This is a genomic window from Alkalibacterium psychrotolerans, assembly GCF_054784355.1.
Map to the genome: position 1 here is coordinate 1 of NZ_BAAGPH010000021.1, position 45,510 is coordinate 45,510.

40 protein-coding genes are annotated in these 45,510 nt (G+C 41.6%); 38 read left to right on the forward strand and 2 right to left on the reverse strand.

Annotation, left to right across the window (positions count from 1 at the left end; translation table 11 throughout):
• The first annotated feature begins 159 nt into the window (after positions 1-159).
• The 23 genes from ACYVLS_RS03050 to ACYVLS_RS03160 all read left to right on the forward strand — a co-directional run bounded on the left by ACYVLS_RS03050 (position 160) and on the right by ACYVLS_RS03160 (position 22,801).
• On the forward strand, positions 160-1,149 hold the full coding sequence (locus ACYVLS_RS03050) for a beta-ketoacyl-ACP synthase III (RefSeq protein ID WP_460321074.1): 990 nt from the start codon (positions 160-162) through the stop codon (positions 1,147-1,149).
• A 20-nt stretch (positions 1,150-1,169) separates the two neighbouring features.
• Positions 1,170-1,400, forward strand: coding sequence for an acyl carrier protein (locus ACYVLS_RS03055; RefSeq protein WP_460321077.1), 231 nt, complete (start codon positions 1,170-1,172; stop codon positions 1,398-1,400).
• A 17-nt stretch (positions 1,401-1,417) separates the two neighbouring features.
• Positions 1,418-2,371: an enoyl-[acyl-carrier-protein] reductase FabK gene (gene fabK / locus ACYVLS_RS03060; protein WP_460321079.1), complete on the forward strand. Its 954-nt coding sequence runs from the start codon at positions 1,418-1,420 to the stop codon at positions 2,369-2,371.
• 78 nt (positions 2,372-2,449) lie between these two features.
• Complete coding sequence (gene fabD / locus ACYVLS_RS03065; RefSeq protein ID WP_460321081.1) at positions 2,450-3,370, forward strand: ACP S-malonyltransferase; 921 nt, start codon at positions 2,450-2,452, stop codon at positions 3,368-3,370.
• Between the two features lie 14 nt (positions 3,371-3,384).
• Positions 3,385-4,116 (forward strand): 3-oxoacyl-[acyl-carrier-protein] reductase, encoded by a 732-nt coding sequence (fabG, locus tag ACYVLS_RS03070; RefSeq protein WP_460321084.1) that lies wholly within the window; start codon positions 3,385-3,387, stop codon positions 4,114-4,116.
• A 15-nt stretch (positions 4,117-4,131) separates the two neighbouring features.
• The gene (fabF, locus tag ACYVLS_RS03075; RefSeq protein WP_460321086.1) at positions 4,132-5,376 is read left to right on the forward strand and encodes a beta-ketoacyl-ACP synthase II; all 1,245 of its coding nucleotides are present in this window, start codon (positions 4,132-4,134) and stop codon (positions 5,374-5,376) included.
• Positions 5,373-5,843, forward strand: coding sequence for an acetyl-CoA carboxylase biotin carboxyl carrier protein (gene accB / locus ACYVLS_RS03080; RefSeq protein WP_460321089.1), 471 nt, complete (start codon positions 5,373-5,375; stop codon positions 5,841-5,843). The genes fabF and accB overlap by 4 nt, the downstream gene beginning before the upstream one ends.
• 57 nt (positions 5,844-5,900) lie before the next feature.
• Positions 5,901-6,323, forward strand: coding sequence for a 3-hydroxyacyl-ACP dehydratase FabZ (fabZ, locus tag ACYVLS_RS03085; protein WP_460321160.1), 423 nt, complete (start codon positions 5,901-5,903; stop codon positions 6,321-6,323).
• 35 nt (positions 6,324-6,358) lie between these two features.
• Positions 6,359-7,744 (forward strand): acetyl-CoA carboxylase biotin carboxylase subunit, encoded by a 1,386-nt coding sequence (accC, locus tag ACYVLS_RS03090; protein ID WP_460321091.1) that lies wholly within the window; start codon positions 6,359-6,361, stop codon positions 7,742-7,744.
• The gene (gene accD, locus ACYVLS_RS03095; RefSeq protein ID WP_460321093.1) at positions 7,731-8,600 is read left to right on the forward strand and encodes an acetyl-CoA carboxylase, carboxyltransferase subunit beta; all 870 of its coding nucleotides are present in this window, start codon (positions 7,731-7,733) and stop codon (positions 8,598-8,600) included. The genes accC and accD overlap by 14 nt, the downstream gene beginning before the upstream one ends.
• Positions 8,597-9,379 (forward strand): acetyl-CoA carboxylase carboxyltransferase subunit alpha, encoded by a 783-nt coding sequence (locus ACYVLS_RS03100; RefSeq protein ID WP_460321095.1) that lies wholly within the window; start codon positions 8,597-8,599, stop codon positions 9,377-9,379. The genes accD and ACYVLS_RS03100 overlap by 4 nt, the downstream gene beginning before the upstream one ends.
• Positions 9,380-9,559: 180 nt before the next feature.
• Positions 9,560-10,510, forward strand: coding sequence for a tetratricopeptide repeat protein (locus ACYVLS_RS03105; RefSeq protein WP_460321097.1), 951 nt, complete (start codon positions 9,560-9,562; stop codon positions 10,508-10,510).
• A gap of 152 nt (positions 10,511-10,662) precedes the next feature.
• Positions 10,663-11,973 carry a trigger factor gene (tig, locus tag ACYVLS_RS03110; protein ID WP_460321099.1) on the forward strand — a complete coding sequence of 437 codons (1,311 nt, stop codon included), beginning with the start codon at positions 10,663-10,665 and terminating at the stop codon, positions 11,971-11,973.
• Positions 11,974-12,068: 95 nt separating this feature from the next.
• On the forward strand, positions 12,069-13,322 hold the full coding sequence (gene clpX, locus ACYVLS_RS03115) for an ATP-dependent Clp protease ATP-binding subunit ClpX (protein ID WP_460321101.1): 1,254 nt from the start codon (positions 12,069-12,071) through the stop codon (positions 13,320-13,322).
• A 300-nt stretch (positions 13,323-13,622) separates the two neighbouring features.
• On the forward strand, positions 13,623-14,228 hold the full coding sequence (yihA, locus tag ACYVLS_RS03120) for a ribosome biogenesis GTP-binding protein YihA/YsxC (RefSeq protein WP_460321103.1): 606 nt from the start codon (positions 13,623-13,625) through the stop codon (positions 14,226-14,228).
• Positions 14,225-15,364, forward strand: a complete 1,140-nt coding sequence (locus tag ACYVLS_RS03125; RefSeq protein WP_460321106.1) for a glutamyl-tRNA reductase — start codon at positions 14,225-14,227, stop codon at positions 15,362-15,364. Before yihA ends, ACYVLS_RS03125 begins: the two co-directional genes overlap by 4 nt.
• Positions 15,365-15,544: 180 nt before the next feature.
• Entirely contained in the window at positions 15,545-16,840 is a 1,296-nt protein-coding gene (gene obgE / locus ACYVLS_RS03130; protein WP_460321162.1) for a GTPase ObgE, read from the forward strand.
• Positions 16,841-16,860: 20 nt separating this feature from the next.
• Complete coding sequence (rnz, locus tag ACYVLS_RS03135) at positions 16,861-17,796, forward strand: ribonuclease Z (protein WP_460321108.1); 936 nt, start codon at positions 16,861-16,863, stop codon at positions 17,794-17,796.
• Between the two features lie 4 nt (positions 17,797-17,800).
• Entirely contained in the window at positions 17,801-18,592 is a 792-nt protein-coding gene (locus ACYVLS_RS03140; RefSeq protein WP_460321110.1) for an SDR family NAD(P)-dependent oxidoreductase, read from the forward strand.
• 76 nt (positions 18,593-18,668) lie between these two features.
• On the forward strand, positions 18,669-18,977 hold the full coding sequence (locus ACYVLS_RS03145; protein WP_460321113.1) for a LapA family protein: 309 nt from the start codon (positions 18,669-18,671) through the stop codon (positions 18,975-18,977).
• Positions 18,978-18,995: 18 nt separating this feature from the next.
• Positions 18,996-19,859: a DegV family protein gene (locus ACYVLS_RS03150; RefSeq protein WP_460321116.1), complete on the forward strand. Its 864-nt coding sequence runs from the start codon at positions 18,996-18,998 to the stop codon at positions 19,857-19,859.
• Positions 19,860-19,951: 92 nt separating this feature from the next.
• The gene (recJ, locus tag ACYVLS_RS03155; protein WP_460321119.1) at positions 19,952-22,288 is read left to right on the forward strand and encodes a single-stranded-DNA-specific exonuclease RecJ; all 2,337 of its coding nucleotides are present in this window, start codon (positions 19,952-19,954) and stop codon (positions 22,286-22,288) included.
• The gene (locus ACYVLS_RS03160; protein WP_460321121.1) at positions 22,289-22,801 is read left to right on the forward strand and encodes an adenine phosphoribosyltransferase; all 513 of its coding nucleotides are present in this window, start codon (positions 22,289-22,291) and stop codon (positions 22,799-22,801) included.
• 117 nt (positions 22,802-22,918) lie between these two features.
• On the opposite strand, the gene lexA is transcribed toward ACYVLS_RS03160, so the two are convergent.
• On the reverse strand, positions 22,919-23,554 hold the full coding sequence (lexA, locus tag ACYVLS_RS03165) for a transcriptional repressor LexA (protein WP_460321123.1): 636 nt from the start codon (positions 23,552-23,554) through the stop codon (positions 22,919-22,921).
• A 196-nt stretch (positions 23,555-23,750) separates the two neighbouring features.
• On the opposite strand from lexA, the gene ACYVLS_RS03170 reads away from it, so the two are divergent.
• The 5 genes from ACYVLS_RS03170 to ACYVLS_RS03190 all read left to right on the forward strand — a co-directional run bounded on the left by ACYVLS_RS03170 (position 23,751) and on the right by ACYVLS_RS03190 (position 30,156).
• Positions 23,751-23,996: a DUF896 family protein gene (locus tag ACYVLS_RS03170; RefSeq protein ID WP_460321125.1), complete on the forward strand. Its 246-nt coding sequence runs from the start codon at positions 23,751-23,753 to the stop codon at positions 23,994-23,996.
• A gap of 103 nt (positions 23,997-24,099) precedes the next feature.
• Positions 24,100-26,091: a transketolase gene (gene tkt, locus ACYVLS_RS03175; RefSeq protein ID WP_460321127.1), complete on the forward strand. Its 1,992-nt coding sequence runs from the start codon at positions 24,100-24,102 to the stop codon at positions 26,089-26,091.
• A gap of 182 nt (positions 26,092-26,273) precedes the next feature.
• The gene (locus ACYVLS_RS03180; protein WP_460321129.1) at positions 26,274-26,513 is read left to right on the forward strand and encodes a YneF family protein; all 240 of its coding nucleotides are present in this window, start codon (positions 26,274-26,276) and stop codon (positions 26,511-26,513) included.
• Between the two features lie 104 nt (positions 26,514-26,617).
• Positions 26,618-28,369 (forward strand): ABC transporter ATP-binding protein, encoded by a 1,752-nt coding sequence (locus tag ACYVLS_RS03185; protein ID WP_460321132.1) that lies wholly within the window; start codon positions 26,618-26,620, stop codon positions 28,367-28,369.
• Positions 28,369-30,156 carry an ABC transporter ATP-binding protein gene (locus ACYVLS_RS03190; RefSeq protein ID WP_460321134.1) on the forward strand — a complete coding sequence of 596 codons (1,788 nt, stop codon included), beginning with the start codon at positions 28,369-28,371 and terminating at the stop codon, positions 30,154-30,156. The genes ACYVLS_RS03185 and ACYVLS_RS03190 overlap by 1 nt, the downstream gene beginning before the upstream one ends.
• Before the next feature lie 72 nt (positions 30,157-30,228).
• Here the strand turns inward: ACYVLS_RS03190 and ACYVLS_RS03195 are convergent, their stop codons facing one another.
• Entirely contained in the window at positions 30,229-30,819 is a 591-nt protein-coding gene (locus ACYVLS_RS03195) for a lysophospholipid acyltransferase family protein (protein WP_460321136.1), read from the reverse strand.
• A gap of 237 nt (positions 30,820-31,056) precedes the next feature.
• On the opposite strand from ACYVLS_RS03195, the gene rpsB reads away from it, so the two are divergent.
• The 10 genes from rpsB to ACYVLS_RS03245 all read left to right on the forward strand — a co-directional run bounded on the left by rpsB (position 31,057) and on the right by ACYVLS_RS03245 (position 45,391).
• The gene (gene rpsB / locus ACYVLS_RS03200) at positions 31,057-31,815 is read left to right on the forward strand and encodes a 30S ribosomal protein S2 (protein WP_460321138.1); all 759 of its coding nucleotides are present in this window, start codon (positions 31,057-31,059) and stop codon (positions 31,813-31,815) included.
• A gap of 46 nt (positions 31,816-31,861) precedes the next feature.
• Positions 31,862-32,746, forward strand: coding sequence for a translation elongation factor Ts (tsf, locus tag ACYVLS_RS03205; protein ID WP_460321140.1), 885 nt, complete (start codon positions 31,862-31,864; stop codon positions 32,744-32,746).
• 141 nt (positions 32,747-32,887) lie between these two features.
• The gene (gene pyrH / locus ACYVLS_RS03210; protein ID WP_228587064.1) at positions 32,888-33,619 is read left to right on the forward strand and encodes a UMP kinase; all 732 of its coding nucleotides are present in this window, start codon (positions 32,888-32,890) and stop codon (positions 33,617-33,619) included.
• Positions 33,612-34,160, forward strand: coding sequence for a ribosome recycling factor (gene frr, locus ACYVLS_RS03215; RefSeq protein WP_460321142.1), 549 nt, complete (start codon positions 33,612-33,614; stop codon positions 34,158-34,160). The genes pyrH and frr overlap by 8 nt, the downstream gene beginning before the upstream one ends.
• Before the next feature lie 298 nt (positions 34,161-34,458).
• Positions 34,459-35,265: an isoprenyl transferase gene (locus ACYVLS_RS03220; RefSeq protein ID WP_460321145.1), complete on the forward strand. Its 807-nt coding sequence runs from the start codon at positions 34,459-34,461 to the stop codon at positions 35,263-35,265.
• Between the two features lie 27 nt (positions 35,266-35,292).
• On the forward strand, positions 35,293-36,072 hold the full coding sequence (locus ACYVLS_RS03225) for a phosphatidate cytidylyltransferase (RefSeq protein WP_460321147.1): 780 nt from the start codon (positions 35,293-35,295) through the stop codon (positions 36,070-36,072).
• A 28-nt stretch (positions 36,073-36,100) separates the two neighbouring features.
• The gene (rseP, locus tag ACYVLS_RS03230) at positions 36,101-37,369 is read left to right on the forward strand and encodes an RIP metalloprotease RseP (RefSeq protein WP_460321150.1); all 1,269 of its coding nucleotides are present in this window, start codon (positions 36,101-36,103) and stop codon (positions 37,367-37,369) included.
• Between the two features lie 25 nt (positions 37,370-37,394).
• The gene (locus tag ACYVLS_RS03235; protein ID WP_460321152.1) at positions 37,395-39,101 is read left to right on the forward strand and encodes a proline--tRNA ligase; all 1,707 of its coding nucleotides are present in this window, start codon (positions 37,395-37,397) and stop codon (positions 39,099-39,101) included.
• A 97-nt stretch (positions 39,102-39,198) separates the two neighbouring features.
• Positions 39,199-43,530, forward strand: coding sequence for a PolC-type DNA polymerase III (locus ACYVLS_RS03240; RefSeq protein WP_460321155.1), 4,332 nt, complete (start codon positions 39,199-39,201; stop codon positions 43,528-43,530).
• A gap of 451 nt (positions 43,531-43,981) precedes the next feature.
• Positions 43,982-45,391, forward strand: coding sequence for an ISLre2 family transposase (locus tag ACYVLS_RS03245; protein ID WP_460321158.1), 1,410 nt, complete (start codon positions 43,982-43,984; stop codon positions 45,389-45,391).
• Positions 45,392-45,510 lie beyond the last annotated feature (119 nt).

The window sequence follows — 45,510 nt, forward strand, 5'->3', positions numbered from 1 at the left end:
AAAAAAAGGCAGACTCCTTTATCGCTTGCACGATAAATTTCACCGCGATATGGTGAGAGAAACGATTCGAGAAATGAGTGAAGAAGAGGCAGAGCTGTTAATGAAAGGCCTTGTAAATCTTCATGGTTTCCTTGAACGCACAAAGGAGCAGTTGCCGGAGTGAGTAATCTAGCTAAAATTAGACTATGTTCAACTGGCCGCTATGTACCGGAGAGACGTGTGGCCAATGAGGAGCTTACTCACTGGATGGACACATCCGATGAGTGGATTAAGAAACGGACAGGTATAGAGAACCGTTACATGTCTACTGGTGAGACAACGAGTGATTTGTGCAGTAAAGCTGCTGATTGTATTGTCAGCAATGGTGGTGTCAGGGTAGAAGACATTGGCTTGATTATCGTAGCGACCATGTCGCCGGACAGCCAGTCGCCTTCTGTTGCTAGTAAAGTTCAGGCCCATCTTGGTGCGGTAAATGCTGTTGCTTTTGACTTGAATGCAGCCTGCTCCGGATTCATTTATGCTCTTTCAACGGCGGAAAAAATGCTCAGACATATGGCTTGCTCACATGCTTTGGTTATCGGTGGCGAGGTCATGTCGAAAGTTATTGACTGGAACGACCGTAAAACAGCTGTTTTATTTGGAGATGGGGCCGGCGGAGTGATGCTTGAAAGCAACACGGAAACGGAACATTTTATTTCTGAAGATTTAAAAACAGATGGAAACAGAGGAAATGCACTTGTGTCCGGTCTGTCAACTGTATCAAACCCTGTTCATAAGGAAGATGCAGTGAGTAGCTTTCTGACGATGGATGGCAGAGAGATATTTAATTTTGTCATCAAATCCATTCCGATGAGCATTAAATCTGTACTGGATGATCAGGAGTTAACAGTTGATGATATTGACCAGTTTATTCTGCATCAGGCTAATGCGCGGATTATTGAAAGTGTGTCGAAGAAGCTGAAATGTCCGGTCGAAAAGTTTCCAACAAACATTCAGCATTACGGAAATACTTCAGCTGCCAGCATTCCAATATTACTGGATGAGTTGAATGAACAAGATAAATTATTTACTAACAAAAAACAAAAATTGATTTTAAGCGCATTCGGCGGGGGATTAACCTGGGGAACGCTGCTTTTAGAACTTAATTAAATTAAATGGAGGAAATTATTATGACAACTTTTGAAAAAATACAGGAAATTATCGTAGATCAGCTGGACAAAGAGGAAAGTGAAGTACAACGTTCAACAAACTTCAGAGAAGAACTAGAAGCTGATAGTTTAGATTTATTCCAGATTATTAATGATATTGAAGATGAATTTGATATTAAAATTGAATCTGAAGAAGGTCTGTCTACTGTTGACGATTTAGTCAAATACGTGGAAACGCAACTCGAAGGTTAAAAGGAAGGAGCTCCTAGATGAATCATTCATTATTAGAGCGAATCGGAATTGAATACCCCATCATTCAAGGAGCGATGTCATGGGTAGCCACTCCTAGTCTGGCAGCGGCGGTATCTAATGCCGGCGGTCTGGGTATGTTAGGAGCAGGTCACGAGCCCGCTGAATATGTAAGGAAAATCATTAAAGAAACAAAAAAAATGACGGATAAGCCCTTTGGGGTTAATGTACTCCTTTTATCTCCTTATGTAGATGAAGTGGTTGAGGTTGTCTGTGAAGAGAATATAAAAGTTGTTACCACAGGAGCCGGAAGTCCAGGAAAATACATGAAAAAATTTAAAGATGCAGGAATCACTGTTATTCCCGTCGTTGCTTCGACAGCACTTGCCAGACGTATGGAAAATGATGGCGCTGATGCGATAATCTGTGAAGGTATGGAAGCCGGCGGACATATTGGTAAATTAACAACGATGACACTTGTCCCACAGGTAGTGGATGCTGTCAGTATACCTGTTATCGCTGCAGGTGGCATAGCAGACGGCAGAGGTATGGCAGCAGCTATCAACCTCGGGGCCTCCGCTGTTCAGTTAGGTACACGTTTTGTCGTTGCCCATGAAAGTATTGCTCACGATAATTTTAAAAAGAGAATACTAAAGGCAAAAGATATCGATACTGTAGTAACAGGACTGATTACAGGACATCCAGTAAGGGTTCTGCGAAACAAACTAACCAAAGAATATCTAAAAGTTGAAAAAGACATAACAAGCGATGCAGAACCGGACTTTTCCCGACTCGAGGAACTTGGAAAAGGAGCACTTCGAAAAGCGGTTGTAGAAGGCGACAAAGACAAAGGGTCATTCATGTCAGGTCAAATTGCCGGTCTAGTCTCTAAGGAACAAAGCTGTGCTGAAATCATTCAGGAATTAATGCAGGAGTACGATGAAGTGGTATCCAATCCAGTACATTTCAAGTAGTTAATTTAGATTAATACTTTGATATTCAAAGTATTAATCCCAGATAAAGAGTCAAATGAACCAGGAAGGGTGTAAGTCGTGAAAACAGGATTCGTTTTTAGTGGGCAGGGAGCTCAATATACAGGTATGGGAAAGGAATTTTATGATTCTTATGCTGCAGTGAGAGAAACTTTTGAAGAGGCCAGCGATGCCATCGGTCATGATTTGGTAAAGATCTGTTTTGAAGATGCGAATGCCATTCATTTCACCCCTTATACTCAACCTGCAATTTTGACGGTATCACACGCAATTGAAAAAGTTGTGGTGGATGAAGGGGTACACTCGGATAGGCTTGCGGGGTTAAGTCTAGGTGAATACACCGCGTTAGTATCTGGAGGCGCCCTGTCATTTTCAGATGCCGTTAAATTAGTACATACAAGGGGAACCTTGATGGAAAATGCTGTTCCGGATGGACAAGGTAAAATGGCAGCTGTTATTGGTTTGGAATCCTCTCTAGTCGAAAAATTATGTGAGGAAGTCAGTAGCAGTCATTATGTTGCTCTGGCAAACTATAATACACCGAATCAGCTAGTTGTATCCGGCTCAGCAGCTGGTGTGGACAAGGTCGCTGAACTAGCCAGTAAAGCGGATGCTAAAAAAGTAGTGGAACTGAAAGTCAGCGGACCGTTTCATTCTATGATGCTGGAGTCGGCAGCTGAAGAGTTTGCTGAGGAGTTAGAGACGGTTGTTTTTTCGGAGATGAAAAAACCGGTTTATTCCAATGTTACTGCGCAGACATATCCAGATAAATCAGCTATTCCGGAACTGCTGACTAAGCAGATGGTTTCGTCCGTAAGATTTGAACAAATGATTAGGCAGATGATTGCTGATGGTGCTGAGTCATTTATTGAAATCGGTCCGGGAAAGACATTACGGTCTTTCATTAAGGCAATTGATAGAAGCGTAAAGGTTAAAAACATAGAAAAGCCTCAGCAGCTGCATAAGCTGTTGAGTCGGTAAGGAGGATAAACAGTATGGAGACAAAAACTATTATTGTAACGGGGAGTTCTCGAGGCATTGGAAAAGCGATTGCCAGCCATTTTCTGAAGTTGGGTCATAATGTAGTGGTTAACGGACGCAAGGACATGCCGAGTGAGCTACTGGAGTATTTCAACTCGTTTGAAGGCACTGCCTATCCTATTACTGGTGATATCAGTGAGCCAGGTTTTGCCAAGCAGCTGATTAAAGAAACTAAAAAGCAGTTTAAAAAAATTGATGTACTAGTTAATAATGCAGGGATAACCCGAGATAATCTGATCATCCGTATGTCGGAAGAAGAATTCGACTCTACTTTAAACGTTAATTTAAAAGGAACATTTTATACAACTAAAGAAGTGGCAAAAGTCATGCTGAAACAAAGATCCGGTCATATTATCAATTTATCTAGTGTAGTCGGAGTTGTCGGAAATGTCGGTCAATCTAATTATGCGGCTAGTAAAGCAGGTGTAATTGGACTGACTAAGTCGATTGCGAAAGAGCTCGCTCCTCGCGGTGTCATGGTCAATGCTATAGCACCAGGTTTCATTGAATCGGATATGACTGAGAGTCTGACAGATGATGTTAAGGAAAAAGCGCTGGAGTCTGTTCCTCTAAAAAGATTAGGTAAGGCAGAAGAAGTCGCTGAAATGGTTCACTTCATCAGCACTCAGTCTTATATTACAGGACAAGTATTTCATGTTGACGGCGGAATGGTCATGAACGGATAAACTAGGAGGATAATGATGGAAAGAGTAGTAATTACTGGTCTAGGAGCAATCACACCACTGGGAAATTCAGTTGAAGAATTTTGGGACGGCATAAAAACTGGGACTAATGGTATTGCGCCACTGACCAAGTTCGACGGTGAAGCAATTAATGTTCACGTTGCCGGCGAAGTAAAAGGGTTTGAAGCAAAAAAGGTTATGGACCGCAAATTAGCCAAGAGAATGGATCCTTTCTCACAATATGGTGTAGCTGCAGCGCTTGAAGCCATGAAAGACAGTGGTATCAATCTTGAAGAAATGAATCCCGAAAGAATTGGAGTCATGGTCGGTTCAGGAATTGGTGGACTGAATGCCATGCAGGATCAGATTATCAAAATGCACGAAAAAGGACTGGACAGAGTAGCGCCATTTTTCGTCCCTATGGCTATTGGAAACATGGTAGCAGGGAACATTTCTATAGCAACAGGAGCGAAAGGCCCGAACTTGTCCATCGTAACTGCCTGTGCGTCAGGAAACAATTCAATCGGTGAAGCTTTCCGAACAATTAAGCACGGCTATGCAGACGCTATGCTGGCAGGCGGATCTGAAGCCAGTATTAATGAAATTGGCATGTCCGGTTTTGCGGCTTTAAACGCCTTATCAACGAGCGAAGATCCCGATGCAGCATCCACGCCTTTTGATAAAAACCGTCACGGCTTTGTTATGGGGGAAGGTGCAGGGATTCTAGTTCTGGAAAGCCTGACATCAGCTCTCAATCGAAATGCGACAATTTACGGTGAAATAACCGGCTATGGGGCGACAGGTGACAGCTTCCATATGACCGCACCATCTCCGGATGGATCAGGCGCAGCTCGTGCTATGAAACTGGCTATGGAAGAAGCTGGAATCAGCTCAGCTGACGTCAGTTACATTAATGCTCACGGGACATCCACTCCGGCAAATGATGTGTCTGAAACGGAAGCCATCAAACTGGCTCTTGGCGAAGATGCAGCCAGAAATATCGGTATCTCAAGTACGAAGAGTATGACTGGACATTTACTGGGTGGTGCAGGAGCAATTGAAGCCATCGTAACGGTCAAAGCGCTTCAAGAAGGGATTTTACCTCCAACAATTAACCTAAAGACACCGGATGAGGCGTGTGACCTTGATTACATTAAGGACACAGCTAGAGAAATGGAACTGACTTATGGCCTTAACAATTCGTTAGGATTTGGAGGACATAACGCAGTCACTTGCTTTAAAAAGTGGGAGGAACAGGCATGAATTTCGAACAGGTAAAAGAGCTGATTGATCATATTGATGCGTCCTCACTTTATGATTTTGAGATGAGCAATAATGAGATAACTGTAAAGATGAGTAAGCGTAAGAATGCACAAAACCAGCCTTTGAATGAGGACAAACAGACTGTTCAAAAAGTTTATGAATCTGAAACTGAAACGAGTGTACCTGTAATGAAAGCAGACAAGAACCCGGAGCCCGCAGCCGAAGAGGATGATTATCACGTCATCAATGCGCCGATTGTCGGTACCAGTTATCTGTCATCTTCACCGGACAGCCCGCCTTTTATTAGTGTGGGTGACGAAGTGACAAAAGGGCAGACGCTTGTCATTATTGAAGCGATGAAAGTGATGAACGAAATCAAGAGCGACCGTGACGGCATCGTGGCCGATATACTGGTAGAGGACGGTCAGCCGGTAGAATTCAATCAGCAGCTGGTGAAAATTAAGTAAGATTAATCAAAATAAGCGTTATAAACGTATATTACAAGGAGACTTAACATGACAACTATGAACATAGCAGAGATTCAGGAACTGATTCCGAATCGCTACCCTATTTATTTTATCGATAAAGTGACGGAATTAATTCCAGGAGAACACGTGACGGCAATTAAAAATGTTACAATTAACGAAGAGTTTTTCCAGGGACATTTTCCTGGAGAACCGGTTATGCCTGGCGTACTGATAGTTGAGAGTCTGGCACAGGCTGGATCCATTCCGTTATTGAAACTGGACCAGTTCAAGAATCAGACAGCCTATTTAGGTGGACTGAACAAAGTTAAATTTAGGAAAAAAGTTGTTCCTGGAGACGTTCTTGAGCTGAAAGTTGATATTGTCAAACTGAAAGAGTACGCGGGAATTGGTAAAGGTGTAGCCTATGTTGATGGTAAAAAAGTCTGTGAAGTGGAAATGACATTCATCATAGGTCGATAAGCATTTAAGTAGACTGTTTTAAGGAAGGATTAGGCATGTTTCAGAAAATACTAGTAGCCAATAGAGGCGAAATAGCCGTACGCATCATAAGAGCCTGTAGAGAAATGAATATCAAAACGGTAGCCATTTATTCTACGGCAGATGAAGATGCGCTCCATATGCAGCTGGCTGATGAAGCGGTCTGTATTGGTCCTCCCAAAGCATCAGATTCGTACTTGAATATGCACAACATTCTAAGTGCAGCTGTTCTGACCGGTGCAGAGGCCATCCATCCAGGGTTTGGATTCTTGTCAGAAAACAGCTTGTTTGCGGCTATGTGTGAAGAGGTAAACATTACGTTCATTGGTCCTGATAAAGAGACGATTGAGCAAATGGGAAATAAGTCAAATGCAAGAAAGATGATGATTGATGCCAACGTACCGGTCATACCGGGAAGTGACCATTCCATTACAAGCTATTCAGAATTGACCGGAATAGTAACTGAAATCGGTTTGCCCGTCATTATTAAAGCGGTGGCAGGCGGTGGCGGCAAGGGCATGCGGATGGTATTTGAAGAGAAGAATCTGGAGGCACAATTCCTCCAGGCTCAATCGGAATCCAAAGCGGCCTTCAACGACGACCGTATGTATGTCGAAAAGATAATTACACCGGCGAAACACATTGAAGTACAAATACTGGCTGATCATTTTGGCGAAGTAATTCATTTAGGGGAGAGAGACTGTTCACTTCAGAGAAATCATCAGAAAATTCTTGAGGAAGCCCCAGGCTATACCTTGTCTCCAAAAACCCGAGAGCGGATTTGCGACAGTGCTGTGAAAGCAGCCAAAGGTGTGGGCTATAAAAATGCAGGAACAATTGAATTTCTGGTCGATGCTCAGGAAAACTTCTTCTTTATGGAAATGAATACGCGTATCCAAGTTGAGCATCCGATTACTGAAATGATTACCCAAGTGGATATCATCAAGGAAATGATTAAAATTGCCTATAATCAGCCGCTTACAATTAAACAGAGTGATGTGACATTTAAAGGGCATGCCATTGAATGCCGGATTAATGCAGAAAATCCACTCTTTAATTTTGCGCCTTCTCCTGGCGAACTCACTTACTTGAATCTGCCGTCAGGTGGGCTGGGGTTACGGGTAGATACAGCCATGTTTGCAGGGGGGCTCATCCCGCCTCATTACGACTCCATGATTGCCAAAATCATTACTCATGGGAATACTAGAGAGGATGCTATCCTGAAAATGAAGCGTGCTCTGAATGAAATGGTTATCGAAGGGATTCAGACCAACCTGGATTTCCAGTTCGATCTGCTGTCGGACGAGCGGTTTGTTGCAGGGGAATATACAACCGATACACTGACCGAAGCAATCATTCCGGATTGGGTAACAGAACAGGAGGCTGAGAATGAGACTGTTTAAGAAACGACCTTACATTTCGCTTGAAAAGACAACTTCTCAAAACGGTCCTTCTGTTCCAGACGGCATGTTCGAAAAGTGCCCCAACTGTAAGCAGTCGGTTTATGTGCGGTCGATGGGTCAGGAAAGAATCTGTCCACACTGTCATTATGCTTTAAGAATACGGGCTCAAGAACGTCTGGCACTAACTGTGGATCAGAATTCCTTTGAAGAATGGGATGAATCGGTTCGCGGTGATAATCCTTTGGCGTTTCCTGGTTATGAAGAGAAAATAGCAAAAGTTCAAATCAGCTCTGGCCTGAGAGAGGCCGTCGTAACAGGCAAAGCTTTATTTAATGGCACTGAATCTGCCTTAGGGATTATGGATTCTCATTTTATTATGGGGAGCATGGGTCAGGCTGTTGGAGAAAAAATCACTCGTCTGTTTGAACGGGCAACAGAGGAAGGTCTGCCGGTCGTTTTATTTACTGCATCTGGAGGGGCACGTATGCAGGAAGGAATTTTTTCACTCATGCAGATGGCTAAAACCAGTGCGGCGATTAAGCGTCATTCTGACAAGGGGCTGTTTTACCTGACTGTCTTGACTGATCCGACCACAGGAGGAGTAACTGCCAGCTTCGCCATGCTTGGTGATATTATTCTCGCTGAACCCGGTGCATTAGTTGGCTTTGCAGGAAAAAGAGTCATCGAACAGACGATAAAAGCTTCCTTGCCAGATGATTTTCAATTGGCCGAGACGGTTTTGAAAAATGGCTTTATCGATCAGATTGTTGAACGTAGCGAGATGCGAACAGTTATCGGTCAGCTTCTGGCTTTGCATACTTATTCGGACAATGAATCAAAGGAGGACCAGTCATGAGTCGCGTGATGGACATTGTATCGTTAGCGAGAAAAACAGATCGAATCAATATGACTGATATCACGACTCATGTCATCGATGATTTTATAGAACTTCATGGAGACAGAGTCTACACAGACGATCCGGCTATCATTGGTGGAGTGGGACGACTGAATGGCTTGCCTGTGACTGTTATCGGCAATCAAAAAGGAACAACGATTGAAGAGAATATGCACAGCAATTTTGGGTCGGCTCATCCAGAGGGCTATAGAAAGTCGCTGCGTCTAATGAAACAGGCGGAAAAATTCAACAGACCTGTTATCAACTTCATCAATACGTCTGGAGCCTACTGTGGCGTCGAAGCTGAGGAGCGCGGTCAAGGAGAGGCTATTGCCAGAAATCTTTTAGAAATGAGCGCGCTGAAAGTGCCGGTCCTGTCGATTATTATGGGCGAAGGCGGCAGTGGCGGAGCATTGGCACTGGCACTGGCTGATGAAGTGTGGATGATGGAGCATTCCATCTATTCTATTCTTTCACCTGAAGGTTTTGCATCCATTCTCTGGAAGGACTCAAAAAAAGCGGGCGAAGCAGCCGAACTGATGCGCCTGACTTCTGCAGACTTGAAAGAGTTGGGGATTGTTGAAAAAATAGTGAAAGAAACCGGGCCAGCGGGTGAATTAGCTAAGGATACTGTGCTGCAGACTTTAAAAAACGATTTAACAGCTAAAATAAACGAACTGAGAAAATTATCACCTGACAGTTTAACTGCAGAAAGATATGAGCGGTTCAGAAAATACTAGAAAAAGCAGTAGGGAATATTTCCTATTGCTTTTTTGATGATAAAACTGGGAAGATTAGAAGCTGTTCATTGATCAAACTACCTCACTTAAAGTTAATGAGTCTCCTGATTTTGCCGCGAACTAAGGCTGTTTAATGTATTTAAACTTTGGTACACTTACATAGAGAAGAAGGTGAAGTTGATGGGAGATCAAATTGAATTTCCGAAAAATTACGGAATGTATATGCAGCTGGCAATGAGTGCGCTTGAAAGAGGTAATTATGAAGAGGCGACGGAGCATTTAAAAAAAGCATATCAGCTTAAAGATGAGAACAGTCTGAATATCCTGCTCGTATCCTCTTTGTACCATAACGGACAAATTAAAGAGGCTCTCGAGTATGCCTTGGAGAAACAATCCTTTTATGAAAAAAACGAGAAGAGGCTTCTCCTCTTTGTTGAACTCTTAATTCAGACCAATCAGTTTCTGCAGGCGCGCAAGTATATTGATGACTATAAAAAAAGTGCAGATAAGTACGCGGACAACTGGTCGCAGTTGAACGAACAACTAAAAGACAGGCAGTATGAGAAAGAAAAAGAACGAATGGAGTATGAAAAAGAGTTAGTCAAAGACTTGTATTCTTTGGCTGCCGTTTCTCATGAAGAACAGTATAGACGAGTGGATGAAGCAGCCCATCTAAAGACAGATAATCTTGAAAAAGCAGCAGCTTCCGTTTTTCAAAATCCTTACGTCCATCCATTAGCGCGTTCTGGCTACCTGTCGCTCCTGATAGAACGTCTAAGCGAGAAAGAGTTTGCTTATAATTGGTTTGGTGAATCGAAAACCGTCATCCCAGCTGAGTGTCGGCGATTTGACCAGCATCCGGTCCTGATCAGAGCGGTTCAGGAAGTCGACCATTTCTGCCTCCAGAATCCATCGTTGAGAGAACTGATTCTAAATGAGCTAATGACTGTATTGATGAATCTTTTTCCATTTATATCCGAGGTCATCGAAGAAGAAGACGATATAATTAAGTGGATTAAAGTCTTATCCTATAAGATAAACGGGGACTCAGAGATTCTTGAAGGGGTAAACAAAAAGAAAATCGAGACGATTAGTCAATGGATTGAGAAAGTTCATCGGCAACTGCAATGAATTAGTCTACATTAGTTTACAATAACACTAAAATATTGTATGATATGAAAGTATGTTTAAATAAAATAGCGTGAAAGTATGTATTTTTTTAATTTCGTTTAAATAATACTGCTGAAGCTTAAAATACAATTCAATTCGGAGGGTAATCATTCATGGGAACATCATTTGAAAAAACAGGAGCGACAACAGGTCGTTTAGAATTTACTATCGATAAAGAAACTGTAAATAAAGGTCTAGACAAGACATTTAAAAAAGTACAAAAAAGCTTAAATGTACCAGGATTCCGTAAAGGAAGAGTACCAAGACGTATCTTTAACCAAATGTACGGAGAAGCTGCGTTATACGAAGATACTTTGAACGATTTACTGCCAGTAGCGTACCCTAAAGCTGTTGAAGAAGCAGGTATTGAGCCTGTAGCTCAGCCTAGCATTGATATTAAATCAGTCGGTAAAGACCAGGACTGGGAACTAATTGCGGACGTTACATTGAAGCCGGATGTTGAACTTGGCGAATATAAAGGCATCGAAGTAGTTAAGCAAGACCGCGACCTGTCAGAAGATGACGTACAGGAAGCAATCAAGAGACGTCGCGAAAGCATGGCTGAACTGACTATTAAAGAAGATGCTGCTGAAGAAGGCGATACAGTAGTTATCGATTACGAAGGATTCAAAGGTGACGAAGCTTTTGAAGGTGGAAAAGGCGAAAACCATTCACTTGAACTTGGTTCAAACTCATTTATCCCTGGTTTCGAAGAACAGTTAGTTGGCGCTAAAGCCGGTGACGAAAAAGAAGTAACCGTTACTTTCCCAGAAGAGTATCATTCAGATGACTTAGCTGGACAAGAAGCTGTCTTCAAAGTGACTGTTCACGAAGTTAAATCAAAAGAATTACCAGAATTAGACGATGAATTCGTTAAAGATTTAGACGAAGACGTTGAAACTGTCAGCGAACTTGAAAACAAAATCCGTGAAGAATTAGCGGAAAGCAAGAAAACAGCAGCAGATGACGCTCGAGATGATGAAGCTATCCGTAAAGCTGTAGAAAATGCCAATATTGAAGAAATTCCACACGAAATGGCTCACGAAGAAGTTCACCGTCAGATGGACATGTTCTTGAACAACTTGAAACAGCAAGGTATTTCTGCTGAAATGTACTATCAGATGACTAATTCCTCTGAAGAAGACCTGCACAAGCAGTTCGAAGGCGAAGCAGAATTCAACGTTCGTACAAACCTTGTTTTAGAAGCGATTGTTGAAGAAGAAAATCTGAAAGCAACAGATGAAGATATTGAAAAAGAAATCTCAGATCTTGCTGGACAGTACAACATGCCTGAATACCAAGTAAGAAGCGTTCTTTCACCAGACTTATTGAACAGAGATATTTCTCTTAAGAAAGCTATTGACTTAATTACTTCTACTGCAAAAGAAACGTTAGAAGCTAAAGAAGAATCTGACGAAGCGTAAATCTAAAATGTTAAAAGGGGATGCTCAACTGGCATTCCCGTTTTTCATAAATGAGACAAATTTATTTTAGTAAAATGAAAAGAGGTGACTGTGCCATGTTTAACGATGACGAACAAAAAGGAAATATTTCCTGTTCCTTTTGCGGAAAATCTCAGGAACAGGTAAAAAAAATAGTGGCTGGTCCTGGAGTTTATATTTGTAATGAATGCGTAGACTTATGTCAGGAAATTATGGAAGAAGAATTTAGTAAGCAGGCATTTGACAGTGATATGGAAGTTCCTAAACCTCATGAAATCAGAGCGATTTTAAATGAGTATATTATTGGTCAAGAAGCTGCTAAAAAGGCATTGTCAGTAGCGGTATACAATCATTACAAGCGCGTCAACAACTTGGATAAAGACTCTGAAGATGATATTGAACTTCAGAAAAGTAATATCTGCTTGGTTGGTCCGACCGGATCAGGTAAAACGTATTTGGCTCAGACATTAGCGCGCATTTTAAATGTGCCCTTTGCTATTGCTGATGCGACTAACTTGACGGAAGCCGGCTATGTCGGTGAAGATGTCGAAAATATTCTGCTGAAGCTGTTGCAGTCAGCGGACTATGATGTTGAATTGGCGCAGCGTGGCATTATTTACGTTGATGAGATAGACAAAATTGCCCGTAAGTCTGAAAATGTATCAATCACCCGTGATGTCAGTGGTGAAGGTGTTCAGCAGGCCTTGCTGAAAATTCTTGAAGGCACAACTGCGAGTGTACCTCCACAAGGGGGACGTAAACACCCGCATCAGGAACTGATTCAAATTGATACAACAAATATTTTATTCATCGTAGGTGGAGCTTTTGACGGGATTGAAACAATCGTTAAAAACCGTCTGGGAGATAAAGTGATTGGTTTTGGAGCTTCAAGCAAGCGAAAAGAAATGGATGAAAAGCACAGCATCATGCAGCAGATTATTCCTGAAGATTTGCTTAAATATGGCTTGATCCCTGAATTCATCGGCCGTCTGCCTATTACTGCCGTATTGGACAGATTGACTGAAGAAGACCTGATTGAAATTCTGACCAAGCCAAAGAACTCTCTGGTTAAGCAGTATAAAAAACTGCTGGAAATCGATGATGTTGAACTCGACTTTGAAGAGGAAGCTCTTCGAAGCATCGGTAAAAAAGCCATTGAAAGAGATACTGGGGCACGAGGACTGCGCTCAATCATTGAAAGCATCATGCTGGATATCATGTTCGAAGTCCCAAGCCGTCCAGATATTAAAAAAGTAGTGATTACTCAAGAAACAGCAGAAAACAACCTGAACCCTTTATTTTTCGATGAAGACGGTCAGAAAGTCAGCTGATTCTTAACCTAAAACCATTTGCTTAATTGCAAATGGTTTTTTATGAGATTATGTCGAAAGCAGGGATTTGTATAGACAGCTTAATTGTTAGTATTTATGAATAAATCTTACAGTTTTTTTAAATAGGTGTTTGGCTTAGAACAAGTTGGCTTATTCGACATTAGTTACACAACTAGTCATGTTCAGTCATTTTTTTGTAACAATATGCCGATTTTGTCATCTTTTGTTAATATAAACCTTTAAAAAATTCTCTGATATGCTATACTAACAATTGATAAATTATGCAATGGAGGAGAAAAAATGAACAGCGAACATATAGATTATGCTGAAATTACAATAAGTGCGGTATCTCCTTCTCAATATCCAACTGATGGATTGCCGGAAATTGTATTGGCCGGTCGATCGAATGTAGGTAAGTCTTCTTTTATTAACACGATGGTCAACCGTAAAAAGTTAGCACGTACATCAGGAAAGCCTGGTAAAACGCGCACATTAAATTTTTTCAATATTGAACATGAATTGTTTTTTGTAGATGTACCTGGGTATGGGTATGCGAAGGTTTCTAATGCCGAACAGGATAAATGGGGCAATATGATGAGTGATTATTTTGCTTCTCGAGAAGAGCTTGTCCTGGGGATTCTATTGGTAGATTTCAGACATGAACCGTCTGAGCAGGACTGTCAGATGTATGATTTCTTCAAGTATTTTGATGTGCCGGTAATTGTAGTTGCCACTAAATCAGATAAAATTAAAAAATCACAGTATAATAAGCATTTAAGCATTATTAAAAAGACACTGGATTTGGAACCGGATGATAAACTGATGTTGTTTTCTTCGTTTAACAGAGAAGGAAGGGCGGAAATCTGGGAAGAAATTTTATCGTACACAGGGAATGAGACGACATGAAACTGCTAATGTATGGAGTGAACAGAGAGACTGTCTCTTCAGAAGACATACACAAGTATAGTCTTGATCAGACTGCTCACGCAATGCATTTAAATGACATTTATCAGTTTGATGGAGTCAGTGAAGTAGTCCTGCTCGTTACAGAAAACCGCAATGAGTATTATCTCTATGTTGACGAGGCAGCCTTTAAACATGGCGACCTGCTCCGTTATTTGTCTGACAATACGCAAAAACCCCTGGAAGAAATTATTCTGGAGACCTACAGTAAATTTAACGATGATGTGATTAAACACTTATTGAATGTCTCGAGTTATGTGGAAGTTTCAGAGGAACATAAATTTGAAAGCATTGATATCATAGATCATGCGCTGATGAAATCCATAGAAGAAAAAACTGTGGGAACCATACTCTATACATTGTTTAAAAAATCTGTGGAATTTTCTTTATCATTATGCGAAAAAGATGAGATCAAGCCTCTGCTTCAAGGGGATGTATCCACGGCGGTCCGATCGATTAAAGAGACCATCAGTGATACGGACTCAAGTCACTATTTGATTATCGGAAATGACAAATATACTAATCAGGTTATGAAGTACTTTATCGGTTCCCAGTACAGCTCCATGGCTGTAGTCAAGCGTGGAAATCAGTCGCACACAACCGTTAATGAACTGAAACGATGGCTTCGCTTGACCAAACAATCTTCGTGGATAAAAAACATACACGAAATCAGTCCGTCACAGTTACTGTACCGATTGGCTAAAGCCGATATAGTTATTATAGGGCCTGGTGAGAAAAACTCCTGGTTTACTGAAGAACTATTCCACGAGATGAGTTGCATGAGGCCTAGCCCGAAGGAACAGTTGATTTATGATTTCAGTTTGTCCCAGGATGAAACGGTACTGCAGAAGTTTGATTTAATTCACTACAAACATATAAGCGATGAGCCAAAGCGTCTTTATACCGATGAAAAAGTTGAGGAAGCAAAGGCGAGCTACGACGAAATGGTATCCTTACAGACGCAGCAGTATATGCAACAGTTCAATAAACTGCAGGAATGTCTGCCGATTAGAATCGAAAATGAATTTTTATCTGAGGGCCATATCAGCTTTACTAAAAAAATCAGTTACAAAGTATAAGAGTGTCTCAGCTGAGACACTTTTTTTACGTCTTCAAATAGAGTGACGCCATGGAAATGTAGTAAGCTTGCCATAAAATATAACAATATGCTTTAGATGTTAGATATCAGCAGTAAATTAGTGTAGAATAAAAGAGATAAGCTAGTGAACGTGAGAGAGAAAGAAGGGTTTAATGTGTCAATGTTTTTAGATCAAGTTAAAGTAAATGTTAGAGCAGGAAAAGGTGGCGACGGTATGGTCGCTTTCCGAAGAGAGAAGTATGTACCGGATGGCGGACCTGCCGGCGGAGACGGTGGGCTGGGAGGCGACGTTATTTTTGTCGTTGACGAAGGTTTGCGTACCTTAATGGATTTCCGTTATAACCGTCATTTTAGAGCAGAACACGGCGAAAATGGGATGTCTAAAGGCATGCATGGACGCGGTGCAAAGAATTTGTTTGTTAAAGTGCCGCCTGGAACAGTAGTCAAGGAAGCTGGAACGGGCCGTCTGCTTGCTGATCTAGTGGAACACGACCAGCAGGCTGTCATTGTTAAAGGCGGAAGAGGCGGAAGAGGAAACATCCGTTTTGCTTCGCCTAGAAATCCCGCGCCGGAAATTGCGGAAAATGGTGAACCTGGCGGCGAAATGGAAGTTGAACTGGAACTGAAAGTTCTGGCAGATGTCGGCTTAGTCGGTTTTCCTTCAGTAGGTAAATCCACACTGTTAAGTGTCGTTTCATCAGCAAGACCTAAGATTGGCGCGTATCACTTTACGACACTAGTACCTAATTTAGGTATGGTTCAGACCGATGAAGGGGAGAGTTTCGTACTGGCAGATATGCCCGGACTCATTGAAGGAGCCTCTCAAGGTGTTGGTTTAGGGATTGAATTCCTAAGGCACATTGAACGTACACGCGTACTGCTTCATGTTATCGATATGAGTGGTGTAGAAGGTAGAAACCCGGTAGACGATTATTATACAATCAATCAGGAACTCGAACAGTATGATCTTAAGCTGCGCGAACGTCCTCAGTTAATTATCGCCAACAAAATGGATATGCCTGATTCAGAAGAAAATTTAAAAGAATTCAAAGAAACATTAAAGCAGAACAATGAAGATGTGGAGATTTTTGAAGTATCTGCTCTTACACGCAAAGGGTTGAACCAAGTGATGAGCAGAACGGCTGAATTACTCAAGACAGCTCCGGAGTTTCCTCTGTATGAAGAAGAAACCGAACAGGAAGAACGTGTCTTATATAAGTTTGTTCCTGAAGATAAGGATTATCATATCACGAGAGATCCGGACGGCACTTGGGTCCTGTCAGGTGAAAAAGTTGAAAAACTTCACCAGATGACCAATTTCCAGTTTGATGAGTCAGTGATGCGTTTTGCACGACAGCTCAGAGGTATGGGAATAGACGAGGCTCTTAGAAGAAAAGGTGCAAAAAATGGAGACACCGTCAGAATCGACGAGTATGAATTTGAATTTGTTGAATAACTATTGCAAAGGATAGATTTATGGATTTACTATTTTTAGGAACAGGCTCAGGCGTGCCTGCAAAACACCGTAACGTCTCCAGTATAGCGTTAAAACTACTGGATGAACGAAACAGTATCTGGCTGTTTGATTGTGGAGAAGCCACCCAGCACCAGATTCTCGAGACTACACTAAAACCGAGAAAAATCGAAAAAATATTTATTACACACATGCACGGCGACCATATATTCGGGTTGCCGGGCCTGCTTAGCAGCCGGGCTTTTCAAGGAGGGACAACACCCTTGACTATCTATGGTCCGCCAGGTATCAAGCAGTATGTGAAGATGTCCATGAAATACTCCCAGTCGCATTTCAAGTACCCAATTTACTTTGAAGAATTTTCTTCCGAAGGGGTTATATTTGAAGACGACCAGTTTATAGTAAACATAAAAAGACTGAATCACGGTATCCCGTCTTATGGCTTCAGAATTCGTGAAAAAGACCGCGAAGGTGAGTTAATGGCTGACAAGCTTATCGAGGCGGGTGTGCCATTTGGGCCTTTATTCGGCAAGTTGAAAAATGGGGAAGAAGTGACACTGGAAGATGGTCGAGTGATTGACGGCAAGAGCTTTATCGGTCCAAGTCAAAAGGGCAGAATCGTCACTATACTGGGTGATACCCTGAAAACTGAAAAAAGTTTGGAGTTGGCCGAAGGGGCTGATGTATTGGTTCATGAAAGCACGTTTATGGACAAAGATCAGGAACTTGCGGTTAATTACAATCACTCTACCAGCTGTCACGCAGCTGAAACCGCACAAAAGGCTAATGCAGCTAAACTATTGCTGACACATATTAGTGCACGCTATTTATATGCTGACAGCAAACAGATGGAAAAAGAGGCGCGTCAGATTTTTCCGGAAACCTACGTAATGAACGATTTTTCCGAAGTGACTATTCCATTAAAGAAAGAAGTGTGAGTTTATGACAAAAGTAAAAGGAAAAGTAGTTTGGGTCACAGGGGCATCATCAGGTATTGGAGAAGAACTGGCTTACCAGCTTGCCCAGAAAGGTGCCATTCTAATATTGAGTGCTCGCCGAGTGGAGAAGTTGAATAAAGTGAGAGATCGTTGCCGTAGTGAATACAATGCACAGGCAGTTGTTTACCCTTTGGACATGACTGATCTTGAAGCTATCGATGAAGCCACCTCTTATCTTTTGTCCAAATTTACTCACATTGATATTCTGATAAATAATGCCGGGTTCGGGCACACCCAGTCTTTTCTTGATTATGACATTAAAAAAGCTGAAAATATGTTTCAGGTTAATGTCCTCGGCCTCATGTACTTGTCTCAACTAGTCGGGAAAAATATGAGAGAATTTAATGACGGTCACATTGTGAATGTGGCCTCTGTTGCAGGAAAAGTGGCAACACCAAAATCAGCTGTCTATTCTGCTTCCAAATTTGCTGTTACAGGCTTTACTAATGCATTGAGAATGGAACTCACCCCGCATAACATTAAAGTGACAGCCATCAATCCGGGTCCAGTTGATACGGCATTCTTTGATGAGTTTGATCCATCTGGAGAGTACTTGGATAATGTCAGCTCCGTTGTTCTGACATCTGAATATGTGGTGAATAAAACGATTAAAGCAATTGAAAGCAATAAAAGAGAAATAAATCTGCCCAAAGCATTGGCCTTAGGGTCAAAAATCCATGCGGTAATTCCTGCCATTGGTGATTTCTTTATCCGGACCGCCTTTAACAAAAAATAAAGGTATTTAATGATTTACTAATGTAATTATGGTATTCTTAATTTAAAGTATGGTTGGTTAATGGAGGGATTTGTGGATGAAAAGACAATGGAGCATGATTGGTGCAATCGTTTTATTCCTGCTGGTTGCAATATTATCTGTTTTAAATGTGGATAGGGTTCCTATTAATTTCGGCTTTGCTGAATTTGAATGGCCACTGATAGTGATAATTTTTGCTTCTGTATTATTGGGAGCGCTTATAGCAACATTGTTATCGACATTTAAAATTTACAAGGATCAGAGGAAAGAGAAACGGGAAAAACATTCAAAACGTAAAACCCGTTCAAAGTCCAATGAAACTGAGCAGGCAGCCACTCAAAACAAAACGGATAAAGATAAACTTTAAAGGTAGGGGATAATAAGTATGAATACACAGAAAATTGCTGTTTTAACTGATTCAGGATCAGATGTACCTGAAGCAGTGAAAAATGAATACGATGTTAAAGTCATTCCACTGAAAATATTGTTCGAAGACGGCGAGTACGTCGATAAAGTGGACATTACAGCCGAAGAAGTGTACGAGCGAATGGAAAATGAAATCCCGAAAACTTCGCTGCCCGATGGTGAGATGATCAAAGGTATCTTCGATGATATTAAAGCGGAAGGCTATGAAAAAGTTATGGTAGTGACCATATCTAGTGGCTTGAGCGGGACAAATAATATGATTCGAGTTGTAGCCGAGCAGTATGAAGGCCTGGATATCTACGTACTGGATACAAAAAATATTGGTATAGGTTCTGGTTTTACTGTTGTAGAAGCAGCTAGACAGGCAGCCGAAGGAGTCGAATGGGATACACTGAAAGCCAATCTTGAAAAGAGTAAAGAAAAAGCGAAAGTGTTTTTCCATGTTCCAACCCTAGAATACCTGCAAAAGGGTGGCAGAATTGGACTGGTTCAGTCTGTAGTCGGTAGTATGATGAACTTGAAACCTATCATTACGTGTAATGAAGAAGGGATTTACCATACTGTAGCCAAGGTCAGAGGGAAAGCTAAATCAGTCAGTAAAACGCTGCAGCTGGTGGAAGACTTTGCTGCGACTTCCAAAAAGTATAATTTAGCAATTGCATACGGCGGAAAAACGGCATTAAAAGAAGCCGAAGCCATCCGTATTGAAATGAAGGAAAAGCTGCCAAACTTTGAAGAATTTTTCTTTGATCAGATTAGCCCTGCTTTAGGTGTACACACAGGTCCTGGTTTGATAGGTATTGGCGTTCAATTGCTGGACTAATTATCATAATAGTTTAAAGGCACAGTAAAGAGCATTCTTTATTGTGTCTTTTTTTGTTATACTGGATAGGCAATTGATGAGGAGTGAACTGAGTGACAAGTCATACACGCTGGAAAATAAGAGAGTTTACTGAAACTGCTGTAGAAAAATTAGCAGAAGAAACCAACCGCTCACAGACCTTTGTACGCCTATGCTTAAGTCGAGGTCTGGATACAAAAGAAGCAATAGAAGCATTTACAAATCCGACTGCTGAATGGTTTCATGATCCGTTCTTGATGACTGATATGGAAAAAACAGTGGAGCGAATTCAACAGGCTATTGAACAGGATGAACTGATTACTGTTTATGGAGATTATGACGCGGATGGGGTGACAAGTACGGTCATCATGCTTGAGGCGATTGAGATGTCCGGAGGCCGGGTAAATTATTTTATTCCCAATCGATTTAAAGAAGGCTATGGCCCCAACGTTTCAGCTTTTGAACAGCTGATTCAGGACGGCACTCAACTAATTATTACGGTAGATAATGGGATAGCTGGACACGAAGCTATTAATAAAGCACAAGAACTTGGAGTCGATGTTATCGTTACCGACCATCACGAGTGTCCGGAAGAGCTGCCGGAAGCTTTTAGTATTGTGCATCCAAACCATCCTGCTAGCCAGTACCCATTCAAGGACCTGGCCGGTGCAGGCGTCAGTCTGAAAGTCGCGCAGGCATTATTGGGTGAGCTGCCACAGGAACTGGTTGAGTTGGCCATGATAGGAACGGTTGCCGATCTGGTTTCTCTTACGGATGAGAATAGAGCACTGGTTTATTTCGGGCTCAAACTCATTAGACAAACCGAGCGCCTGGGACTTCTTGCTTTATTAGCAAAAAGTTCGCTGAAACCGGAAGATATTGATGAAGAAGCGATTGGGTTTAAACTGTCGCCCCCTATAAATGCAGTAGGCCGTCTTGGGGATGCCTCAATGGTGGTGGAGCTGCTTAAGACTTTTGACGAAAATGAAGCCCAAACATTAAGTGACGTTGTTCTTCAAAAAAATGACGAACGAAAAGAGTTAGTTGAAACCATTACCTCCGAGGCGATGGCTGAACTAAGTCACTATAGTGATGACGAGATAATAGTTATGAAAAATGCTGATTGGCACGAAGGCGTGTTAGGCATTGTAGCCAGTCGGGTGTCAGAAAAAGTCAGCAAACCGACACTCATTTTGACCGAGAACCTGAATGAAAATAAGGTTAAGGGATCAGGCAGAAGCATACCTGGCTTTAATCTGTATAATTGTGTGAAAGAATCTGAAGAATTGCTGACTAGTTTTGGAGGCCATGAAATGGCCTGTGGGCTGAGTCTGAACAGAACAGATTTTGACGCATTTCGTCAGTCGGTTAATGAGACAGCTCGAAGGCTGACAGGCGATGCCCCTATAGTAAAAGAACTGGCTATTGACTCGACAGCTGAATGGGCGGAACTATCTGTGCAATTAGTGGAAGAACTTGCCCTTTTAAGACCTTTTGGTCAGGACAATAAAAAACCAGTCTTCAGATTGTCTGATATGAGAACAGTTCAGTCTAGAATCATTGGTGCAAATCAGAATCATTTTAAAGCGGTTCTTGCTAAGGAAAATAAAGAAATTGATATGATAGCCTTTAACGCGTCTGAATGGGGGCCAATTTTCATGTCTCAGCCACAACTCGATGTGGCGGGGTACCTGGACATTAATGAATGGAACGGCAACCGCAAAGTACAACTGCAGGGCATCGACTTCAAGACAACTGTACCTGTTGTTATCGATAAACGCAAGACTGGTTTAAATGAAGATGTGTTCAAGGAGAACAATGCTCATTATCTTTTCTTTGACGAGAAAAATTACCAAAACTGGAAGTCTGTCATTTCGGAAGGCGCGAGTAGTCAGCTGTACAGTAAAGATTCATCTTTATCTTCTGTTCCAGACAGCAAAATTGTCTATATTATCGATATACCTGCTGAAACAGCTGATTTTTATCGGGTGATTGAAGAGTTTGACACGCACGAAATACACCTCTTTTTATACGCTCCCCATGACTACTACTTTAAAGGAATGCCGAAGCGGGAAATGTTCATGCGCCTGTATAAGTGGTTGTTAAAGAAGAAGGAGATTAATCTCAAAAATGATACCAGAGAGATTATTTCTCTTCTGAAAGTAGATAAAGAGATAGTAAAGTTCATGTTAATGGTGTTTTTAGAGAATGAATTTGTTACAATAGAGGATGGGACGTTAAGCGTTGTTGAAAACCCAGGCAAGAAAAGTCTGGAGGATACAAAAACGTATCAAAGACGGTTGAATCAGATTCATGTGGAAGAAAAGCTGGTTTACAGTTCTTTTAATGAGCTGCTGACGACCCTGAAAAATAAAACGAGTGAGAGTGTTACTGATAACGGAGGATTATAAATGGATTTCAAAAAATATATAGCGGACGTTCCTGATTTTCCTGAAAAAGGCATTATCTTTAGAGATATTTCACCTTTAATGGCTGACGGAGAAGCTTATAAAGAAGCAACAAACCAGATTGTGGAGTACGCCAGAGAAAAAGGTGCGGAAATGATTGTCGGACCTGAAGCAAGAGGCTTCATCGTTGGCTGTCCAGTTGCCAATGTAATGGGTATCGGCTTTTCTCCTTGTCGTAAAAAAGGAAAATTACCGAGAGAAACAATTGAAGTTAGTTACGGTCTGGAATACGGCAGCGACATTCTTCAGCTTCACAAAGACAGCATTAAACCAGGACAGAAAGTGCTGATTACAGATGACCTTCTGGCTACTGGCGGCACTATTGCTGCTACAATTGAACTTGTGGAAAAATTAGGCGGAGAAGTAGTAGGCGCTGCTTTCTTCATCGAATTAAAAGAGTTAAAAGGCAGAGACAAAATTAAAGGGTATGACATCTTCACTTTAATGACGTATTAAGCGGCTAGTCATATCAGTAATGAAGTGAGTGTAGATATAAAATAAAGACGGTTCTGCTGATTGGTATCAGTAGAACCGTCTTTGTTTAGTATTAGTAGAATAATGACTATTCAGCTTTTATAGTATATGACTGCGGTAAAGCGAAGTGACTTTTCCGAGTATGGATACATTTGATAGGATAATCGGATCCATTGAATCATTTTCCGGCTGAAGTCGTATGTGGTTTTTCTCTTTAAAGAATCGTTTACACGTTGCTTCATCTTCGTCTGTCATCGCGATTACAATATCACCATTATTAGCCGTTTCCTGTTTGCGTACAATTACCTGATCGCCATCGAGAATGCCGACGTTCATCATACTGTCTCCGCGAATGGTCAACATAAACAAATTGCCTTTATCGATTTCCAGGTCAGTGGGTATAGGGAAATAATCTGTTGCTTCCTCCACCGCCAGTATCGGTTCACCGGCAGTTACTACACCCAGCAGAGGGATTTTACCTTCGTCTTCACTGATACCTAATTTATCCAGGCCGTTTTTTGTAAACTCAATTGCTCTAGGCTTGGACGGATCTCTTAAAATAAAGCCGTTTTTTTCGAGTCGTGCCAGATGTCCGTGAACAGTTGACGTAGATGAAAGTGCAGTCGCTTCACCTATTTCTCTAACAGTTGGGGGATACCCTTTCTTTTTAGCCTGTTCGTATATATACTGAAGAATTTCGAATTGCTTTTCACCTTTTCGGCCTCTAGTGGTCATCCTAAAACCCTCACTTTCCTCTATTTAATGGAACAACCGTTCTATTAATAAATCAAGTATAGCACAGTAATAGAGCTAATTCAAACGGATGTTCGTTTGTGTACACTTGTCAGTTAAAGTAAGACTATCACTTTTTTATGAGTAATGTTATGATTATCTAGTAAGCAAAAGTGGATAATAAGTTTAGGAGGCAATTATGCTTGAGAAGAAAAAGTTAGACCGAATAAATGAATTAGTAAGAAAAGAACGAAGCGACGGCTTGACGGAAGAAGAAAAAGAAGAACAGAAAAACCTTAGAGAAGAATACATTCAGGCGTTTCGTTCCGGTATGAAAAATCAGATTGAAGGCATGAAAGTCGTCGATCCCGATGGAAACGATGTAACACCAGATAAAGTAAAAGACATTCAAAAAGAAAAAGGTCTGCACGGTAGAGATCAGTAAAATACTGATTATTAACCTTCCAGTATTTATTGAATAAAGCTGGCAATAATAGTACAATAATAAAGTAAGTTTAAATTTTAAACAAACGAGAGGGATGAATGCATTGTTCGATAAAATTGATCAAATGGCAGTAGATACAATACGTACTCTAAGTATTGACGGCGTACAGAAAGCTAACTCAGGTCACCCAGGTTTACCTATGGGAGCGGCTCCAATGGCGTATACCCTATGGACACGTCACCTCAAAGTAAACCCAAGCAACTCGAGATGGTTTGACAGAGACCGCTTTGTCTTGTCGGCAGGACACGGTTCTATGCTGTTATACAGCTTGCTTCACTTATCAGGCTATGACGTCTCAATAGACGACTTGAAAAATTTCCGTCAATTAGGCAGTAATACACCCGGTCACCCTGAAGTGCACATTACTGACGGTGTTGAAGCGACAACTGGTCCTTTAGGCCAAGGTATTGCCAATGCTGTTGGAATGGCAATGGCTGAAGCACACTTATCAGCAACCTACAATAAAGACAGCCATAACGTAGTGGATCACTACACTTATGCGCTATGTGGTGACGGAGACCTTCAAGAAGGCGTCTCTCAAGAAGCTGCTTCTCTAGCAGGCCACTTGAAATTAGGAAAACTGATCATGTTGTATGATTCCAATGATATTCAACTGGATGGACCAACGTCTAAAGCATTCACAGAAGATGTCGGTAAGCGCTTTGAAGCTTATGGCTGGGAACATATCTTTGTTGAAGATGGCAACGATATGGACGCTATTGATGAAGCTATCACTAAAGCGAAGGAATCAACAGACAAGCCAACATTAATTGAAATTAAAACAGTTATCGGCTTTGGGGCATCAAATGCCGGAACACACAATGTTCACGGTGCACCCCTGGGACCTGAAGGCGTTGAAGCAGCTAAGAAAGCATACGGATGGGAAAACGAAGACTTTTATGTACCACAAGAAGTGTCTGATCGCTTCAAGGAACTAATCGGCGACAAAGGTCAGCAAGCCGAAAATGAATGGAACACTTTAGTGGAAGACTACCGTAAAAACCATTCTGATCTGGCTGATGAATTTGATTCAGCGTTATCAGGTAAATTACCTGATAACTGGGATAAAGATTTGCCATCTTATGCAGCTGGCGACAGTGACGCAGCGACTCGCTCAACGAGTGGTGAAGTGCTGAATGCCATTGCTAAAAACGTTCCGAACTTCTGGGGCGGTTCAGCAGACTTGTCAGGTTCAAACAAAACAATGATTGATGGGGTGGAAGATTTCCAGGCTGGTCAATACGAAGGCCGCAACATCTGGTATGGTGTACGTGAATTTGCAATGACTGCAGCACTTAATGGTATCCTGCTACACGGTGGAACCAAGTCTTACGTATCTACATTCTTTGTATTTACTGATTACTTGAGACCAGCTGTCCGACTAGCGGCATTGTCTGAAATTCCCGCCATCTATGTCATGACACATGACTCTATTGCGGTTGGAGAAGACGGGCCAACGCACGAACCTGTAGAACAGCTGTCAAGTTTCCGAGGTATGCATAATTTGACTGTGCTGCGTCCGGCTGATGGTAATGAAGTAGCTGCTGCTTGGGAAGTAGCTGTAACATCTACTGATAGACCGACTATGCTGGTGCTGACTCGTCAAAATCTGCCCGTACTGGAAGGTACGCAGGAAAATGCCCGCAACAATGTTAAGAAAGGTGCTTACGTGTTATCACCTTCTGAAAGCGACAAACCGGAAGGTATTCTTATTGCAACTGGTTCCGAAGTATCCATTGCAGTAGAAGCTCAGAAACAGCTGAAAGAAAAAGGCCACGATGTTTCGGTCGTTTCCATGCCAAGTTTCGATTTGTTCGAGCTTCAGTCAGATGACTATAAAGAATCAGTTCTGCCATCAGCTGTGACGAACAGAATGGCTATTGAAATGGGCTCTTCATTTGGTTGGCACAAATACGTTGGAACCGATGGAAAAATACTTGCCATTGACAAATTCGGTGCGAGTGGTAATGGAGAAGCAGTGGTTGAATCTTACGGCTTTACTCCAGAAAATATCGTCAACACTTATTTATCTTAATGATGTCAACTTAACTCTGAAAAGGTCGCCTGACTCAGGTGACCTTTTCTATCTTTATAAGGTACATTCTTTTTATCTAGCAATTATAGGTTTATTTTTGCGCTGTAATTGTGTAAAATAGTTCAGTGAGCAGTTTTATGATTTTATTAAGAAATTTTTGAAGAGCGAGAGGAGTGAACGAATTGAATACAGGATTAGCAATTGCTTTAATTTTATTAGCGTTAATTGGAGGCCTTGTGGGCGGATTCTTTATCGCGAGAAAATACATGATGGATTACTTTGAGAAAAATCCACCGATTGATGAAAACATGCTGCGTATGATGATGCTGCAAATGGGTCAGAAACCATCTGAACGTAAAATTAATCAGATGATGAACCAGATGAAATCACAACAGAAAACAGGCAAAAAGAAAAAGAAATAATTAGAATGACGGACGGTCTACTGCTGTCCGTTCTAATTTTTACACAATATGACAATATGTCACTTTTTGTTTCACAATAGATAGAAGATATAGGAGAATGCATTATGGGGATATTCAAGAGATTAAGCTGGTTTTTCAAGCAGGAGAAAAAATCCTACCTGATTGGAATTGCCGGCTTGCTGATAGTTGCTCTTTTACAGTTGATTCCTCCAAGAATCATAGGGATAGTAGTGGATGAAATTGATACGAATACTATCACACAGGAATCTCTGACTTACTGGCTTCTGATATTAGCATCAACAGCTGTCTTTCAATACATTCTGCGCTACATCTGGCGAGTCCGTATATGGGGAAATGCGGCAAAGCTAGAGCAGATTGTGAGAAAGCAGCTGTACGACCACTTTACAAATATGGATAATCAGTTTTTCCAGAAATACCGTACGGGTGATTTAATGGCTCATGCAACTAACGACTTACGTGGGTTGCGTATGGTTGCTGGTGGAGGAATTCTTACAATGGCGGATGCGTTGAGTGTCGGTTTAACAACGCTTTTAGCAATGCTTTTTATTGTAGACTGGCGCCTGACTTTACTTGCAATTATACCGCTGCCGTTTCTGGCATTGGCTTCGCGTGTGCTCGGACGAAAACTTCATTTACGTTTCAGAGATGCACAAGCGGCATTTTCTCAACTGAATGATAAAGTACAGGAAAGTATCCAGGGGATAAAAGTGATTAAAACATTTGGTCAGGAAAAAGAGGACATAGAGGAATTTTCTGCACAGACAGACAATGTAGTTCTGAAGAATAAGTCTGTCTATAAAATAGATTCTCTTTTCGATCCGACCATTACCTTTATCATGGGAATTTCGTATTTTCTGACAATTCTTGTGGGTGGATTATTAATCAGCGGCAATGAAATTTCAATTGGTGATTTCGTCACCTTTATTAACTATATTGGCATGCTTGTCTGGCCGATGTTTGCCATTGGACGACTGTTTAATATTATTGAACGTGGGTCTGCCAGTTATGACAGAATAGAAAATTTGCTGAACGAGGACACTTCTATTGAAGAACGACAGGGTGCAGTAAACGAACCAATCTCAGGAGAATTGAACTATGCTGTTGATTCGTTCCGCTACCCTGATGACAATTCAGAAGCGCTGAATTCGATTCATTTCAGACTTCAAGCAGGTGGGACCCTGGGGATAGTAGGGAAAACTGGTGCAGGAAAAACAACGATTCTTAAACTGCTCTTGAGAGAATATGATGAATATAAAGGAAAAATTGCCTATGGACGGTACGACATTCGCGATTATACCTTAGATGCTTTGTTAAAACATGTTGGATATGTTCCACAGGATAATTATCTCTTTTCCAATACGATAAGAGAAAACATTCGTTTTGCCGATCCGTCATTATCACAGGACGCTGTTGAGGCGGCTGCTAAGCTGGCAGATATTCACGATGACATTAGCGAACTGCCTGAAGGGTATGATACCGAAGTCGGTGAACGCGGGGTCTCCTTATCAGGAGGGCAGAAACAGCGTATTTCAATAGCCAGAGCCATTCTAATCAATCCTGAACTGATGATTTTAGATGACTCGCTTTCTGCCGTGGATGCCAAAACGGAAGAAAGTATCTTGTCCGGTTTGAAGGAAATCAGAGCGGGTCAGACGACTATTATAGCAGCACACCGTATCAGTTCAGTTATGCACGCAGAGGAAATAATTGTAATTGATGACGGTAAAATTGTGGAAAGAGGAACGCACAATGAGCTGCTTGCTGTTGACGGCTGGTATAAGGACATGTTTGAACAGCAGCAACTTGAAAGAAAAATAGAAGGGGGCGATGAATAATGGAACAGGAAGAACTATCCAAAAGGCGATCCATTCCTTTCAAGGAACAGATGACAATCATTAAGCGTATTATGTCATTTGCCTATCCCTATAAAAATCAGTTTATGCTTGCGATTGTTTTCAGTGTAGCACTGGCTGTTACCAACGCCGCTTTACCCCGTATAATTCAGATTTTTATAGATGATCATCTTGCCACTGGAGCAGTCGCACTGCAGACTATCTTGTTCTTTGCAGGACTGCATCTGAGTGTGACTGTCTTGAGGATGACCGTCTGGTATTTCGAGCTGTATATTTTCAATATGGCATCTGAAAAAACTGTTCAGAATATCAGGTTTCACCTGTTTACCAAACTGCATAATTTGGGTATGCGTTTCTTTGATCAGACATCCACCGGGTGGATTATTACTCGTGCGACAAATGACACAGAAGCAATGAAAGATTTCTGGCATGTCTTCCTGACCATTATGCAAGGTGTGTTTGGAGTAGTTATTTCGCTTGGAGCCATGTTCCTTCTGGATGTAACGGTAACGTTATGGATTCTTATTTTCGCTCCGGTCCTTCTGCTGGTCATCCGATTTTATCAGGTGTACAGCTCGCGAACTTACCGGGAAATGAAGTCTAAATTGAGCCTGTTGAATACTAAGCTAGCTGAAACAATTAATGGGATGTCAGTTATCAAGCAGTTCAGACAGGAAAGACGTCTACAGAAAGAGTTTGAAGAAACAAATAAATCTTATTTTGATTCCCGTTTCTCGATGGTCCGCATCAATGCACTGCTGTTAAGTCCGGTTATCAATATGCTTTATACTCTATCGGTTGTTCTCATACTGGCAATATTCGGTATTGAAGCACTGAATAGTCCAATTGAAGTGGGAATTATTTATGCATTCACCTCCTACGCCAATGACTTTTTCCGACCGCTTACACGTTTAATGGACAGTTTGAGCTTGTTCCAGGATGGTGTAGTATCAAGCAGCCGGATTCTGACTGTGATGGACAATGAAGAATTTGTACCTGAACAGAAAGATAGTGCGAAGGCTCTAGTTAAGGAAGGAAAAGTAGAATTCAAAAATGTATCCTTTTCTTATGATGGAAAAAATAAGGTTCTGGATGACATTTCATTCACGGTCAATCCTGGAGAAACCGTTGCCCTTGTCGGACATACCGGAAGCGGGAAATCGTCCATTATAAATGTGCTGATGCGTTTTTATGAGTTTCAAGAAGGAGAGGTTCTGATTGACGGTCAGTCCATCAGAGAATTCCCAATCAGAGAATTGCGTCAGCGGACAGGGTTAGTCCTGCAGGATTCCTTCCTGTTTTACGGGACGATTAAAGATAACATCCGGCTGATGAATAAGGCGATTACGGATAGAGAAATCATCGAAGCAGCTCGCTTTGTACAAGCGGATCAATTTATAGAGGACCTGCCCGGGCAGTATGATGCACGGGTAGTTGAAAGAGGCGCCAGTTTCTCTAGTGGTCAGAAACAGCTGATTTCTTTTGCTTCAACGATTGTGCGAGATCCGAAAATTCTGATTTTGGATGAAGCCACAGCTAATATAGATACTGAAACAGAGTCCCTTATTCAAGAAGGTCTGGAACGCATGCGTCAGGGACGAACAACGGTAGCCATTGCCCACCGCTTGTCTACAATCCGCGACGCCGACCAGATATTAGTACTGGATAAAGGTCATATCGTTGAACGTGGCACACACGATGAGTTGATTGAAAGAGGCGGTCTCTATAAAGATATGTATGAACTGCAGAATATAGGACTTCAAACTTAAAAAAACATCCCTAAGAGAAGGGCAGGGAGTGACTTACGCTCACTTCCGGGAATCTTCTCAAGGGATGTTTTTTTAAATTTCGCTGTCCAGGCGGTCAAATTCTGACTGAATCAGTTTAGAGTAGTGAGCGTTGATGTCATCTACACCGTCTAGTCGACGTTCGACGGTAAAGGGTCTGCCGAAACGCACACTGGCTTTTTTACGTTTTAAAAGATCTTTGAAGGTATAGGGCCCTTTGTATACAACAGGTACAATTGGTTTCTTGCTCATTTTAGCAATTGTGACAGCTCCGCCTTTCAGTTCGGTGGAATGTCTTGTGCCGGTTGGGAAAATGACGACACCCAGGTCAGTCTCTTTTAGAATCTTGACAGGAGTCTTGATGGCGCTTGGTCCTGGCTTATGTCGGTCGACAGGAAAGGCGTTCATTTTTTTAATCAGCCAATTGAAAACCGGATACTTAAACAATTCTTTTTTTGCCATGAAGCTGAATTGCTTGGGAGAGGCGGCAAGTACGAGAAATACCGGGTCTATCCATGAACGGTGAGGTGCGATTAAGATGTAATTATCATCCACGGGTAAATTTTGTTTTTCCTGTACATCTGGTCTGCCATTGAGAATCCAGACAAGCAGGCGAACAATGATGCGAATAAATGAGTAAAACACGACTACACACTTCCTTTAATTATTCTGTTTCTAGTATGCTACAGAATCCACAATTGCGCAACATTAATTTAAATCTAGGTTGCATTATCTATCTAAATGTAGTATACTTACTAGCGGTGCATTAAGCACTAATTTCACACTTCGGTGGATGTCTCGGATGGTGCTCTGTTGCCATGGAGTGTCCGGACAGTAGAAGCCGTGGGAGGAAAAATATAAAACCAAATGGAGGAATGACAAATGGCAGTTGTATCAATGAAACAATTATTAGAATCAGGTGTACATTTTGGTCACCAGACAAGACGCTGGAACCCTAAAATGAAGCCTTACATCTTTACAGAAAGAAACGGTATCTACATCATCGACTTGCAGAAAACTGTTAAGTTGATTGACCAGGCGTATAACTTTGTACGTGATATCGCAGAAGACGGCGGAACAGTATTGTTCGTCGGAACTAAAAAACAAGCTCAGGATGCTATCAAAGAAGAAGCACAAAGAGCGGGCGCTTTCTACATCAACCACCGTTGGTTGGGTGGAACTCTTACAAACTGGGATACTATCCAGAAGCGTATTAAACGTTTGAAACAGATTGAAAAAATGGAAGAAGACGGCACATTCGATGTCCTACCTAAAAAAGAAGTCGGTATCTTGATTAAAGAACGCGATCGTCTGGAAAAATTCTTAGGCGGAATCAAAGACATGCCTAAGCGTCCTGACGTATTGTTTGTTGTAGACCCAAGAAAAGAGCACATTGCAGTTAAAGAAGCTCAGAAATTGAATATTCCTATTGTGGCTATGGTAGACACAAACTGTGATCCAGATGAAATCGACGTAATCATCCCTTCAAACGATGATGCTATTCGTGCAGTTAAATTGTTAACTAAAACAATGGCTGACGCTGTTATTGAAGGAAACCAGGGAGAAGAAGGCTTTGAAGAAGAAGCTAAATCTGACTCTTTAGATGAAATCGTAGAAGTTGTCGAAGGCGACAACGAGTAATTTCATTTTGATTCATCACTTTATTCTACTAAGGAGGAACTAAATAGTGGCAAATATTAAAGCAGCTCAAGTTAAAGAATTACGTGACAAAACAGGCGTTGGAATGATGGACGCTAAAAAAGCACTCGTTGAAACTGATGGAGACATGGATGCAGCGGTTGACTACCTGAGAGAAAAAGGTGTGTCAAAAGCAGCTAAGAAAGCAGACCGTATTGCGGCTGAAGGTTTAGCAAACGTTCATATCGACGGAAACGTTGCAGCGATTGCTGAAATCAACTCTGAAACTGACTTTGTATCTAAAAATGACAAATTCCAGAATCTAGTTAAAGGCATTACTAAAACAGTTGCAGACAACAAGCCTGCATCTGTTGAAGAAGCATTGACACTGGATATGAATGGCGAAAGCATTCAGGACACTATTACAGAAGCAACTCAGACTATTGGTGAGAAAATCACTTTCCGTCGTTTTGCCGTTGTTGAAAAAACTGACAACGATGTTTTCGGTGACTACGAGCACATGGGCGGACGCATTACTGTTCTTTCTACTATTGAAGGAACTGATGATGTTGAAGTAGCGCGTAATGTGTCTATGCACATCGCTGCCATCAACCCTAAATTCCTTACTCGTGAAGACGTTTCTCAAGAAGAGCGCGATCACGAATTAAGCGTGTTGACTGAACAGGCGAAAAACGAAGGAAAACCTGCTAATATCGTTGAAAAAATGGTACAGGGCCGTCTAAACAAATGGTTAGCTGAAGTGAGTCTTGTAGATCAGCCATATGTTAAAGATCCTGACAAAACAGTTGGTGAGTACTTGAGCGAAAAAGGTGCGTCAATCAAATCATTCATCCGTTATGAAGTTGGAGAAGGAATTGAAAAACGTTCTGAAGATTTTGCAGCTGAAGTTCAAAGTCAATTAGGTAAAAAATAATAATATAAAGCGGGGGCTTTTTCCCCGCTTTTTTTATAGCAATTTTAACCATAGACGAGTGAGAGACGTTATATTTTATAATGACCTCAATGAGGTTGTATGGTAAAATGGTGTCGTATGAATGATGGAGGGAAAATAGTTATGGAAGAAGCGAAGTATAAGCGAATTGTACTTAAATTGAGTGGAGAAGCGTTAGCCGGTGACACTGGATTTGGCATTCAGCCACCGACCATTCAGGAAATCTGCCAGGAGATTAAAGATGTTCACGCACTGGGAATTGAAATTGCCATTGTTGTCGGCGGTGGAAATATTTGGCGCGGACATGTAGGAGCAGAAATGGGGATGGAACGTTCTCAGGCTGATTACATGGGAATGATTGCAACAATCATGAATGCACTGGCACTTCAGGACTCGCTGGAAAATGTTGGTGTACCTACGCGTGTGCAGACTTCAATTGAAATGAGACAAGTAGCTGAACCTTACATCAGAAGAAAAGCCATTAGGCATCTTGAAAAAGGCCGCGTCGTAATTTTTGCCGGTGGTACAGGCAGTCCGTATTTCTCAACGGATACGACAGCTGCTCTTAGAGCTGCAGAAATGCATGCGGATGTTATCATGATGGCTAAGAATAATGTTGACGGTGTCTATTCAGCTGATCCGAAGCTTGATGCCAACGCTGTTAAATACGAAGAACTGACTTACCTTGATATTATCAACAAGTCTCTTCAAGTAATGGATACGACTGCATCATCATTGAGCATGGATAACGATATTCCGTTAGTAGTATTTAATCTGAATAAAAAAGGAAACATCAAACGTGTCGCCTTGGGTGATACGATTGGAACAACTGTTAGGAGGAAGAATAATGACTGAGGCAATTTTAAAAGATACAAAAAGTAGAATGATTAAAGCAGAACAGGCTTATGTAAGAGAGCTTGGGAATATCAGAGCAGGAAGAGCAAATCCTAGCCTGTTGAACCGTGTGCATGTTGATTATTATGGTGCACCAACTCCACTGAATCAACTGGCTCAAATCAGTGTACCTGAACCGCGTGTTCTACTGATTACACCTTTTGATAAAACAGCACTGGGTGAAATTGAAAAGGCCATTAATCAGGCAGATTTGGGCATTCCACCTGCAAATGACGGAAATGTTATTCGCATGATTGTTCCTGCATTGACAGAGGAAAGACGTAAAGAAGTGGCTAAGCAGGTCGGAAAAGAAGCAGAAAATGCCAAAATTGCTATCCGTAATATCCGTCGAGATGCCATTGATTCAATTAAAAAAGATGATGATCTGACTAAAGATGATGTGCATTTTTATGAAGATGAAGTTCAGAAACTGACAAATGCCAGCGTTGCGGCAGTGGATAAATTATCTGCAGAAAAAGAAAAAGAAATACTGGAAGGTTAAATAAATAAGGAGAGCAGCCTGTCTTTCTTTAAGGTCAATCAGCAATGAGATTCCTTAAAGAGACAAGCGTGCTCTCCTTTTTTAATTTTAAAGCTTACTGATAATGTATTTATTCACCAGTTTTGTGACGACCGAAGTCACAACTATACTTATGATATACTTTCTTAAACGTCTCATACAACGTTCCTCCTTAACATGAAATTAACATATCCATTCGTCTCACACTTACAGTATAGCAAATAACAAAAGAGACTAAAAACAGAACGATTTAAAATAGCTTAAAGGCTTTTTAATTTTTATGGTAATTTCTGTCTTTTTTTACTACAATAGAAGAGATGACTTAATACTAGGAGGGTATGGTGCACACGCACCTCAAAATATGGCCAAGAACGATGAACGCAATATACCCGATCATGTTGCCATGATTATGGATGGTAACGGCCGATGGGCTGAACAACAAAATAAGCCAAGAAAATATGGACATGAAGAAGGAATGGAAGCTGTAAGGCGCGTAACTATGCGGGCAAGCGAAAGAGGCATCAAAGTGCTGACACTTTATGCGTTTTCCACTGAAAACTGGAAACGGCCACCTCAGGAAGTCCACTTTCTGATGCAACTGCCCATACGCTTTTTTGACAAGTTTGTTCCGGAGCTTCAGGAACGCAATGTCAAAGTGAATATGATTGGATTTGAAGAAAATGTTCCATCTTCAACTAAAAAAGCGATTAAGAAGGCAATGGATCAGACTAAAGATAATACCGGGATGATTTTGAATTTTGCATTTAATTACGGCAGCCGTTCTGAAATTGTCAATGCAACAAAGGCAATCAGTAAAAAAGTTCTTGAAGGCAGTCTTAAACCGGATGATATAAATGAGCAGACGATAGAAGACTTTTTGCTGACAGAGAGTATCGCACCTTATCAGGATGTTGATTTACTTATTCGCAGCAGTGGAGAACAGCGACTGAGCAACTTTCTTCTCTGGCAGAATGCGTATAGTGAATTTTATTTCTCAAATCTGTTATGGCCTGAGTTTAACGGCGATGTACTGGATGAAGCGCTTCTCAGTTACAAAAACAGAAAGCGTCGATACGGGGCGCTGTAATTACTCTATGAAAGTTGAGGAAACGTTATGTTTAAACGAATTGCAACTGCTGTAATTGCATTACTGTTATTTTTACCTCTAATCTGGTTTGGTTCATGGCCACTGGAATTACTTATGGCAGTACTGGCAATTCTGGCTCAAATGGAATTTATACAGATGAAAAAAATGAAACTGACTTCTTTTCCTGCAGTAATCAGTAGTTTGGGCGTAGGGGCGCTTATCTTCAGCCAGAGACTGACCTTTATTTTTGGAGGTCAGGTCCTCATAAAACTGATCAGTCTGACAGCTCTTTCTCTGCTGATTTATGCGCTCAATAAACCTGAGTTTAAAATCAGTCAGATTACTTCGATTGTCTACCTTATGACATACATTGGCATTGGTTTTTACTCATTTGTTCAATTGAGAGAAACGAGTCTGACCTTTTTAGTGTTGATGCTTCTAATTATCTGGACAACTGATTCGGGTGCTTACCTTGTTGGACGAAAAATCGGCAAGCGAAAACTCGCTCCGTCAGTCTCGCCAAACAAAACAGTTGAAGGCGCGGTTGGAGGGACTGTCGCTGCAGGGATTGTAAGTGCCGTTTATTTAGTGTTTTTCCCATTGTATGCGTCTTATATACTCACACTTCTGTTCATGATCGGCCTTTCAGTGATAGGTCAGCTGGGTGATTTAATTGAGTCTAAACTGAAAAGAGAGTATAAAATAAAAGATTCCAGTAATTTGCTGCCGGGTCACGGAGGAATACTTGACCGCTTCGACAGTATGCTGCTTGTCTTGAACGTCATTTTTATTATTGGTGTACTATAGGAAAAACTACGCATGAAGGAGTCTAGTCATGATACAAACTATATTAGCTTTTGCGCTCGTATTCGGAATTATTGTTATTATTCACGAATTCGGACATTTTTATTTTGCAAAAAGAGCCGGAATCCTCGTAAGAGAATTTGCGATTGGTTTCGGTCCGAAAATTTTTCACCATCGTAAAGGGGAAACTACGTACACTATTAGACTGCTGCCTGTGGGCGGGTATGTCCGGATGGCCGGCTACGAAGAAGAGGCGGACATTCGTCCCGGCATGTCAGTTCAACTGACGCTGGATGAGGATGAAAAGGTCTCACAGATAGATTTACAGCCAAAAGAAGGCGATATCGATTCAGTACCTCTGGAAGTGACGTCCTTTAATTTTGATGATGATCTGTTCATAGCCGGCCGAGTCGGTTTTGAGCAAGAAGAACAGGTGTTTAATGTCAATAGAGACGCCTTACTAATTGAAAAAGATGGGACATTACTGCAGATTGCACCGAAAGATCGTCAGTTTCAAAGTGCAAGTCTCGGCAATCGTATGATGACTAACTTTGCCGGACCCATGAATAATTTCATCCTGGCAATCATTGCGTTCACCGTGCTTGCGTTTATGCAAGGCGGTGTTCCAAGTCAGGAACCATTAATTGGAGAAATAGAAGAAGGGTCTCCCGCAGCACAGGCCGATCTTGAACAGGGTGACAGAGTCCTGGCGATTGATGGGGAAACGGTTGACTCCTGGAACGAAATGGTCGCCATTATTCAACAGTATCCAGACGAAGACATCACACTGGAAGTTGAAAAAGAAAACGGAGAAGTACTGGAAGAGACCATTCGTCCAGAAGCAGCCGATGTTGACACACAGACGATTGGCCGTATTGGCATTCAGGCCTATATCGACGAGAGTCTGTCTTCTAAATTAACGTATGGCTTTTCAGAAACACTCTTTATCGTTACACAAATCTTTACATTGCTCGCTTCTTTCTTTACCGGAGGATTCAGCGTGGATCAATTGGGTGGCCCTGTAGCTATCTACGCGACAACAGAAGCTGTTGTGCAGGCTGGGGCATTCGGTTTAATCAGCTGGATTGGATTTTTGAGTGTGAACCTGGGAATTATGAATCTTCTACCTATTCCTGCTTTAGATGGAGGGAAGCTTCTGCTGAACATTATCGAAGGAGTGCGGGGTAAACCTATCAGTCAAGAAAAAGAAGGGTATATTACTTTGATTGGGGTACTGTTCCTGCTGATACTCATGCTTCTCGTAACATGGAATGATATACAGACATTCTTTTTAAATTAATTAATCGAAGGAGATTGCACTTATTATGAAACAGTCGAAATTATTTGCCCCTACACTTAGGGATGTACCAAACGATGCGGAGGTAATCAGTCACCAGCTGCTTTTGAGAGCGGGTTATATCCGACAGATTTCTTCAGGAATCTACACTTATCTCCCATTGGCTAACCGTGTGATGGAAAAAATCAAAACCATTATACGAGAAGAGCTGGATGCTATTGACGGATCAGAAATGCTTCTGCCGGCCCTGCTGCCTGCAGATTTATGGAAAGAATCCGGTCGTTATGAAACATATGGTGAAGACTTGATTAAATTAAAAGACAGACATGAACGCGACTTCATCCTAGGGCCGACTCATGAAGAAACGTTCGCTAAACTGATTAGTGAAGAAATCAAATCATATAAAAAGCTGCCATTGATGCTGTATCAGTTTCAGACAAAGTACAGAGACGAAAAGCGTCCGCGCTTCGGCCTAATGCGTGGGAGAGAATTCATCATGAAAGATGCCTATACCTTCCACGACAGTTATGAAAGTCTGGACGAATCGTATGATCAAATTGCTCAGGCCTATACTAATTCTTTTGAACGCATGGGGCTAAACTTCCGTTCAATTATCGGTGATGCCGGTGCAATGGGCGGAAAAGACTCTGTAGAATTTATGGCATTGGCAGAGTCAGGTGAAGATACCGTTGTTTATTCGGATGCGAGTGACTATGCCGCAAACCTGGAAATGGCGAGCAGCCCGTATAAGCAGTCGCCCAATACCGATGTGCAACTCGAAGTAAAAGAAGTGGATACACCAGGCACGACAACGATAGCGCAAGTAGCAGAATTTCTGAATGTGAAACAAGCTCAAATTCTGAAGAGTGTGCTGTATATCGCTGACGGTGAGACCCCGGTACTGGCTATAGTCCGTGGCGATCAGGAAGTTAATGATGTTAAGCTACGCATGGCTTTAGAAGCTGAAGAAGTTGTACCTGCAGATGACGATCAGATTAAAACGCTTTTTGAGACAGTACCTGGCTACGCTGGTCCAGTAAACCTGAGTGAAAAGGTTAAAGTAGTCGGTGATTTTCATGTTCAGGATGTAGTGAATGGTGTAACGGGCGCAAATAAAGAAGGCGTGCACTTTATCAATGTTACGCCTGAAAAAGACTTTAACGCTTCTCTTTATGCAGACATTCGTATGGTTAAAGAAGGAGACCCTTCTCCAGATGGAAAAGGAAGCCTTACCTTTACTAAAGGAATTGAAATCGGTCATATATTTAAGTTGGGAACCAGGTACAGCGATGCAATGAATGCGACGGTACTGGATAATAACGGCAGACAGACTCCCGTTATTATGGGAAGTTACGGCATTGGTGTCAGCAGACTGCTGTCAGCTGTAGCAGAACAGTATGCAGACGACAAGGGATTGGTCTGGCCTGCTTCCATTGCACCTTTTGATGTACACTTGATTCCGGTTCAGATGAAGAAAGAAGACCAGAGAGAGACTGCTCAGACGCTTTATACTGAACTGCAGAAGAAAGGCTACTCTGTACTGATTGATGATCGTAATGAGCGTCCGGGAGTTAAATTTACTGATGCTGAACTGATTGGCATTCCGCTACAGATCACTGTCGGTAAAAAGGCGTCCGAAGGAATTGTGGAAATCACTATCCGTAAGACGGGTGAAATGATTGAAGCGAGAGTAGACGAATTGTTCCACACAATCGATATACTCAAGCAGGCTTAAATCAATCTAATTGGATGAACAGTAAAACTGAGGCAGACTTTTGTCTCAGTTTTCTATTCTATACGGGCACTAATAGCAAAAGAAAGAAGGCTGTACCTTGAGTTTAAACAAATCTGAACTATTTCATACATTATTAAAGCAGGCTGACCTGGCAGTAAACGAAGAAAACGAACGGTGGCTGGAAGGCGGAGAGGTTGAGACTGTCACAGTCTTTAAGAATGAGAAGAAATGGCTTATTCATCTTAACTTTCCAGATATTTTGCCTTACAGTCTTTATCTTTCACTGATTAATTCACTGAAAAAGGCCTTTCATTCAATTAAAATTGTTTCAGTTGAAATCAGTACCACTCATCCCGAAGTAACCACTGAAAAAGTAAAAGCCTATTGGCAGTTGGCTTGTCAGTTAAGTGAGGTCGATTCGCCTATATGTAATCAGGCACTTGCTGAGAATTTCCCTCGAATGGAAGCTAACAGGTGGGTTTTTCCTATCGATCAGGAACTGACATTTGAAAAGTACGACAAGGAATTTTTACCTCAAATTTCTAAAGCCTATCATAAACTGGGCTTTCCGACGAGCTTTTCAATCAAAGCCTTTGTCGATCAGAAGGCCAGTGAAACAAAAATGAATGAGTTTAAGGTTCAGAAAGAGGAAAGCGATCAGCAACTGGCGAAAGAATACACCAAACTGTTTGAAACAGTTGAAAAGAAAAAGGAAAGTTCCAGACAAGCTGGTCACAGTGGGCCGATAAAAATGGGACGTGCCATTGCCTCCAATGAAGAAATCACTCAGATGATCAGCATTGTTGAAGAGGAAAGACGAGTCACGCTTGAAGGTTATGTCTTTGATTGTGAAGTCAGGGAGCTTCGTTCGGGGAGGAAATTACTATTACTTAAAATTACCGATTACACCTCTTCTTTCACGTGCAAACGGTTCTCGAATAATGAGCAGGATGAAGCTGTTTTTGAAGCCATTAAGACCGGCATGTGGGTTAAAGTGCGAGGCAGTATTCAAGAAGACACCTTCATGCGTGATTTAGTCATGAATGTTCAGGACATTACGCAGACGTTTCACGATGAAAGAAAAGACAGTTACGAAGGGGACAAGAAACGCATTGAGCTGCATGCCCACACGAATATGAGTCAGATGGATGCCATTCCAGCTGCAAGCGACCTTATCGAACAGGCGGCAAAGTTTGGACATGAAGCCATTGCGATAACTGATCACGGAGTCGGGCAGTCTTATCCGGAAGCACACTCAGCCGGGGAAAAACATGGTGTGAAAGTCATTTACGGACTGGAAGCCAACCTGGTGGATGATGGTGTCCCTATTGCCTATAACGAAGAACATCTGAATCTAAATGAAGGGACCTATGTGGTCTTCGATGTGGAGACCACTGGCCTATCAGCTATCTACGATAATATTATTGAATTGGCTGGAGTCAAGATGTACAAAGGAAATGTCATCGAGGAATTCCAGGAGTTTATTGATCCGGGGCACCCCTTGTCGGATACAACTGTTCAGTTGACCGGCATTACAGATGATATGGTCAGGGGATCGAAAACGGAACGCGAAGTACTGGATTTATTTAAGGCCTTTACTAAAGACAGCATACTGGTTGCCCATAACGCTTCCTTTGACATGGGCTTCTTGAATACTGCTTATAAAAAGCACGGGCTGGATGCGTCAGAACTACCGGTTATCGATACACTGGAGTTTTCACGTTTCATCAACCCGACCTTTAAAAGCCACCGACTGAACACATTGGCTAAACGGTTCAAAGTCAACTTGGAACAGCATCACCGGGCTATTTATGATGCACAGACTACTGGTAATTTGCTTTGGATTTTTGTGAAGAAAGCTCAGGAAGAGTACAACATTCAGTATCATGACGAGTTGAATCAGTATATGGGCGGTGGGGATGCTTACAAGCGGTCCCGTCCAAGTCATGTCACCTTATGGGCCAGTTCGCAGGCAGGGTTGAAAAATATATTTAAAGTTATTTCTGGCTCACTTATTAATTACTTTTACCGCGTTCCCAGACTGCCTCGCTCTTTCCTTGAAAAGCATAGAGAGGGGATTCTAGTCGGTTCCGGCTGTGCCAGCGGAGAAGTCTTTGAAGCGATGATGCAAAAAGGGTATGAGGAAGCCAAAGAAAAAGCTAGCTATTATGATTATCTGGAGATTATGCCGAAAGAAGCCTACAGTGATTTGATAGCCAGAGAATTGGTCAGAAATGAATCGGACCTGGAAGACATCATAAAGAACATTATCAAACTTGGTGAAGAACTGAATATCCCAGTAATAGCAACGGGAAATGTACATTATATCCATCCGGAAGATTCTGTTTACAGAGATATTCTTCTGGAAACACAAAATTCCTCTTCAGTTTCTGACAAGGATAACCCGGCGGTCCATTACCGAACCACAGATGAAATGCTTGAAAGCTTTTCATTCCTTGGCGAAGAGAAGGCTAAAGAAGTTGTGATAGACAATCCGCACACCTTTAACAAGAACATTGATGACGACATTACACCTGTCAAGAAAGAACTGTATACGCCTAAGATGGAAGGGGCAGAGGATGAAATTCGTCAGATGAGCTATGACAAAGCGCACAGCTTGTATGGGGATCCCTTACCGGAAATCATCGAAGCCAGACTGGAAAAAGAACTGGACAGTATTATAGGAAATGGATTTTCCGTTATTTATCTGATTTCACAGAAACTGGTGCACAAAAGTATAGAAGACGGCTACCTCGTCGGCTCCAGGGGGTCGGTTGGGTCCAGTTTTGTCGCAACAATGACGGGAATAACGGAAGTTAACCCTATGCCGCCACACTACCGCTGCAAGAGCTGCAAGCATTCGGAATTCTTTACAGAAGGAGAAGTCGGTTCCGGCTTTGACCTTCCTGACAAGGACTGTCCGAAATGCGGTGCTGACTTATACCGTGACGGACATGATATTCCTTTTGAAACCTTCCTGGGCTTTAAAGGGGACAAGGTTCCCGATATCGACTTGAACTTTTCCGGCGAATACCAGGCAACGGCTCACCATTATACGAAAGAACTGTTTGGAGAAGATTATGTCTTCCGTGCTGGTACAATCGGAACCATAGCGGACCGGACGGCATTTGGCTTTGTAAAAGGCTACGAGCGCGACCATCAGCTGCATTACCGATCAGCCGAAGTGGACCGATTGTCTAAAGGGCTGACAGGTGTCAAGAGAACGACCGGTCAGCACCCCGGCGGAATCATTGTTATACCTGATTACATGGATGTCTATGACTTCTCGCCCATCCAGTTCCCAGCGGATGATCAGGACTCTAAGTGGAAGACAACTCACTTTGATTTCCATTCCATTCATGACAATGTGCTTAAACTCGATATACTAGGACACGATGATCCTACCATGATTCGAATGCTTCAGGATTTATCCGGACTTAATCCGCTGGATATTCCGGTAAACGATCCGGATGTTATGAAACTGTTTAGCGGCACAGAAGTCTTGGGTGTCTCAGAAGAACAGATTCTATCTAAGACAGGTACGCTAGGTGTGCCTGAATTTGGTACACGATTTGTCCGGCAGATGCTTGAACAGACGAAACCGACTACCTTTGCCGAACTGCTTCAAATATCCGGCTTGTCTCACGGAACCGATGTCTGGCTGGGTAATGCGGAAGAACTGATTCGCATGCACAACATTCCTCTGGCAGAAGTTATCGGCTGTCGAGATGACATTATGGTTTATCTGCAGCACCGTGGACTTGAAGATGATGTTGCCTTTAAGATTATGGAGCATGTAAGAAAAGGCAGAGGCATCCCGGATGACTGGCAGGCAGCAATGAGAGAAGAAGATGTGCCGGAATGGTACATTGATTCCTGTCTGAAAATCAAGTATATGTTCCCTAAAGCTCACGCGACGGCGTATGTACTAATGGCTCTGCGAGTGGCTTACTTTAAAGTTCATTACCCACTGTATTACTATGCCGCTTATTTCTCAATTCGAGCCAGTGATTTTGATCTTGAAGTCATGTGCCAAGGGAAAGATGCCATCAAGTCACGAATGAAGGAAATCAATGAAAAGGGAATGGATGCGACAGCTAAAGATAAAAACCTGCTGACAGTCCTGGAACTTGCTAACGAAATGGTTGAAAGAGGCTATTCATTTAAAATGGTGGATCTTTACAAATCTCATGCTTCAGACTTTACCATTGAAGAGAACGCCTTAATTGCTCCTTTCCGCGCAGTTCCTTCTCTGGGAGGCAGCGTTGCAAATGCAATAGTTGAAGCGAGAGAGGACGAACCGTTCTTATCTAAAGAAGACTTGTCAAGAAGAGGAAAAGTCTCCAAGACTGTTATGGAATATCTGGATGCAAACAATGCTTTGAAAGGTCTGCCAGATGAAAACCAGTTGTCTTTATTTGATATTTAGGATAAATCCCTATGTGTAAAATTAATGTCGGAAGAGGGGAAATTCGACCTAGACAAAAAGAAAGAAGACCCTTAATCTAGAGATAACGACAACGCTAGAGAAAGAGGTCTTCTTATGAATCAAATTATATCAGAAATNACATCATGTTCCTCTGTCATTATTAGCACCTCCTTAAGGGTGTGTCTAATCAAATTGGGAAGTTAATTTAAGGATTCAGTGAAGAGAATACCAGCCACTTAATATCCTTGAATGTATTTTAAACAAGGGAAGTGGTGTGTAAAATGATACGCATAAACCGAAAGTCACAAGTAAGAAAGTTATGTGAAATAAATAGCAATATGGATAACTATGTGTAAAATTAATGTCGGAAGAGGGGAAATTCGACCTAGACAAAAAGAAAGAAGACCCTTAATCTAGAGATAACGACAACGCTAGAGAAAGAGGTCTTCTTATGAATCAAATTATATCAGAAATCATCACAACTTTAAAGGATTCTTCTTCCCTTTTAGAAGCAGAATTAGCCTTAGAAACGGTTTTTCAACGTATCACTCAACAGTTACTCAGTGCCGCTATTAAACAGATTGATTTAGAATTACTTCATGATTACAAAGAGCAAGGATATGAGATTGACAGTGTGCCTGACCGTACGCTTCAATTTACATTCGGAACCGTTGAATTTGAACGCCACCGTATGCGAAAAGAAGGCGAAAAAAGTGTGATTCCTTTTGATAAAGCCGTCGGCTTAAAGCCTAGAATCCGTAATTCTCCTCTTGTAGAGATGAAAGCAGCTCAAATAGCTTCAGATGGAACGTACCGCAAAGCAGAAGAAGCTATTAATCTTCTTACATCTTTTTCGCTGAGTCATACGACCATTCATACTATCACTCAAAAAGTCGGTGAAACCATTCAAGAATGGACAGAAACAGCACCTCTTCAAGACGAGACGTCTCAGAAAGATAAGAAAAAAACGCCTGTCTTATTTATTGAAGGTGACGGGTTAATGCTTACAAAAGGCAAGGAGAAAAAACGTCCTGAGATTCATCGTGTTCAGTTTCATGAAGGGGTAGAGTATAAAGGAAAACAGAAAAGACCTGTCTTAATTAATTCTAAAATGTTTGAGAGTACTGTATCAAGTAAAGAAGCTTTTAAACGTGCAAGCCTTTGGTTAGAGTCGCTGTATGATATACGCGAGACGATCGTCATTTCCAACAGTGATGGAGGCAGCGGTTACGACAAAGATAAATTCCATCAAATCATTGGCAAATGCCAGCGACACGAACATTTTAGAGATGCTTATCATGTAAACGAGAAAATCAAACAACGAATGTATTTTGATAAAAAGATGGAAAAGAAAATGAAAGAAGCTGTGCGTACATACGATTGGGATCGTATTGAAACCATAATCGCTACAACGGAGAGTCGCATTGAAATTAACAATGAAAAAGCAACTGAATATCAGGAAGAACTTACCATGTTAAAAGCTTATCTATATAGAAATTGGGAAAGTCTTAAACCATTTAAAATGAGGGATTTACCCGTAAATAAAGGGATTGGTGTTTGCGAAAGTAATCATCGTCCTTATAGTTATCGTATGAAACGACAAGGACGAGGGTTTTCAGCTCAAGGTGCTGGGAATGTAGCAGCGATCATTTCTGCACGTAAGAACGGAACGTTTCTCAAAGCGCTAACAGATAAAATACCGGAACTTACAACGAAACTCCAGCCGGAGTTTAAGGGTGCAGTGAGAGCAGCTTTGAAGAAAAGCCAACATAGACCTTCAATAGGTGTAAAAATTGGAAGAATAGCTAATAATGGCTCTTCATCAAGTCCAATGGGGCAATTACAGAAATTATTTAATTAGAACTGACTTTCTCAAGCCTTTTAAAAGCTCGAACAGCAAAAAAGGCTTGAGAAAGTCAAAAACAATAAACTGCGTTTCAGATTTCTAGAATAAATTTCCGAGAATAGCTTTACACATAC

Excerpts from the sequence above, each read along its gene's own strand:
- ACYVLS_RS03055 (WP_460321077.1), top strand. The coding sequence starts at position 1,170 with ATGACAACTTTTGAAAAAATACAGGAAATTATCGTAGATCAGCTGGAC.
- fabK (WP_460321079.1), top strand. The coding sequence starts at position 1,418 with ATGAATCATTCATTATTAGAGCGAATCGGAATTGAATACCCCATCATT.
- fabG (WP_460321084.1), top strand. The coding sequence starts at position 3,385 with ATGGAGACAAAAACTATTATTGTAACGGGGAGTTCTCGAGGCATTGGA.
- fabF (WP_460321086.1), top strand. The coding sequence starts at position 4,132 with ATGGAAAGAGTAGTAATTACTGGTCTAGGAGCAATCACACCACTGGGA.
- accB (WP_460321089.1), top strand. The coding sequence starts at position 5,373 with ATGAATTTCGAACAGGTAAAAGAGCTGATTGATCATATTGATGCGTCC.
- fabZ (WP_460321160.1), top strand. The coding sequence starts at position 5,901 with ATGAACATAGCAGAGATTCAGGAACTGATTCCGAATCGCTACCCTATT.
- accC (WP_460321091.1), top strand. The coding sequence starts at position 6,359 with ATGTTTCAGAAAATACTAGTAGCCAATAGAGGCGAAATAGCCGTACGC.
- accD (WP_460321093.1), top strand. The coding sequence starts at position 7,731 with ATGAGACTGTTTAAGAAACGACCTTACATTTCGCTTGAAAAGACAACT.
- ACYVLS_RS03100 (WP_460321095.1), top strand. The coding sequence starts at position 8,597 with ATGAGTCGCGTGATGGACATTGTATCGTTAGCGAGAAAAACAGATCGA.
- ACYVLS_RS03105 (WP_460321097.1), top strand. The coding sequence starts at position 9,560 with ATGGGAGATCAAATTGAATTTCCGAAAAATTACGGAATGTATATGCAG.
- tig (WP_460321099.1), top strand. The coding sequence starts at position 10,663 with ATGGGAACATCATTTGAAAAAACAGGAGCGACAACAGGTCGTTTAGAA.
- clpX (WP_460321101.1), top strand. The coding sequence starts at position 12,069 with ATGTTTAACGATGACGAACAAAAAGGAAATATTTCCTGTTCCTTTTGC.
- yihA (WP_460321103.1), top strand. The coding sequence starts at position 13,623 with ATGAACAGCGAACATATAGATTATGCTGAAATTACAATAAGTGCGGTA.
- ACYVLS_RS03125 (WP_460321106.1), top strand. The coding sequence starts at position 14,225 with ATGAAACTGCTAATGTATGGAGTGAACAGAGAGACTGTCTCTTCAGAA.
- obgE (WP_460321162.1), top strand. The coding sequence starts at position 15,545 with ATGTTTTTAGATCAAGTTAAAGTAAATGTTAGAGCAGGAAAAGGTGGC.
- rnz (WP_460321108.1), top strand. The coding sequence starts at position 16,861 with ATGGATTTACTATTTTTAGGAACAGGCTCAGGCGTGCCTGCAAAACAC.
- ACYVLS_RS03140 (WP_460321110.1), top strand. The coding sequence starts at position 17,801 with ATGACAAAAGTAAAAGGAAAAGTAGTTTGGGTCACAGGGGCATCATCA.
- ACYVLS_RS03145 (WP_460321113.1), top strand. The coding sequence starts at position 18,669 with ATGAAAAGACAATGGAGCATGATTGGTGCAATCGTTTTATTCCTGCTG.
- ACYVLS_RS03150 (WP_460321116.1), top strand. The coding sequence starts at position 18,996 with ATGAATACACAGAAAATTGCTGTTTTAACTGATTCAGGATCAGATGTA.
- ACYVLS_RS03160 (WP_460321121.1), top strand. The coding sequence starts at position 22,289 with ATGGATTTCAAAAAATATATAGCGGACGTTCCTGATTTTCCTGAAAAA.
- lexA (WP_460321123.1), bottom strand. The coding sequence starts at position 23,554 with ATGACCACTAGAGGCCGAAAAGGTGAAAAGCAATTCGAAATTCTTCAG.
- ACYVLS_RS03170 (WP_460321125.1), top strand. The coding sequence starts at position 23,751 with ATGCTTGAGAAGAAAAAGTTAGACCGAATAAATGAATTAGTAAGAAAA.
- ACYVLS_RS03185 (WP_460321132.1), top strand. The coding sequence starts at position 26,618 with ATGGGGATATTCAAGAGATTAAGCTGGTTTTTCAAGCAGGAGAAAAAA.
- ACYVLS_RS03190 (WP_460321134.1), top strand. The coding sequence starts at position 28,369 with ATGGAACAGGAAGAACTATCCAAAAGGCGATCCATTCCTTTCAAGGAA.
- rpsB (WP_460321138.1), top strand. The coding sequence starts at position 31,057 with ATGGCAGTTGTATCAATGAAACAATTATTAGAATCAGGTGTACATTTT.
- pyrH (WP_228587064.1), top strand. The coding sequence starts at position 32,888 with ATGGAAGAAGCGAAGTATAAGCGAATTGTACTTAAATTGAGTGGAGAA.
- frr (WP_460321142.1), top strand. The coding sequence starts at position 33,612 with ATGACTGAGGCAATTTTAAAAGATACAAAAAGTAGAATGATTAAAGCA.
- ACYVLS_RS03220 (WP_460321145.1), top strand. The coding sequence starts at position 34,459 with ATGGTAATTTCTGTCTTTTTTTACTACAATAGAAGAGATGACTTAATA.
- ACYVLS_RS03225 (WP_460321147.1), top strand. The coding sequence starts at position 35,293 with ATGTTTAAACGAATTGCAACTGCTGTAATTGCATTACTGTTATTTTTA.
- rseP (WP_460321150.1), top strand. The coding sequence starts at position 36,101 with ATGATACAAACTATATTAGCTTTTGCGCTCGTATTCGGAATTATTGTT.
- ACYVLS_RS03235 (WP_460321152.1), top strand. The coding sequence starts at position 37,395 with ATGAAACAGTCGAAATTATTTGCCCCTACACTTAGGGATGTACCAAAC.
- ACYVLS_RS03245 (WP_460321158.1), top strand. The coding sequence starts at position 43,982 with ATGAATCAAATTATATCAGAAATCATCACAACTTTAAAGGATTCTTCT.